General features: G+C 40.4%; 51 protein-coding genes (2 of these 51 running past the window's edge). 27 read left to right on the top strand and 24 right to left on the bottom strand.

Features of this window, described 5'->3' with window-relative positions:
• Positions 1–1,154, top strand: partial view of a sensor domain-containing diguanylate cyclase gene (locus QUE03_RS17665; protein WP_286263281.1) — the 3' portion only. The gene continues 1,414 nt to the left of window position 1, outside the view; only the last 1,154 of its 2,568 coding nucleotides appear in the window; its start codon lies beyond the left edge, outside the window; it ends in the stop codon at positions 1,152–1,154.
• 131 nt (positions 1,155–1,285) lie between these two features.
• On the opposite strand, the gene putA is transcribed toward QUE03_RS17665, so the two are convergent.
• On the bottom strand, positions 1,286–5,098 hold the full coding sequence (gene putA, locus QUE03_RS17660) for a bifunctional proline dehydrogenase/L-glutamate gamma-semialdehyde dehydrogenase PutA (RefSeq protein WP_286263280.1): 3,813 nt from the start codon (positions 5,096–5,098) through the stop codon (positions 1,286–1,288).
• Positions 5,099–5,245: 147 nt separating this feature from the next.
• Between putA and QUE03_RS17655 the strand changes: the two genes are divergently transcribed.
• The 6 genes from QUE03_RS17655 (at position 5,246) to QUE03_RS17630 (ending at position 11,619) form a co-directional block, all read left to right on the top strand.
• Positions 5,246–5,716, top strand: a complete 471-nt coding sequence (locus tag QUE03_RS17655) for an Lrp/AsnC ligand binding domain-containing protein (RefSeq protein WP_286263279.1) — start codon at positions 5,246–5,248, stop codon at positions 5,714–5,716.
• Positions 5,717–5,757: 41 nt separating this feature from the next.
• A complete protein-coding gene (locus QUE03_RS17650) occupies positions 5,758–6,135 on the top strand; it encodes a hypothetical protein (protein ID WP_286263278.1) in 378 nt (125 codons plus the stop codon).
• Positions 6,136–6,232: 97 nt separating this feature from the next.
• A complete protein-coding gene (locus QUE03_RS17645) occupies positions 6,233–7,885 on the top strand; it encodes a M28 family peptidase (protein ID WP_286263277.1) in 1,653 nt (550 codons plus the stop codon).
• Between the two features lie 174 nt (positions 7,886–8,059).
• Positions 8,060–8,890, top strand: coding sequence for an HDOD domain-containing protein (locus QUE03_RS17640; RefSeq protein WP_286263276.1), 831 nt, complete (start codon positions 8,060–8,062; stop codon positions 8,888–8,890).
• 279 nt (positions 8,891–9,169) lie between these two features.
• Positions 9,170–10,591 (top strand): sodium-dependent transporter, encoded by a 1,422-nt coding sequence (locus QUE03_RS17635; protein WP_286263275.1) that lies wholly within the window; start codon positions 9,170–9,172, stop codon positions 10,589–10,591.
• Between the two features lie 116 nt (positions 10,592–10,707).
• Entirely contained in the window at positions 10,708–11,619 is a 912-nt protein-coding gene (locus tag QUE03_RS17630; protein ID WP_286263274.1) for a class I SAM-dependent methyltransferase, read from the top strand.
• A 1-nt stretch (position 11,620) separates the two neighbouring features.
• Here the strand turns inward: QUE03_RS17630 and QUE03_RS17625 are convergent, their stop codons facing one another.
• Positions 11,621–12,235, bottom strand: a complete 615-nt coding sequence (locus QUE03_RS17625; RefSeq protein ID WP_286263273.1) for a LysE family translocator — start codon at positions 12,233–12,235, stop codon at positions 11,621–11,623.
• Positions 12,236–12,237: 2 nt separating this feature from the next.
• Entirely contained in the window at positions 12,238–13,086 is an 849-nt protein-coding gene (locus QUE03_RS17620; RefSeq protein ID WP_286263272.1) for a DNA ligase, read from the bottom strand.
• 109 nt (positions 13,087–13,195) lie between these two features.
• Here QUE03_RS17620 and QUE03_RS17615 point away from each other — a divergent pair, with 109 nt between their 5' ends.
• Together QUE03_RS17615 and QUE03_RS17610 are read left to right on the top strand one after the other, a co-directional pair.
• Entirely contained in the window at positions 13,196–13,429 is a 234-nt protein-coding gene (locus QUE03_RS17615) for a hypothetical protein (protein ID WP_286263271.1), read from the top strand.
• 206 nt (positions 13,430–13,635) lie between these two features.
• Positions 13,636–13,878: a PGPGW domain-containing protein gene (locus QUE03_RS17610; protein ID WP_286263270.1), complete on the top strand. Its 243-nt coding sequence runs from the start codon at positions 13,636–13,638 to the stop codon at positions 13,876–13,878.
• Between the two features lie 153 nt (positions 13,879–14,031).
• On the opposite strand, the gene QUE03_RS17605 is transcribed toward QUE03_RS17610, so the two are convergent.
• Together QUE03_RS17605 and QUE03_RS17600 are read right to left on the bottom strand one after the other, a co-directional pair.
• Positions 14,032–14,745 (bottom strand): DUF3581 family protein, encoded by a 714-nt coding sequence (locus QUE03_RS17605; protein ID WP_286263269.1) that lies wholly within the window; start codon positions 14,743–14,745, stop codon positions 14,032–14,034.
• Between the two features lie 147 nt (positions 14,746–14,892).
• Complete coding sequence (locus QUE03_RS17600; RefSeq protein ID WP_286263268.1) at positions 14,893–15,165, bottom strand: GIY-YIG nuclease family protein; 273 nt, start codon at positions 15,163–15,165, stop codon at positions 14,893–14,895.
• Positions 15,166–15,194: 29 nt separating this feature from the next.
• Here QUE03_RS17600 and arfB point away from each other — a divergent pair, with 29 nt between their 5' ends.
• The 3 genes from arfB to QUE03_RS17585 all read left to right on the top strand — a co-directional run bounded on the left by arfB (position 15,195) and on the right by QUE03_RS17585 (position 17,494).
• A complete protein-coding gene (arfB, locus tag QUE03_RS17595; RefSeq protein WP_286263267.1) occupies positions 15,195–15,617 on the top strand; it encodes an alternative ribosome rescue aminoacyl-tRNA hydrolase ArfB in 423 nt (140 codons plus the stop codon).
• Positions 15,618–15,672: 55 nt separating this feature from the next.
• A complete protein-coding gene (locus QUE03_RS17590; protein ID WP_286267907.1) occupies positions 15,673–16,476 on the top strand; it encodes a DUF2797 domain-containing protein in 804 nt (267 codons plus the stop codon).
• A 169-nt stretch (positions 16,477–16,645) separates the two neighbouring features.
• Positions 16,646–17,494: an HDOD domain-containing protein gene (locus QUE03_RS17585; RefSeq protein WP_286263266.1), complete on the top strand. Its 849-nt coding sequence runs from the start codon at positions 16,646–16,648 to the stop codon at positions 17,492–17,494.
• Positions 17,495–17,564: 70 nt separating this feature from the next.
• Here the strand turns inward: QUE03_RS17585 and QUE03_RS17580 are convergent, their stop codons facing one another.
• Positions 17,565–18,284: a potassium channel family protein gene (locus QUE03_RS17580; protein ID WP_286263265.1), complete on the bottom strand. Its 720-nt coding sequence runs from the start codon at positions 18,282–18,284 to the stop codon at positions 17,565–17,567.
• A gap of 279 nt (positions 18,285–18,563) precedes the next feature.
• Here QUE03_RS17580 and glnK point away from each other — a divergent pair, with 279 nt between their 5' ends.
• From glnK to QUE03_RS17565, 3 genes are all read left to right on the top strand, one after another.
• Positions 18,564–18,902: a P-II family nitrogen regulator gene (glnK, locus tag QUE03_RS17575; RefSeq protein WP_286263264.1), complete on the top strand. Its 339-nt coding sequence runs from the start codon at positions 18,564–18,566 to the stop codon at positions 18,900–18,902.
• Between the two features lie 35 nt (positions 18,903–18,937).
• Positions 18,938–20,182: an ammonium transporter gene (locus QUE03_RS17570; protein WP_286263263.1), complete on the top strand. Its 1,245-nt coding sequence runs from the start codon at positions 18,938–18,940 to the stop codon at positions 20,180–20,182.
• A gap of 192 nt (positions 20,183–20,374) precedes the next feature.
• The gene (locus QUE03_RS17565) at positions 20,375–21,301 is read left to right on the top strand and encodes a Dyp-type peroxidase (RefSeq protein ID WP_286263262.1); all 927 of its coding nucleotides are present in this window, start codon (positions 20,375–20,377) and stop codon (positions 21,299–21,301) included.
• Between the two features lie 59 nt (positions 21,302–21,360).
• Here QUE03_RS17565 and argR read toward each other — a convergent pair whose 3' ends face one another.
• Positions 21,361–21,834 carry a transcriptional regulator ArgR gene (gene argR, locus QUE03_RS17560; RefSeq protein ID WP_286263261.1) on the bottom strand — a complete coding sequence of 158 codons (474 nt, stop codon included), beginning with the start codon at positions 21,832–21,834 and terminating at the stop codon, positions 21,361–21,363.
• Between the two features lie 244 nt (positions 21,835–22,078).
• Here argR and mdh point away from each other — a divergent pair, with 244 nt between their 5' ends.
• Both mdh and QUE03_RS17550 read left to right on the top strand, forming a co-directional pair.
• Complete coding sequence (gene mdh / locus QUE03_RS17555; protein ID WP_286263260.1) at positions 22,079–23,014, top strand: malate dehydrogenase; 936 nt, start codon at positions 22,079–22,081, stop codon at positions 23,012–23,014.
• Positions 23,015–23,324: 310 nt separating this feature from the next.
• Positions 23,325–25,316 carry a methyl-accepting chemotaxis protein gene (locus tag QUE03_RS17550; RefSeq protein ID WP_286263259.1) on the top strand — a complete coding sequence of 664 codons (1,992 nt, stop codon included), beginning with the start codon at positions 23,325–23,327 and terminating at the stop codon, positions 25,314–25,316.
• A 69-nt stretch (positions 25,317–25,385) separates the two neighbouring features.
• On the opposite strand, the gene ccoG is transcribed toward QUE03_RS17550, so the two are convergent.
• From ccoG to ispB, 4 genes are all read right to left on the bottom strand, one after another.
• Positions 25,386–26,765: a cytochrome c oxidase accessory protein CcoG gene (ccoG, locus tag QUE03_RS17545; protein ID WP_286263258.1), complete on the bottom strand. Its 1,380-nt coding sequence runs from the start codon at positions 26,763–26,765 to the stop codon at positions 25,386–25,388.
• 165 nt (positions 26,766–26,930) lie between these two features.
• Complete coding sequence (locus QUE03_RS17540) at positions 26,931–28,352, bottom strand: sigma-54 interaction domain-containing protein (protein WP_286263256.1); 1,422 nt, start codon at positions 28,350–28,352, stop codon at positions 26,931–26,933.
• Positions 28,353–28,496: 144 nt separating this feature from the next.
• On the bottom strand, positions 28,497–29,060 hold the full coding sequence (locus tag QUE03_RS17535; RefSeq protein WP_286263255.1) for a paraquat-inducible protein A: 564 nt from the start codon (positions 29,058–29,060) through the stop codon (positions 28,497–28,499).
• 3 nt (positions 29,061–29,063) lie between these two features.
• A complete protein-coding gene (gene ispB / locus QUE03_RS17530; RefSeq protein WP_286263254.1) occupies positions 29,064–30,035 on the bottom strand; it encodes an octaprenyl diphosphate synthase in 972 nt (323 codons plus the stop codon).
• 230 nt (positions 30,036–30,265) lie between these two features.
• Between ispB and rplU the strand changes: the two genes are divergently transcribed.
• The 4 genes from rplU (at position 30,266) to folA (ending at position 32,782) form a co-directional block, all read left to right on the top strand.
• Positions 30,266–30,577: a 50S ribosomal protein L21 gene (gene rplU, locus QUE03_RS17525; protein WP_286263253.1), complete on the top strand. Its 312-nt coding sequence runs from the start codon at positions 30,266–30,268 to the stop codon at positions 30,575–30,577.
• Positions 30,578–30,594: 17 nt separating this feature from the next.
• Complete coding sequence (gene rpmA, locus QUE03_RS17520) at positions 30,595–30,852, top strand: 50S ribosomal protein L27 (RefSeq protein ID WP_286263252.1); 258 nt, start codon at positions 30,595–30,597, stop codon at positions 30,850–30,852.
• A 159-nt stretch (positions 30,853–31,011) separates the two neighbouring features.
• Positions 31,012–32,169 (top strand): Obg family GTPase CgtA, encoded by a 1,158-nt coding sequence (gene cgtA, locus QUE03_RS17515; protein WP_286263251.1) that lies wholly within the window; start codon positions 31,012–31,014, stop codon positions 32,167–32,169.
• A 121-nt stretch (positions 32,170–32,290) separates the two neighbouring features.
• Positions 32,291–32,782 (top strand): type 3 dihydrofolate reductase, encoded by a 492-nt coding sequence (gene folA / locus QUE03_RS17510; protein ID WP_286263250.1) that lies wholly within the window; start codon positions 32,291–32,293, stop codon positions 32,780–32,782.
• A 39-nt stretch (positions 32,783–32,821) separates the two neighbouring features.
• Here folA and QUE03_RS17505 read toward each other — a convergent pair whose 3' ends face one another.
• The 8 genes from QUE03_RS17505 to QUE03_RS17470 form a co-directional block, all read right to left on the bottom strand.
• A complete protein-coding gene (locus QUE03_RS17505; protein ID WP_286263249.1) occupies positions 32,822–33,325 on the bottom strand; it encodes a putative 4-hydroxy-4-methyl-2-oxoglutarate aldolase in 504 nt (167 codons plus the stop codon).
• 157 nt (positions 33,326–33,482) lie between these two features.
• A complete protein-coding gene (locus tag QUE03_RS17500; RefSeq protein ID WP_286263247.1) occupies positions 33,483–35,501 on the bottom strand; it encodes a HAMP domain-containing methyl-accepting chemotaxis protein in 2,019 nt (672 codons plus the stop codon).
• A 182-nt stretch (positions 35,502–35,683) separates the two neighbouring features.
• Positions 35,684–36,493, bottom strand: coding sequence for a symmetrical bis(5'-nucleosyl)-tetraphosphatase (locus QUE03_RS17495; protein ID WP_286263246.1), 810 nt, complete (start codon positions 36,491–36,493; stop codon positions 35,684–35,686).
• A gap of 2 nt (positions 36,494–36,495) precedes the next feature.
• Positions 36,496–36,888: a Co2+/Mg2+ efflux protein ApaG gene (gene apaG, locus QUE03_RS17490; RefSeq protein WP_286263245.1), complete on the bottom strand. Its 393-nt coding sequence runs from the start codon at positions 36,886–36,888 to the stop codon at positions 36,496–36,498.
• A 7-nt stretch (positions 36,889–36,895) separates the two neighbouring features.
• The gene (gene rsmA / locus QUE03_RS17485) at positions 36,896–37,714 is read right to left on the bottom strand and encodes a 16S rRNA (adenine(1518)-N(6)/adenine(1519)-N(6))-dimethyltransferase RsmA (RefSeq protein ID WP_286263244.1); all 819 of its coding nucleotides are present in this window, start codon (positions 37,712–37,714) and stop codon (positions 36,896–36,898) included.
• A complete protein-coding gene (pdxA, locus tag QUE03_RS17480) occupies positions 37,711–38,694 on the bottom strand; it encodes a 4-hydroxythreonine-4-phosphate dehydrogenase PdxA (protein ID WP_286263242.1) in 984 nt (327 codons plus the stop codon). Before pdxA ends, rsmA begins: the two co-directional genes overlap by 4 nt.
• Positions 38,694–39,995 (bottom strand): peptidylprolyl isomerase SurA, encoded by a 1,302-nt coding sequence (gene surA / locus QUE03_RS17475; protein ID WP_286263241.1) that lies wholly within the window; start codon positions 39,993–39,995, stop codon positions 38,694–38,696. The genes pdxA and surA overlap by 1 nt, the downstream gene beginning before the upstream one ends.
• A gap of 15 nt (positions 39,996–40,010) precedes the next feature.
• Positions 40,011–42,287 carry an LPS-assembly protein LptD gene (locus tag QUE03_RS17470; protein ID WP_286263240.1) on the bottom strand — a complete coding sequence of 759 codons (2,277 nt, stop codon included), beginning with the start codon at positions 42,285–42,287 and terminating at the stop codon, positions 40,011–40,013.
• Positions 42,288–42,453: 166 nt separating this feature from the next.
• Here QUE03_RS17470 and QUE03_RS17465 point away from each other — a divergent pair, with 166 nt between their 5' ends.
• From QUE03_RS17465 to QUE03_RS17450, 4 genes are read left to right on the top strand one after another with little or no spacing between them, the layout of a single operon-like run.
• The gene (locus QUE03_RS17465) at positions 42,454–43,458 is read left to right on the top strand and encodes an aminoglycoside phosphotransferase family protein (protein WP_286263239.1); all 1,005 of its coding nucleotides are present in this window, start codon (positions 42,454–42,456) and stop codon (positions 43,456–43,458) included.
• Positions 43,455–44,153 (top strand): N-acetylmuramate alpha-1-phosphate uridylyltransferase MurU, encoded by a 699-nt coding sequence (gene murU / locus QUE03_RS17460; RefSeq protein ID WP_286263238.1) that lies wholly within the window; start codon positions 43,455–43,457, stop codon positions 44,151–44,153. Before QUE03_RS17465 ends, murU begins: the two co-directional genes overlap by 4 nt.
• 6 nt (positions 44,154–44,159) lie before the next feature.
• Positions 44,160–44,972: a co-chaperone DjlA gene (gene djlA / locus QUE03_RS17455; protein ID WP_286263237.1), complete on the top strand. Its 813-nt coding sequence runs from the start codon at positions 44,160–44,162 to the stop codon at positions 44,970–44,972.
• 56 nt (positions 44,973–45,028) lie between these two features.
• The gene (locus QUE03_RS17450) at positions 45,029–45,577 is read left to right on the top strand and encodes a lipid-binding SYLF domain-containing protein (RefSeq protein ID WP_286263236.1); all 549 of its coding nucleotides are present in this window, start codon (positions 45,029–45,031) and stop codon (positions 45,575–45,577) included.
• A gap of 232 nt (positions 45,578–45,809) precedes the next feature.
• Here QUE03_RS17450 and QUE03_RS17445 read toward each other — a convergent pair whose 3' ends face one another.
• The 5 genes from QUE03_RS17445 to QUE03_RS17425 form a co-directional block, all read right to left on the bottom strand.
• Complete coding sequence (locus QUE03_RS17445; protein ID WP_286263235.1) at positions 45,810–46,802, bottom strand: DUF3530 family protein; 993 nt, start codon at positions 46,800–46,802, stop codon at positions 45,810–45,812.
• Between the two features lie 136 nt (positions 46,803–46,938).
• Entirely contained in the window at positions 46,939–47,607 is a 669-nt protein-coding gene (locus QUE03_RS17440; RefSeq protein ID WP_286263234.1) for a pseudouridine synthase, read from the bottom strand.
• Positions 47,608–47,623: 16 nt separating this feature from the next.
• Positions 47,624–50,524, bottom strand: a complete 2,901-nt coding sequence (rapA, locus tag QUE03_RS17435; protein ID WP_286263233.1) for an RNA polymerase-associated protein RapA — start codon at positions 50,522–50,524, stop codon at positions 47,624–47,626.
• A gap of 272 nt (positions 50,525–50,796) precedes the next feature.
• Positions 50,797–51,915: a PepSY-associated TM helix domain-containing protein gene (locus QUE03_RS17430; RefSeq protein WP_286263232.1), complete on the bottom strand. Its 1,119-nt coding sequence runs from the start codon at positions 51,913–51,915 to the stop codon at positions 50,797–50,799.
• Positions 51,916–51,989: 74 nt separating this feature from the next.
• On the bottom strand, positions 51,990–54,065 hold the full coding sequence (locus tag QUE03_RS17425) for a TonB-dependent receptor (RefSeq protein WP_286263231.1): 2,076 nt from the start codon (positions 54,063–54,065) through the stop codon (positions 51,990–51,992).
• Positions 54,066–54,672: 607 nt separating this feature from the next.
• Between QUE03_RS17425 and QUE03_RS17420 the strand changes: the two genes are divergently transcribed.
• Both QUE03_RS17420 and QUE03_RS17415 read left to right on the top strand, forming a co-directional pair.
• Positions 54,673–56,052 (top strand): PhoH family protein, encoded by a 1,380-nt coding sequence (locus tag QUE03_RS17420; protein ID WP_286263230.1) that lies wholly within the window; start codon positions 54,673–54,675, stop codon positions 56,050–56,052.
• A gap of 131 nt (positions 56,053–56,183) precedes the next feature.
• Positions 56,184–57,671, top strand: the 5' end (the start) of a protein-coding gene (locus tag QUE03_RS17415) for an ATP-binding protein (protein ID WP_286263229.1). It continues 1,803 nt past the right edge of the window; 1,488 of the gene's 3,291 nt are visible here — the first part of the coding sequence; the start codon lies at positions 56,184–56,186; the stop codon falls past the right edge of the window.

Below are 57,671 nucleotides of genomic sequence, written 5' to 3'. Positions count from 1 at the left end.
AAATGGTCAATGACAGCTTAGGGCATCATGCTGGCGACATGCTGCTCCGAATTGTTGCTAAACAATTGAAACAAATTATTCGAGATAAAGATATTGTCGCTCGTTTAGGCGGTGATGAGTTTGTCATACTTATTGAGGACTTGGATAACAAAGACGAAGCATACGAAATAGCAGAGCGCATAACCTTCGCACTTTCTCGACCATTTGAATTAGAAAACCAGCAAGTCTTTATCGGGACCAGTGTTGGACTGCTGTTCAGTGATCCTCGTTATAAGGATGCCGATACCATGTTACGTGATGCGGATACTGCCATGTACTATGCCAAGGACAACGGGAAGGGCCGCTATGAAGAATTTGATGCTAGCATGCACCAAAAAATTCAAGATGACCTTGTCCTCGAAGCAGATATTCGAGAAGCACTTAGGCACCATGAATTCATACCTTATTTTCAGCCCATTGTACGTTTAGCAACAAATGAAATTGTTGGCTTTGAAGCGTTAGCGAGGTGGAAAAGTCCCAAAAGGGGCCTAGTATACCCTGGAGTGTTTATACCCTTAGCAGAAGAAACCAAGTTAGTGATGGCGATAGATCTGCAAATAATAGAAGCGTCGTGCCGACAAATTAAGCAATGGAAAAATTTAAATCAACAGGATAACTTATACGTTAGCTGTAACTTGTTTTGTGATCACTTTTTTACCCAAACTTTGGCTGATGACATTAAAAATATTCTACAGGTGACAGGAATAAAGCCAGAGCAATTACGAATTGAACTTACGGAAAGGGCGTTACTGGAAGAAACTGATGTCGTTTTGGCTAATATGCAAGCGCTTAAACAGTTAGGGGTAAAAATTCTCTTAGACGATTTTGGTACTGGCTATTCAAGCCTCAGTTACTTACATCGATTCCCGATAGATGTGTTGAAAATAGACCGTTCGTTTGTTGATCGTGCGAGTACCAAAGTGACTAACAAAGCAATTATCAAAACCATTATCGATTTGGCCACAAATTTAAAAATGGCGACGATAGGTGAAGGCGTTGAGCAAAATGCGGATGCCGAGCTGTTGGCGCAAATGGGTTGTATGTATGGCCAAGGTTACTATTTTCATAAACCTCTACCAGCTATGAAAATTCAAAAACTTATCCAATTGGATTAATTAACGTTATTCAGTTAATAGGTGAATTATTACTTGAGCATATAACTTATTGTTCAAGTAAATAAAAAACGCTAAACGGCTTAGACCATTTAGCGTTTTTATATCAAACGAAAGCGTGTTTACCCTTCAAATTAGCTATCAGTAATTTCCATGGTCATTAATGAAGCATTACCACCAGCGGCAGTTGTATCAATGGTGATGGTTTTCTCTGTAACCATTCGCTCGAATAAGCTCTTATTGGTGTATGCGGTAATTAGCGGGAGTATCGCGCCTTTGCGAGCGGCAATAGTTTCACCAATGTACTTTTTCATTGGGCTTTGATTGTCGACAACCGCACCGGCTAAATGAGGATGATTCAAACAAACAGGTAAATGCCCGAGTGTGGCTACGCTAAATACACCTTTAGGCAAGCCGCTGTCGACCAATTGCGCTTGTATACTTTTTGTCTCTTCTAAGTATGCATTATCAACTACGGCTACCACACAGTTACCAGTGGCTAAGGCTGAAATGACTGACAACATCCAAAAATCAAATGACGTATCAGTACAACGAACACAAGCAACCGTACCGCGAGACTCTAAGTGAAGAATGTTAGATTCACCCGTAGGGCCTGGCAATTCAGTTGGCTTGTCCAATGCTTTTTCAATTAACAATAGTTGAGCTCTGGCATCGGTTAGTGTTTTTGCAAGATCAGTTTCTTGTTTAACTTCTTTATTCGATGATATTTGTGCAAGCAATTGACGTAAAACTGAAACGCGATCATTTAGTGAGGTAAAACTCCAGACTAGTTCAATGCGCTTGATGTTCTTAAGTGATGCGTCCACTTGACCAGCGGTTGGCAATGCTTGGTCAAATAAGTCGAGATAATGCGCCAGCTTTTCTTCACTTAATGGTACATCTACCGCCGCGACTTTATCTTTAACGAGGCGCGTTAGGTACATTGGACCACCAGCTTTAGGGCCAGTACCCGATAGACCGCGACCACCAAATGGTTGCACACCTACAACAGCGCCGATCATGTTACGGTTTACATAAACATTGCCTGCACGAGAGCGTGCAGCAAGGTATTGCGCTTTTTCTTCTATTCGAGTGTGTATACCCATGGTTAACCCAAAGCCAGTTCCGTTTATTTGATCAATAACATTTTCAAGCTCTGATGCTTGATAACGAACAATATGGACAATTGGACCAAAAACTTCTTTCTTAAGCACGGACAGGTTGCTGATTTCATACAAACGAGGCACGAAGAAATTATGCGGTGTATCACCCATTTCTGGTGCTTTGCAGGCGTAATGCAGTTTCCCGTTAGTTGATAAATAATCAACATGTGCATTTAAGGCGTTTAATGCCTTTTGGTCAATGACCGGACCAACATCTGTGCTGAAGAATGCAGGATCGCCAACATGTAGCTCTTGCATTGCACCTTTGATCATACCAATCACTTTATCTGCTATATCATCCTGTAAGAACAATACGCGCAAAGCTGAGCAACGTTGGCCTGCACTTTGGAATCCTGACGCTATAACGTCATCAACTACTTGCTCAGGTAAAGCGGTAGAGTCAATGACCATACAGTTTTGACCACCTGTTTCTGCAATAAGTGGTACTGGGTCACCGCTGCGCTCAGCTAGTTTTTGAGAAATCCAAGCGCCTGTTTCAGTTGAACCAGTAAACATGATCGCTTGAATGCGAGCGTCTGGCACAATGATTTGACCGACTTTGCTACCACGAGCAATTACTGGCACTACCACTGAAGTTGGCAAACCGGCTTCACGCATTAACTCAATGGTGCGCAGGGCGACCAAACTGGTTTGTTCCGCTGGTTTAGCAACAACGGTGTTACCCGCAACGATAGCAGCAGAGACTTGGCCAAGGAAAATAGCTAATGGGAAGTTCCAAGGGCTAATACAAAGGACAACACCACGAGCTTCTAATGTGCCATCGGCAAGTAATTCATGTGCACGAGCGGCGTAGTAACGACAAAAATCAACTGCTTCACGCACTTCAGATACACCATCGATAATGGTTTTACCGGCTTCTTTTGTACAAAGTGCAATGAGTTCATCACGATGAGCTTCGAGTGCATCTGCAGTTTTTAATAAAATGAGTGCACGTTCATCAACACTGGTTTTCGACCAATCGCTGAAGGCGTTGTTTGCACGTTCAACAATAGCAGCCATTTGCGCTTCATCAGCATGTTGGATGTAACCGAGTACTTCGTTGTGATTCGCAGGGTTAGTAACTGCTTCTAAACCTTCAATGTCTGTATTTACCTGCGCAACTTCTTGCTGGTTGGTGTTTACCCATGCTTCGATGTTGTCACGCATTTGGCTAACTTGGTCGATATCGGTTAAATCGATACCCTTTGAATTGGCGCGTTCTTGCCCATAAATGTCGATAGCTTGAGGTATTTGTGGATTATATTTGTTTTCCCAACTTTGTACTGTTTCCACTGGGTCAGCTAATAATGATTCGACAGGGATGTTGTCATCAACAATATTATTCACAAAAGAGCTGTTTGCGCCATTTTCCAGCAATCGGCGCACCAAGTAAGCCAGTAGGTCTGAATGTTCACCAACAGGTGCGTAAACACGGCAAGGGACTTTCTTGTTGGTGACCACTTGATCAAATAAAGACTCCCCCATACCGTGTAAGCGCTGGAATTCAAAGCCACGTGCATCTTGAGCAATTTCTAGAATAGTGGCGACAGTATAGGCGTTGTGAGTCGCAAATTGAGGATAGATGGTGTCACGATATTCCAGAAGTTTCTTCGCACAAGCTTGGTATGAAACGTCAGTTGAAGGTTTACGAGAGAACACGGGGAAATCTTCTAACCCTTCTGCCTGACAATGCTTCACTTCACTGTCCCAGTAAGCGCCTTTAACTAGGCGAACCATCATTTGACGGCCAACGCGTTGGGTTAACTCACGAACCCACTCAATGACAAATAGACCGCGTTTTTGATAGGCTTGAACAGCAATACCAAAACCGTCCCATCCGGCTAAATCTTTATCAGAGAAAACCGCTTCAATAATATCTAAAGAGATATCTAAACGGTCTGCTTCTTCTGCATCAACGGTGAAGCCTATATCGTAGGCTTTAGCTGCAATGGCCAGTTTTTTAAGGCGAGGGATGATCTCATCAATAACGCGTTCACGATGTGAAAATTCATAGCGTGGGTGAATCGCCGATAACTTAATTGAAATACCCGGACTTTTTTGAGGCCCTTTATTTTTTGCCGCATAGCCAATGGAATCTATGGCTGTCATGTATGAATCAAAGTAGCGATCAGCGTCTTTCATGGTGCGAGCGCCTTCGCCGAGCATATCGTAAGAATAAGTATAACCTTTCGCTTCAACTGCTTTAGCACGTTCAACTGCACTGTTTATGTTACTACCCATAACAAACTGAGTGCCCATAATTTTCATGGCATAACGTACCGCTTTGCGGATTACAGGTTCACCTAGGCGACCAACCGTTTTCTTGAGTAAACCAAATTGAGTTTTTTTCTTGCTGTCAGTGTAATTAACTAGCTTACCTGTTAATAACAAACCCCAAGAAGAGGCATTTACAAACATTGAGTCGCTATTACCGATATGTGCGCTCCAATCACCTTCGGCCAATTTGTCACGAATAAGGCTATCTGCCGTTGCTTTATCAGGAACACGAAGCAAAGCTTCGGCTAAACACATCAGTACCACACCTTCTTCTGTTGAAAGTGAGAATTCGTTCAGTAAGGCATCAACGCCACCTTGACCTTCTTGGTCTCTACGAATGTTAACAACGAGTTGACGGGCGTAATCCCATGCTCGCGACTTTGCTTCTACATCAATTTCAGCAATTGGTAATAGTGTATCTAGTACTTTATTTTCATCGGCACGATAATGATCGCGAATTGTCTGACGAATCGAATCTTGTGCTTTAAGTGAACCGTTAAAAAGCATATAACCACCCGTTTGTAATTTATTTAATTTAATATAAGTGCTGTATTTTACGACAATGACATCCGTATATGTTGGTGTAATTCGTATTTTTACGGTATATAATTTTGTTTAATGTGATATTTGCAATAATAAATACTGAGTAAGATTATGAATAGAGACCGCATATTGGATCGAATCGATCTAACAATTTTAGACACTCTTCAAAAAGATGGCCGAATTTCTAATGTAGATTTGGCCAAAAAAGTTAACTTAAGTGCCAGTCCCTGTCTTGATCGGGTTAAACGTCTTGAAGCAGAGGGTTATATCGAGCGTTATGGCGCATTTTTAAATCCCAAAAAACTCAAATATGGCATGTCTGCGTTTATTCAAGTGACGTTAGACAGAACCACCAAAGATGTCTTTCATAAGTTTCGTGATGAAGTGGTTAAAATAAAAGAAGTGGCAGAATGTCATATGGTAGCAGGGGGCTTTGATTACTTGATCAAACTGCGTTTTGAAGATATGGAAGCTTACCGTGAGGTGTTAGGCTTTATTGTGGAATTGCCCGCTGTATCACAAACCAATACCTATGTGGTCATGGAGCATGTGAAAAAAGATTTGGGTATATCTATTATTTAACTTAAGGTAAAAGCTCTATTCAGCAATTAAAGGACTAATGCATGAAATATCTACTTTTAGGGAGCATTTCGCTGTTTTTAGCAGGATGTGCCAACATCAATACCAATATTGGTGATTATGGTCATAGTAAGGTAACAAAAGAAATCAGCCGTACCGTGGTGCGGGAAGTGACTCGCGATCAAATATGGCAACTACAACATCAACCACTAGGTCTTGTGGTAAGTCATTATTGTCAGGAACGACCTCGCGACTATATGCCAAATATACAAACGGTTAAACAAGGCCTTAAAGAAAGTGTACTCTCTGCTGGCGGAAATGCGATGGTGTTCGATCGATGTTATCGGGACACTACATCTGGCAGTTGTCATGTCTATGTTGAATGTGCAGCACTAGCTTATTCAGTAAACGATTTTATGTGATTTATCGAGTAATTTTAACCGCACATCTGATCACTCTAGCGTTTTATTATGCGGCAATATATAGTGCGTTGCGTCAATTACAACAAAGATCTTAAACATGAATCATTTCAAACCAGCCGCAATGTCGGGGTTATTACTCGTTGCTGCACTTTCGGCTTGTACGCCTGACTCTCAAGAAAACACAGCTACGCAGCCAGTAGTTAATGCGGAAAATATCAAAGCGCATATTGCGTTTTTAGCCGATGACATGTTAAAAGGACGCGATACCGGCAGCGAAGGCTACCAAATTGCAGCCAATTATGTGAAATCATACTTCAAACAGTATGGTTTATCTCCAATGGGTGAACATCAAGGCTTCGAGCAAAACGTCACCTTCAGAAAGGCATTCTTAGAAGAAAATGGTGCGGCTTTAAGCATTTCATCTGAATCAGGGGAGCATGAACTAAGCTATCCAGATCAGTTTTTGGCTTCAGGCTCAGCATTAACAACTGAATCAAGTATTACCGCTGAAACCGTTTTTGTAGGCTATGGCGTAGTGAACGACGCTTTTGGGCTGGATGACTATGCTGGGTTAGATGTGGAAGGCAAAGTGGTGGTGATGTTGACTGGCCGCCCTGAAAGCCTACCCTCAGAAGAGGGGGCACATATCGGTTCATCGTCTGAAAAAGCGCGTCATGCGGCTGAACGCGGCGCTGTTGGGATTATTTCATTACACACGCCAAAGCGTGAGAAAGTGCGCGCCTACAGTGTTTCAGCTAAATATGCAAACGGCCCACGTTTAAGTTGGCTTAAAAAAGACGGAACGCCATTTGGAAAACATCCGCAGCTAAAAGGCAGTGCTTATGTGAACCACGAACATGCTCAGCCATTATTTGCAGGGGCACAGCGCAGCTTAGCTGAAGTGTTCAATGATGACAGCGAAAACAAAACAATCAAAGGTTTTGAGCTTGCAGCTACGGTTAGTTTGTCGAATAAATCACGTCATGAACAAATTACTAGCCCGAATATTGTCGCTTCGATTGAAGGCAGCGACCCACAACTCAAAGATGAGTATGTGGTTTACAGCGCGCATTTAGATCATATCGGTATTAGTGAGCACGGTGATCATGAAGATAATATTAATAATGGTGCGTTAGACAATGCCTCTGGAGTTTCTATTTTACTTGAAACAGCGCGCATGATGGCTACCAGTGAAACAAAACCAAAACGCTCGGTGCTATTTGTTGTTGTAACGGGTGAAGAAAAAGGCTTATTAGGCTCAGGATTTTTTGCCAATAACCCGACAGTGCCGGCAACAAAAATGGTGGCAAACGTAAACTTGGACATGCCGCTTATTTTGTATCCGTCTGCGGATGTTATTGCATTTGGCTCAACTCACTCTACTTTAGGTCCAATTGTACAAGCGGCCGCAGAAAAAGTTGATATGAGCCTTAGCCCAGATCCGATGCCTGAGCAGGCACTGTTTACCCGTAGCGATCATTATAATTTTGTTAAAGCGGGTATTCCTTCAGTTTTCCTAATGACAGGCTTTAAATCTAAAGATCCTGACATTGATGGCGGTAAAGTGTTTAAAGAATTTTTGTCCACGCACTATCATAACCACAGTGACCAAATTGACTTACCAATTAATTATCAGGCCGCAGCTTCATTTGCTGAGGTTAATTTAATGATTGGACTTGAAATCGCCAATCAAGCCGAGCGCCCCAAGTGGAACGACGGAGATTTCTTTGGTAAAACATTTGCTCAGTAATTAATACGTTCACTGATGTAATTGAAGGCGCACGTGATTGATTCCGTGCGCTTTTTTTATAAGCAGTGTAAAGTAAATCAATCTTGGCATAAATTGATGCGAAAGCTTTATTAGCGCAACCATTTTGTCGGACTACCTATTAGCGAATAAAAAGTATTAGCGAGGAATTGTAGTATGCAAGCAATAGATTATGCTGCTCAAGCAAATGGTTCATTTGCGTTGCCAGATGCCTGTTTTAAAGTCAAAGAGTTGATGGAAGATGAAGCTTCAACAATCGACGATTTCGCCAATGTGATCAGAGCCGATCCATCTATGACCTCACTGCTGCTTAAAATTGCGAACAGTGCTATTTATAATTTTTCTGGTGAAATTAGTACTATATCAAGAGCTATTACCATTATTGGCACGCAAGCTATTTATAACATGATGCTTGTTGATGTCGCGGCTTCTGCATTCAAACATTTTTCTAATCAAGCGATAGACTTAAAGCGCTTTTGGCGTATGAGTGTGTTTTGTGGTTTGGCTTGTAAAAACCTAGGAATTACCGCAGGAATTCGTGATATTGAACGGTTATTTGTTGCGGGTTTATTGCAAAACTTTGGCGAATTGCTTGTGGCCAAAATTGAACCTGAGCTAGCAAAACAATGTGAAAACTATGATGCTAACAACCTACCATGGCAGCTACAAAAGCAAGTGTTGGGGTTCACCTATACGGATGTCTCAGCGGAATTATTGAAAATATGGCAAATACCGGAAAAAATTATCTTGCCGATTCGTCATTATAACCAAGCGCAAGATATTCAGATTAATAAAGACGTTAAAGTGCTTTACCTAGCGTCACGATTGACTCTGGTTGACAGCCACCCTGAGGTGTTTACTTACGATGAAACAGTGGATGAAAGTCTTTGTGCTAGTTTAGGTATCTCAACTCATGATTTAAACGCAGCGGCAGAGTTTGCCACTAACGAGGCGGAAAACATATTATCTATTATGAACGCAAAATAAACGATTCAACCATCGAAAGAGCAATTAATTGATGAAAAGTATGAATCTTTTCGTAACCGTATCTCATTGAAAAAAAAGAGTCTTTTGCGGTTTTGTACTAAAAGTGCCCAGAAAAATATACACTTTGGGCACTTAATCCTTTTCGTAAGACAAGACAAGCACATCAATCCTTGCTAGCATCGGGCAAATAAAAAATTACAACAACTCCTTACATAGCGCCCTTTCTAAGGTGAAAACAAATAAATTGCTACGTAATAATAACTATAATCAAGGAACCTTATGAGCGCACAAAGAGAACATTTTAGCTCCCGTATTGGCTTTATTTTGGCAGCCGCCGGCTCTGCTGTTGGTATCGGAAATTTGGTTGGTTTTCCTGTCAATGCCGCTAAAAATGGGGGCGGTGCCTTTTTACTGATTTATGCCATTTTCGTCTTTCTCGTTTGCTTGCCTGTCATGATGGCTGAAATGGCGATTGGTCGTAAAACGGAGAAAGAACCTGTTGGGGCATATAAAGCCCTTGGCGGTGGCGGAATGAATTGGAATATTGCTGGTTTATTAGGTGTGCTTACGCCATTTATGATTGCGGTATTCTATATGGTTTTGACCGTATGGATATTTGCCTACATAGCAATTACTTTATCGGGTAACTTGTCCTACCTAGCATCACCAGCTTCATTCGGCGAAATTATTAATAGTTCTTATATTTTTGGCGCAATGATCATTGTTGCTGCGATTGTGAATTTCATCCTGGCCGCAGGTGTGAAAGACGGTATTGAAAAAGCTGCTAAAACCTTGATGCCTACTTTGTTCATTATGTTGGTCGTGTTAGTAATTTTCGTACTAACACGTGACAATGCGCTGGCTGGCGTTAGCTTTTTCTTGATTCCTGAGTTTGATAAAATTACTCCGTCAGTGGTTAACAGTGCTTTATCGCAGGCATTTTTCTCGCTGTCATTAGGTATGGGTATATTGATCACCTATGGCTCTTATATCAACCGTTCAACGGACATTGTTAATTCAGCCAAATTAGTAGCCATTACCGATACTGCTGTAGCGTTTACTGCGGGTTTAATGATCTTACCGGCAGTGTTTTCATTTAATCCTCAAGTTAACCCGCAAGAATTAAGCGACAGCTCGGTTTCATTAATTTTTACTTTCTTGCCGAAAATATTCTTAGCTTTGCAAACTTCTATTGGTTACTTTGCAGCTAGCGGTGTAGCAGCGTTCTTTTTTATTTTAGTGTTCTTCGCAGCTATCACTTCGTTGGTGTCTATCATTGAAGTACCTGTTTCATATTTGGTAACGGAAAAAGGTAAAACACGTAAGAAAGCACTGGCTACTTTAATGATGACAGGTGGCCTATTAGCATTGTTTGCAACGGTTTCGTTTGGCATGGTGGGCTTTTTTACGGAATTTACAAGCTACGCAGGTGGTACCCGCTCATTCTTTGATGTCATTTACGATATTTTCTATGACACTATTTTACCGTTAAATGGACTTTTACTGTGTTTATTTGTCAGCTACCGTTGGAAAAAGCATAATTTATCAGAAGAACTAGCAACAGGCCGTGAAGGATACAAAGGGTCATTTGCTGAAAAGTATATTAACTTCTCGTTAAGCACGTTTATTCCAGTTATTCTGCTTGGTATTTTCTTAAATACAGTGGCAGTGAAATTTTTTGGTATTAACATCTTTGGTTAATACCAAGGATAAACTGAGTGAACTGTGATTCAAATACTTAGTTTACTCAGTGCCAAAGCTAGCGAAAAGGCCGTATCAAAGGTATGATGCGGCCTTTTCATATGCGGTAAAAAAATATGTTTGAACACATTCAAATTAATGATCTAAGCCAATGTCAGCGGATATTTCATGGACGAGGTCATGCCTACCCTGGATTTGAACATATTAATGTTGACTGGTTATCGCCGGTTATTCTGATCACCTTATACAAAGAATCACCTGAAGATTTTATTGATCAACTTGCACAGGAATTGCAGCAACGCATACCATCATGTCGTTCGGTACAAGTGCAGCACCGTTGGCAAAAACTGGCGCCGTTTGAATTGGTTCGGGGTGAAAAGATCAATCATACAACTGTTGATGAGAACGGGTTGAACTATCACATTGAGTTAGGTCGAGCACAAAATACAGGGTTGTTTTTGGACATGCGCCATGGCAGACAATGGGTACGTGAAAAAGCACTGGGAAAAAACGTACTTAACTTGTTTTCTTATACTTGCGCTTTCTCCGTTGCGGCTATCGACGGTGGCGCCCGTCAAGTGGTCAATGTCGACTTGAGTAAGCCGTCTTTGGCAAAGGGTCGTGAAAATCATCGACTTAATAATCACTCAACTGAAAGTGTTGTCTTCCAAGGCGTTGATATTTTCAAGTCTTACGGGCGATTAAAAAAGTATGGACCTTATGAGTTATTAATTGCTGATCCGCCTTCCTTTCAAAAGGGCAGCGTCAATATTCAACGTGATTACGGCAAAATCATTCGCCGTATTCCGCAATTATTAAAGCCTGAAGGCTTAGCCATGTTATGTCTAAACTCTCCTGATCTTGATGATAAATTCTTGCTGGAAGAGGTTGCGCGGGAATGCCCTGAGTGTCAATTGCTTGAACGCATAGAGCCGCCACACGTTTTCAAGGAAGCTCATCAAGGAAAAGGTTTAAAAGTACTTATTTTTCAATATAATCCAGGGACTACTAGCGACAAGTCAGAATGAGTTAAGTCCAGATAACTCGTGCAGCTAATAAGACTAAGAAACCACCGGTGACTTTATCGACAATGGCGCTGTTTGCTTTTAGTTTTTTCAGCAGTGGGCCACGAGAAAAACCAAAAGCAACTATGCAGTACCATAGTGTGTCAATACCACCTACGGTTGCTGTCATAATGGCTTTTTGTTGCCAGCTCGCTTCAGCGTCCACGTATTGACTGAAAAGCGCGAGAAAAAATATCGCTAATTTAGGGTTTAAAAACGCAATCAAAAAACCATCACGCCAGCCATTTACAGTGTTAGCCGGTACTTGCTCAACATTTTCAATGGCACTTTCACGAGTGCTATTTACTAATGCTTTTATTCCTAAATAAAGTAAAAATGCCGCGCCAGCATATTTTATGATGGCGTACAGTACTGGTGAGTTAACAATGATAATACCAATACCTGTTGCTGTTATGGCGGCGTATAGTGCGACACCAAAACCATGACTTATTGCAGTGGCGTAGCCTTGTTGTTGACCACCATTTAAGGTGTTTTTAACAACAAGGGCTAAGCTTGGTCCTGGTGATAAAGCGCCTAATATGCAAATCAGCACCAATGAGAGCCACAAATGAAATTCCATGATTATTCCTGAGCAAGTTGTTTAATTCGAAGATAGCTGGCAAATTTTGGCACGCCAGCGTTTGTTTTACCACTGTATTTATATGACACAATAGCACCAATAGGCGGCGGATTCTTGCGTTCTTGATCGCTAAAACCACTACCAATTTTAAAACTGATACCTTCAGGAGTTTTTACAAGTATCGACCCTAACATGCCCACATATTTTCCTTTACCGCCAAAATGCTTAATAACAGTGGCATCGGCATCAATAAATGGTTTTAGCTTCATTAGTTGCTGTGTGCGTCCTGATTTATACAAGCTTTGCTTGTGATGCAGCATTACGCCTTCACCACCGTTTTTTATAATGTTTCTATAGTAGGCGTGCAGCTGCGTGTTACTTTCCACACTGATTTGTTCTATTAATTGCAAGTAGGGACTGTCTGTTGTTTTAACAACACGAGTCATAGCGGCGAAGCGCTGCTCAAAAAGCCCTGTATGCTGTGGAAGGTCAAAAATCATAAAGCGGATAGTTTGCCATTCTTGCGCGATGGGCGATTTTTTCCTGACAATAGACATGATGGTTTGAAACTCTCCACGAGCACTCCACAATTCACCTTCCATTGGCATCATAGGCCAATTTTTAGTAAAAAAATCTGGTGCGCTGATGACCTTTCCCGATCGGGTTAAAAGTTGTTTCCCAGTCCAGTAGCCTCTGATGCCATCAAGTTTTTCACTGATATAATGTTCTTCTATTTTCGCGCTTTCTTTATAGGGGGTTGCGAGTTGAATCGGCAGTTTTATTGCCTTTAATGGCGTTATGCTAAGTAGTACACAAACTAGTATTAAATAAAATAGAGGTCGTGGCTTCATTTTTCATCCTTGAAATAGACACAGTGAATAAAATGTTAGCCTAAGTTGTTGATAAAGCAATATTCTCTTCTACACTGGTATTAAGTTTAACCTTCTACAAGGATGTAGCATGATGAAAAAATTTTCTCCCGCGTCTATATTGCTGATTTTGACTTTTACTATGTCAGCACAATTCGATGCCATGGCAAAAAGCAAGAAATGCGACAAGTACAAGAAAAAATATGAAGATATTCAAGCAAAGCAGCGCCAACCAAATAATAATAAACGCAGTAATCAACTTAAGGACAAAGCAAGAAAGAGTTTTCACCAGTGGCAACAATGCAAGCAAGGTAAAATAAAGTAATCCGTTGGTGTAAGTATCGTTGGTTGAACATATAGACTTTGCTCGTTGGACAAAAATAATCATTTTCACTAACTTATGGTGCGATTTACTCCTTAACTCATACTCAACTTAAATAATAATATTTTAAGTGCTTGTTATTATTGTATTTAAATAGTTGGTCTTGGAATTGCTTTAATTAAAGTTATTGAGGAAAATTAAGGATTAATATGGATAAGCAAGTTAAAAAATGGCTCATTACCATCGGTGGTGGATTTTTAGTGGTAATTGGTACGTTATTTATATTATTGCCCGGCCCCGCATTTTTATTCATCCCAATCGGTTTAGCAATTCTTAGTCTTGAGTATGAGCTAGCAAAAAAATGGTTGAAGAAAAGCCAAAGCGTTATGAAAAAAAGTGCAGTAAAAACAGATGAATTCTTTGCTACTTGTCGTCGTAAAATACGCAAATAGTGCTTAGGTCGTAGCCAATAGAGGTGGCTAGCATTTATTTATGCCGGCCGTTTTTTTGATAAGTTATTTTCTAACAGACTTCTAATTAACAAAGCCGCTTAGAATTGTTCAGCACGAGTTCAAACAACCCGTGCTAGATATACAGTTGAAGGATTAGCGGGTTTTATAATATGCGTCTTTCATTTCAACGTACTGCTCTGACACTTTATCCATTGTCTCTGAACAATACTCTCGTAAACCACTTAACACCATGTGCTTTTCACCGCGACCGATACATTCGCCGTTAGACATTAGGTCAAACGCCAATTCAACATTGCCACGCTTACCATCGATAGTCAGTGTCGAAGAAGAATATTCCAATGTAACTTTTTCAACATCAAGACGCTTCATGTGCAATGACATGCTTTCATACATCACCATTGGACGTGCAGGGTTGATCATTACTTTGTGTTTTTTCATTAATGCCACTAACAAATGCGGAAAAGTATGACCCGAAAAACCAACATAGGCACGGATCAATGATTCAATCAGTGTTTTGTTCTGTGTACTTTCACCTTCCGCTTGAATACGCAAATATTCTTTCTGGTTATCATCTACTACTGAGCTATTTTTTGATAATTGCAGTGGGAAGTTCAATTCGATATTGTTTGATACCATGCCAGCAAATTCAAACACCATCTCTTTGTGAAGTGCTGCCTGAGACAAAATGACAGAAAATAACAGATCCCCAGGAACACAAAATCTTTTCGCATCAATATCGTGCAAAGGGTTAAAATCATCAGCAATTTCTTTAGCAAATTCACTGGCTTGTTCGCGAGTGAAACTAATTTTTTGCGCAGACTGATTGTAGTAATTTTCTATAAACATGGCTAAATACCTTGATAACCGTTAAGCGGCGCGCATTTTAACAGCAGAATCGGTTGAAAACTAAGTATTATTTAACAAAGCTGACCACTAAAAGTGCTAAATTAAGCGTACATCTGTCTAGTTATTGTCGAGAATCTGCAATCACAATTAACTATTTGTTGCTTGGTAAGTGATAACAAGTAGCTCTTTTTTTTCCTTAGACAATCGTTTTATCTGGTGTTCACGTTGGCAAGCTTGGCTGCGTGACTTGCATACTTCTACAAAGGCTAACTCAACAGGTCGCCTAACACGTGTATACTTAGCGCCTAATTTATTGGATTGATTATGTTCATCAACGCGTCGAGAGGTATCTGTTGTCACACCACAATATAAGCTATGATCTGCACAACGTAGCAGGTAAACGTACCAATTTTCTGCCATTATATTATAAATAGTCTAAGGTTTTTCTGGTGTCAGAGCATATCCCAATTAGAGGTCAAGTTCACTTAAATCTCGATCAAGTATCGTTTTCGGCGATGCGTGCCCAAGGTGCTGGTGGTCAACACGTCAATAAAGTCTCAACAGCGATTCATTTAAGATTTGATATCAAAGCTTCCTCATTACCGGAGTCTTATAAAGAAAAGTTATTGGCGTATTCTGATCAACGTATCACCAAAGAAGGGGTGATAATGATTAAGTCTCAAGACTCTAGGAGCCAAGAACAAAACAAACTTAATGCCATTGACAAATTGGTTAAACTCATTTTTAAAGTGACAGAAAAACAAAAAATGCGTCGAGCAACAAAACCGACTAAGGGTTCAATCACCAGACGGTTAAACGCAAAGAGTAATCGAAAACAGTTAAAACAAAACCGCCGTAAAATTTCAATGTAGAATAAGGTTATGCAGGTTAAATATGACAATAATAAATACAGGTCCACTATCAAAAATGGTTGGCAAGCTCGATCAACACGGCAATGTTGATTATCAATTACCTATTGGTGACGAATTACTACCACTTAATGCACTGATCGGAAAGTCGTTAACCTTAATTTTCAATGGCGAAATTCGATGCCGTCACTGCAATCGTAAAACCAAAAAAAGCTATTCCCAGGGTTTTTGCTTTCCATGCATGCAAAAATTAGCGCAATGCGATATGTGTATTATGAAACCCGAAACTTGTCATTACGACAAAGGCACATGCCGAGAGCCAGAGTGGGCAGAAACCCATTGCATGACTTCACACTATGTGTACCTTGCTAATACTTCAGGTTTAAAAGTCGGTATCACCCGAGGAACACAGGTCCCAACGCGCTGGATAGATCAAGGCGCAACACAAGCTTTGCCGATCTTTAGAGTGAGCACAAGGTTGCAATCTGGCTTGGTTGAAACGGCGTTAGCAGAATTTATTGCTGATAAAACTAATTGGCGCGCTATGTTAAAAGGCTCAGCAGAAGATATTGATTTAAAAGCAAAATCCTCAGAGTTGATTCCATTAATAGAGCAACGCCTAGCGCAAATTAAATTGCAGTTCGGTGAAGAAGCTGTCGAGAGATTGGATGAAGATGTAGTTAATCTGCACTTTCCAGTTGAACGTTATTTAAGCAAAATAAGTTCATTTAATTTTGATAAAACCCCAGAGGTATCTGGTGAGCTTATTGGTATTAAAGGACAGTATTTGATCTTGGATTCTGGTGTGATCAATATTCGAAAATTCGGTTCATATCATGTTAGTGCTGAGTATGGTCAATAAATAATTTATTTTTCATGAATATGTCTATACTAAGCTGTATGTAATGTAGTAGAAATTAACCGTTATATTTTTGAATATCTTCTATCAGTTGTCGTTATAAGAAGTCGTATTTTTAGCTGGTTGAATAATATTCATGCATTAAAAAGCTTACTAATTTAGGATCTCCTTTATGAATGCTGTTGATTTTGCTAAGCAAGCAAATGAAATTTTTGTACTTTCGGATTCGTTTATCAGGATCAAAGAGCTTATCGATGATGAAACATCGACCATTGATGACATTGCTGATGTCATCATTATCGATCCTGCCTTGTCCGGTACTATCTTAAAACTAGCTAATAGTTCTTTTTTCAATTACCCCGGTAAAATAGACACAATTGCTAAAGCCGTGTTGGTTCTCGGGATCACCGAAGTATATAACTTAGTGATTGCGTATTTTACCACAGAAGCATTCAAAGCAATCCAAGCACCGGCGGATTATTTGGAAGAGTTTTGGGAACAAAGTGTTGATTGTGCATTATTAGTGAAATATTTAGGTGGTGAGCTCAAAGTACCTAATTCTGAAAGATTATTTATTTTAGGCTTGTTACACAATCTAGGAGAACTCATTGTTAAACAATTAGCGCCTGCGAAAGTAGAAGCATGTGCGGTGAATGACAAGCTTGAAATCATGCCTTGGCAGCAGCAGCAAGAAGTACTAGGGTTCACTTTTGGGGATTGCTCAGCGGAATTGCTAAAACAATGGCAGTTACCATATAGCTTAATAGAGCCCATTCGCAATCAAGACGACAGTGATTTACAAGATGTGAGTCAGGAAAGTAGCTTACTTTATATCGCCAAGCGTGTGATGTTAAACAGCAATAAATTTCCTAACATGCCGCTGGAAACATTTATTACGCCTGAGCAGCTTGTAAATTTTGACGTGGAAAGTACTTTGGTTAATTCTGCCGTTAATTATTGTAACATGGAACGTTTAGGTGTTTTGTCTGTATTGAAACCCAGCTCGGTGATGATTTATTAGTCATAGATAATTGTCATTTATTTTAAAGCCTATCAACAGATAGGCTTTTTTGTATGACCCAATATATCCGTTAATGGTTATTGCCTTCATTCGTTTCACTAATGTGATCTAACTTGAACTTCTGTCGTTTAGACATATGCGCCCCCACTAGGCTCGCCACTAAAATAGCCATGTAAAATTGACCAAAAATGGCTTGGAAATAGACCAGAAATCGCGTGATTGGAATTGCGGGAGATATATCTCCGTAACCCACTGTCGTTAAGGTAACGAATGAAAAATACATCAAGTCGGGATAAATAAAATACCATTTAGCATTCTGAGTTAGGCCATTAAATGCGTTGCTCCACATCAATTCAGATAGCGTATATAGCAAAGTCCAAATCAGGCCTAATAGTAAGTATAGGCAAATTGCGCCTATGATTTTATTACCATTTATTTCACCGGTGAAGATGACCTGCTTTGCTGTTTTCATTGCAGACACAATGAAAAATACCAACATCAGTAGTAAATGAGGGTAATACAAGCCTGCCTTGTCTAGCCAATAACCTGCCGCCGCGGCTACTACAATAGCCACAGGAAACAACGCCATCCTATTAATGAGGCGATGATTCGCATTAGTATTCCATACCGCAATCAGTAGAGTTACAACGGTAGATGACTGAACTAAGCGTTGAGCAGATGCATCAAAAAATTGCTGTGCTAAGGCTGAGCCAAAGGCTAACAAAACTAAGGCAAACATCAAGTAAATGAAATTATCTTGCTTGCTGATAAGCCGAGATGATTTATTCACGAAACCTCCTGTAAATCGCTGTATATCTTAATGAAATAGTACAGGTTCAACTTTACGATGAACTGGTTCCTTTTTACAACTAGTGTAGTCACTGTTAAACGAATTTCCTTCATTTGGTGCGCACAGCAACAATGCACTGACAATAAATTATTGCACCAAATTCGTGCGTGCAATTAGACGCCAGCTATAGTGAATCCTGCTAATGCATTGTTTTTAAATGATTAAAAATGATTGGCATAGTGATTGTAACTTGTACTAGAAAAACATAGAGGAATAATTATGAAGTTAGTAAATGCAATCATAAAGCCATTCAAACTGGATGATGTTAGAGAGGCTATCTCTGAAATTGGTGTTGAAGGTTTAACTGTCAGTGAAGTAAAAGGGTTTGGTCGTCAAAAAGGACACACTGAGTTATACCGTGGTGCCGAGTACCAAGTTGATTTTTTACCTAAAGTGAAATTAGAAATTGCTGTTAACTCAGACGTGGTTGATCGCTTAGTTGAAGCCATTTCTAAAGCCGCTTACACCGGGAAAATTGGTGACGGTAAAATCTTTGTTTACGACCTTCAACAGGCTGTACGTATTCGCACCGGCGAATTAGATACTCAAGCCATCTAAAGACCAAACTATTATAAGAATTTAAGGGGATAGAAATGGAAGAGTTAGCAAAAGTCACGACCACAGTATCAGAGTTGCGTTTCGCACTTGATACGTTTTATTTTTTAATTTCAGGTGCATTGGTCATGTGGATGGCAGCTGGTTTCGCTATGTTAGAAGCGGGCTTAGTTCGCTCTAAAAATACCACAGAAATTTTGACTAAAAACATTTGTTTATACGCTATTGCGTGTGTAATGTATTTATTAATTGGTTACAACATCATGTATGTTGATAACGCAGAGGGCGGCATTATTCCTTCATTAGGTGCTTTAATTGGCACTCAAGCTGAAGGCGCTGATCATTCTTTAGAATCAGACTTCTTTTTCCAAGTTGTATTCGTTGCTACGGCAATGTCGATAGTTTCGGGTGCAGTAGCTGAACGTATGAAGCTTTGGGCTTTCTTAGTATTCACTGTTGTTTTAACGGGTTTCATATACCCACTTGAAGGTTACTGGACATGGGGCGGTGGTTTCTTATCTGAAGCAGGTTTTAGTGACTTCGCAGGCTCTGGTATTGTTCACATGGCCGGTGCTGCAGCTGCATTAGCGGGTGTGTTATTACTAGGTGCTCGTAAAGGTAAATACGGTAAAAATGGTGAAGTTGTGCCAATTCCGGGCTCAAACATGCCATTAGCGACATTAGGTACGTTCATTTTATGGATGGGTTGGTTTGGCTTTAACGGTGGCTCTCAATTACTGCTTTCTGACGCAGAAAACGCAACAGCGGTAGGTCAAATCTTTCTAAACACTAACGCGGCAGCAGCAGCCGGTGCGGTAGCAGCGTTATTATTAAACAAAGCTATTTGGGGCAAAGCAGATTTAACAATGATTCTAAATGGCGCGTTAGCTGGTCTTGTAGCGATTACTGCTGACCCGCTTTCTCCTTCACCAATTGCCGCGTCGTTAATTGGTGCTTCAGCAGGTATTTTGGTTGTCTTCTCAATTGTTGGTTTGGACAAAATTAAGATTGATGATCCAGTAGGTGCAATCTCTGTTCACGGTGTTGTTGGTTTCTTTGGTGTCATGATTGTTCCACTAAATAATGGCGACGCATCATTTGGCGCTCAATTATATGGTTGTGCAGTAATCTTCGGTTGGGTATTCGCAGCGAGTATCGTTGTGTGGTCTATCTTGAAGAAAGTTATGGGTATTCGTGTTAGCGATGAAGATGAATACAACGGTGTTGATAAATCAGACTGTGGCATTGAGGCTTATCCTGAGTTTGTTTCAGTGAACAGCTAACCAAGCTAAACAATAATAAAAAACGGGGCTCAACTTCGCTGTTATATAAATGATAGGAATAACGGAGCCTCAATAATTCAAGCAGCTTTTCAGCTGCTTTTTTTTGCTTAAATGAATATAGATTAAGTATTTAGTAGAAAATATGGTTAGAATTAACCTAGAAAAGCAGTGTATAGGTTTTAGGTTAATATTATGGCAAGAGAACAGTTTGGTGTATGCGCAGAGCCGAATTTACATGGCACCTACTTATTGTTTAACGCAATGGATGATAAGAACGCATTTTTGCGTCAGGCGTTGTCTCGTTTACCGGCGATGATCGATCATTATGCAGAGCACTTTTCTGAAGCAAACCTTACCAGCGTAGTGGCCATAGGTGCAAACTACTGGGATGAACTATACCCTGAAGGACGACCCAAAGAGCTTACCTCATTTCCGATGATGCAATCTGACGATCGTATTGCCCCTGCAACAAGCGGTGATATTTATATTGAAGTGCGTAGCGATCGTGCAGATACAAACCATATTGTCAGCACTAAAATCTGTGAATTACTAGCGGACAGTGTAGATTTAATAGAGCAAACAAGAGCGTTTCGTTATTTAGATGGTCGTGACCTGACTGGTTTTGTCGATGGCACCGAAAACCCTCAAGGTCACCATAGACGTGATGTAGCGTTAGTAAAAGAAGAAGATGATGCGGAGTTTGCAGGTGGAAGTTACCTTCATATTCAACGCTATCGTCACAACATGAACCTATGGAATATGTTAAAGGAAAAAGCCCAAGAGGATGTCTTTGGTCGCACAAAAGTTGATAATATCGAATATGAAAGCGACGACAAAGCACCTACTGCCCATACAAAACGTACAGCATTAAAGGATGATGATGGTAATAGTATTGAAATTCTAAGGCAGAGCATGCCTTATGGTGATATGAAAACGCAGGGGTTGTTTTTTGTTTCTTACTGTCATTCATCAGAGCCTTTTACCATTATGCTCAAAAGTATGATACAAGGTGATGGTCAAGGTCATTTCGATCACATGCTGAAATACACAGAAGCACAAACGGGTGTAGCATTCTTTGCTCCCAGTTTAAACTTCTTAGCATCATTAGCTGAAGGCTAGTTACACAATAAAAAATCCGACTATTAAGTGCGGATTTTTCATTATTAAATCAACATTTCTTAGCCAAGATTTTTTAAAAAGAGCGCTTCAAGTTTCGCGATGGTTTGCTTGATTTGTTTCACATCTGTTGGTGCTATAAAGATCGTATCATCGCCAGCTATGGTACCTAACACACCGTCACTTTTACTGACGCTATCCAATAACCTAGCAATTAATTGAGCTGCACCTGGGCTGGTACGAATGATGATCATCACCTCATTATGTTCAATATCAAGCACAAGTTGCTTTAGCGGGCTTTTCGCGGTGGGCATCCCTAATTCGGCAGGCAAGCAATACACCATTTCTTGACGGGCATTACGGGTTCGTACTGCGCCATATTTGCTTAACATACGCGATACTTTAGATTGACTAATATTTTCAAAACCTTGGGTTTTGAGGGCGTCAACAATTTCGCCTTGTGAGCCAAACTGTTCTTGCTTTAATAAATCTTTAAATGCTTGTACAAGAGCTTCTTGTTTTTGTTGTGTTGACATAATGTTGTTCAAACTTCTTTAAATTCAAGATAGTGAAATCTTATACTTAGGTCGGATTTCATAATTTTTATAATACGCTATTCTGTATTGTATCAACTAATTCCGATTAATGCCTGATCCTTTATAAAGCTGAAGAAACTATGACCCGGCGTTTATCTTCCAATATTAATTGTGTTTTGATCGTTAATGTAATATCTTTTTGGCGACAATTATTTACGTAAATACTCAAATTCGGAGACATCCAATGAAAGTTGCAGTTCTAGGCGCAGCAGGCGGAATAGGCCAAGCGTTATCTTTACTACTTAAGACTCAATTACCAGCAGGTTCTGAGTTATCTTTATATGACGTTGCACCGGTTGTTCCTGGTGTTGCTGTTGACCTTAGTCATATCCCAACTGCAGTTAAAGTTGAAGGTTTTGGCGCTGATGATTTAGCTTCAGCATTATCTGGTGCAGATATTGTACTAATTCCAGCAGGTATGCCACGTAAGCCAGGTATGGATCGCGCAGATTTATTCGCTGTTAATGCCGGTATCATTAAAACATTGGCTGAAGGCATTGTTGCCAACTGTCCTAAAGCATTAGTGGGTATCATCACTAACCCAGTAAACGGCACGGTTCCAATTGTTGCTGAAGTATTTAAAAAAGCCGGTACATATGACAAAAACCGCGTATTCGGTATCACAACATTAGATGTTATCCGCAGTGAAGCATTTGTTGCTGAGCTTAAAGGCTTGAACGTAGCTGACGTGAAAGTACCAGTTATTGGTGGTCACTCAGGCACAACTATTTTACCACTTCTATCACAAGTTGAAGGTGCTACTTTCTCTGATGAAGAAGTTGCGGCATTAACGCCTCGTATCCAAAATGCTGGTACTGAAGTGGTAAATGCTAAAGCGGGTGGTGGTTCAGCTACGCTATCTATGGGCGCAGCAGCAGCACGTTTTTGTATGTCTTTAGTTAAAGGTTTACAAGGCGAAGACGTAACTGATTACGCATATGTTGATGTGGCAGATGGAGATGCTCCTTATTTTGCACATCCAATTCGTTTAGGTAAAAACGGCGTCGAAGAAATCTTAGGCTACGGTGAGCTAAGTGCATTTGAGCAAAAAGCGAAAGACGACATGTTAGATACGCTTAAAGCTGACATTCAAGAAGGTGTTGATTTTATCAACGGCTAATATATAACAGTATGTCCTTAAAAAAGCCGCTTTTAAAGCGGCTTTTTTTGTAACTAAAATTAGTATTTTGTTAATAGTTCAATATAATTAAGGGGTTAATAAAAAAATATTACTTAAATTAACAAATTAGGCAATTATGCCATTACTTAAGTTGATTAATCTCAATAGTTAAGAGATGTCATACCAGTACAATAACGAGTAACCGAATAACTAATTAGTACATATCGACCATGTATATATTTACTCACGATAGAAATCAATATCATATAATTGAAAGCAATTCTTTGTCACTCACTAGGGAAGGTAGAACATGCTGAATTCGATCTCATTGAAATACAAACTTCTGATATTATCGGCAATTCCGTTTTTGTTGATAGTGTTCTTTTCCAGTGCATTGGTGTCACAAACGGCAAGCGACGCCAAAAATGCTGAGCAAGTTAATAAATTGCTCGAGGTTGCAGTCGCTAATTCAGAATTAGTGCATGAGTTGCAAAAAGAGCGCGGACTCACAGCGGGATTTTTAGGATCCAATGGCAGTGAAGTCTTTAAGCAAAAACTTATGAACCAGCGACAAGTTACTGACGAGAAACTGCAAGAAAATGCTAATTTACCTGAAGGATTTGGTGAACTAGTGCAAGAATTGCAGCTGTCTTTACAGTTTAATGAAGCCAAAAAAGCGTTAGCACAGATTTCCAATTATCGAACTAGAGTGGATAACCTATCGATACCACTGGCTGAGGCATTAGGGTTTTATACTTCTACTAATGGAAAGCTCTTACAGTCAATTTCTATCATCGCCCAACAATCAAATTCATCGGAAACGAAGCAAGCAGCGCTTGCTTACTATAAATTTGTTCAGGCAAAAGAAAGAGCTGGCATTGAACGTGCCGTGTTGAGCAATTCTTTCGCGACCGATAGTTTTTCATTGCCTACGTATATGCGATTTAATGAGCTAGTGTTACTTCAACAAACCTATCTCCAAGAATTCAAAAATCTAGCGGCTGACGCGGAATTAACATTTTTTAGCAAGATTGAGCATTCGCCTGAAACTAAAAAAGTTAATGATTTTCGGCAGATTGCAAGGAGCAAAAATTTGGCTGGTGACTTTGGTGTTTCTGCAACCGAATGGTTTGACAGCGCAACGGCGAGGATCAATTTATTAAAACAAACAGAAGACTATATCGCAGATCAACTTGTCGAGCTCTCCAGCAGCAAAAATAAAACAGCCAGTAATGCTTTTCTGTTCTATTTGCTGACCAGCATTTTGGTGACTCTATTTGGCATTATATTTGCCTTTGTTATTGCCAAAAGTGTCTCTAATCGAGTCACTATGATGATTGATATGTTGCAATATTGTGCAAAAAATAATGCGCTAGACAAAAGGTTATCAGTAGATGGCAGCGATGAAATAGCCAAGATCGCCCTAGAGATAAATGCACTATTGGATACATTTCGAGACGCGGTAATAAAGATTACAGAGTCGAGCGATCGCTTGGCTGCATCGTCAGAACAAAATACTGTTGCCGTTGAACAATCAAGTGTCGCACTGAATTTGCAAAAAGATCAAACTTACCTTGTGGCAACGGCAATTGAACAAATGTCGCAAACGATAAGTGAAGTTTCAGGTAATACTGTTTCAACTGCAACGGCAGTTGAGCAGGCAGACAAGATAGCTACGGCGAGCTCTGAAGTGGTGACTGAGTCGATCAGTAAAATTCAGCAAGTAGCGAGTAATGTCTCAGAAGTGCACGACATTGTCGCGAAATTAAATGAAAGTAGCGCAGAGATCACTAATGTGGTTGATGTCATCAAATCGGTGGCAGAGCAAACCAATTTATTAGCACTAAACGCAGCAATTGAAGCAGCCCGCGCAGGTGAGCAAGGCCGAGGCTTTGCTGTAGTAGCCGATGAAGTGAGAACGCTAGCGCAACGTACGCAAGAATCGACACAACAAATAGAGAGTATTATCAATCAGTTTGCCAATGCCACGGGGCAGGCCTTTGAATTAATTAGTGATTGTCAGTCTAATGCGACCAGCAGTGTGACTTCTGCACATGATATCACCACCTCAATCGATGAAATTAAGGAAGCCATCGTCTCCATTGAACAAATGGCCAATCAAATAGCAACTGCCTCAGAAGAACAGGTCGTGGTTTCTAATGATATTAGCAACAATGTCGCTGAAATCAGCACGGCTGCAGATCAATCAGCAACTGCCGCCAGCGAGATTTCAACGACGAGTCGTTCTCAGGCTGAACTGGCAAGAGAGTTAAAATCTCTTGCTGAAGGATTTGTTGTATAACGTTTAGGTTATTGTAGTATGAAGCCACCGATAAGGTGGCTTTTTTATGTCTAAATTATTCGCATCGGTTCAATTTGAATAAAACCGAATAGGCTTGGTTGCCAAAACTTCATCGTGTGGGTTTGATATCACCAGTTCAAAAGAAGAAACACGCTCTGTGATGTAATCTGGAGCGATAGTCAAAGTGAACGGGATGATTTTCATTTCTAATTTTTGTGCCGTAATAGCACCATCAATGCTGAATTTTACGTGCTCGTGATCTGCAATATGTAAAATGAATGACTCAGTGGTTTGCATCTTATTGGTTAGCTTCAATTGGTAACTGTTTTCAATTGAACCATCGAAATTCGCGCGATAAAGCACATTTCTGTCTCGAAGTATTGATGCTTCGACGAGGGCTCTACTTGAAACAAAATATCCCATCAGGATGAACATGATCAGGGTAATCACGCCATAACTGAGTATTTTGGGGCGAAGTGTTTTTACTTTTGTGCCAGCGAGGGCATTTTCACTCGTAAAGCTGATAAGCCCTTTAGGGTAGTTAAATTGGGACATGGTTTGATCACAGGCGTCAATACAGGCGCCACAACTGATGCATTCGTATTGCAAGCCATTACGAATGTCGATACCAGCTGGGCAGACCTGCACACATAAATTACAGTCAACACAGTCACCTAGCGCACGTTGTTTAGGGTCTTCATTGCGCTTTCTACGTCCTCTGCTTTCACCTCTTATCGTATCGTATGCAATCAATAGGGTATTCTTATCAAACATTGCTGATTGAAATCGTGAATAAGGACACATGTAGATGCACATTTTTTCACGTAACCAACCAGCATTGCCATAGGTACACAAGGTGAAAAAGGCAATCCAGGACAAGACAATGGCAGACCAATCAAACTCTATTAAGCCGGTGTATAGCTCTTTTGCAGGAATAAAGTATGCCATAAAGCTAGTTGCCGTAAAAAATGAAATAGCAAGCCATGCGCTGTGCTTAAGCAGTTTCTTCTGTGTTTTGTGCCAACTAAGTGGCGCTTGATCCAATTTGATACGTTGATTGCGGGTGCCTTCAATTTTCTCCTCTACCCACACATACATGAACATCCAAACGGTCTGAGGACAGAGAAACCCACACCATACTCGTCCAAGCCATGTTGTAATGAAAAATAACGTAAATGCACCCACCATGAATAGTGCTGCAAGTATGGTTAAGTCTTGCGGAAAAAATGTCATTGAAAAAAAGCGAAACTGCTGATCAGCGATATTGAGCAATATTGCTTGCTCTCCTTGATAGGTGAGCCAAGGAATCAATACAAACACTATCATTAACAAGGTACCGGTGTATTTTCTTAAGGATTGAAACTTTCCTTTTTGCTGCCTGACATAAATAGAATCTTCTGACTTATACGGCTTTATAATTAAGTCTTCTTCTTTAATATCGAACTTCATAGATAACTCTCTTGACGAATATAAAGAGGCTATAGCAATATTGTTGCCATGAAGTATTAGTTTTTATCTTATTGTTAACAATGGATATTTTTTAATTTTGATATTCGATATGTCTATCATTACACGATATATCGTGTCTTGCGCGGTATATCGTGTGTTAGGGTGTTAAGGACGAGCTATTCCTAGTTTGTTCATGCGTGATCGCAACGTACTGTCGGGTAAGCCGAGTATTTTTGCAGCGCCTTGGTTGCCTCCAATTTTCCAATTACAATCTTCAAGTACGCGCTTTATGTGTGCTTTTTCAATCATTGACAGTGTGGTGTGTGTCATATGCTCTGTTTGATGTGCAGATGTTAGCTCGCTAATGGTTAGTTTTTTGTCGTTAGACAAGATCATTTCACGTTCAATAACATTTTGCAGTTCTCTTACATTGCCCGGCCATTGATAGGCGTTCATGAGCTCTAAACTTTTCTGGCTAAGTTCGTTACAGGAGCGTGATAGTTTTTTATTTAAACGAGCAATAATCACTTGGCTGAGTAGTGGAAGATCTTCTTTGCGTTCTCTTAGTGGGGGCATCTCAATAGGAAACACATTTAATCGATAATAAAGATCCATTCTGAACTGACCCTGAGCGACCATCTCTGGCAAATTTCGGTTGGTCGCGGCAATAATTCTGATATTTACCTTAATCGTCTTATTACCACCAACGCGCTCAAACTCTTGTTCTTGAATCACTCGCAACAGCTTACTTTGTGCTTCTTGGCTAAGCTCACCAATTTCGTCCAAAAATAAAGTGCCATTGTGCGCTAGTTCAAATTTTCCTTTCCGCCTTTCAATAGCGCCCGTAAATGCGCCCTTCTCGTGACCAAATAATTCTGATTCTAACAAACTGGGGGTGAATGCGGCGCAATTGACTTTGATCATCGCTGAGTTGGCGCGCAAGCTTTGCTGATGTATTTGCCGAGCCGCTAGTTCTTTGCCTGTTCCATTTTCTCCGTAAATCAAAACGGTACTGTCAGTTTTAGCCACCAACGATATTTTGGCCTTCACCTGCTCTATACGCGGGCTGTCTCCTGTGAGTTCTGACTTTGACCACCTTAAATTCAACTCTGATTGTAGGTAACTATTTTCAAGTTGTAGTTGTTCTGATAGCTGTTGAATTTTATTTAAGGCGAAACGGAGTGCTTGTTCGTCGCTTTTTTGCTTAGTGACATCCCTAAATACTGCAACGGCACCGACTAACTTATTTTGATGATAGACAGGCGTAGAGGTATATTCTACCGGAAAAGAGCTGCCATCTTTTCGCCAAAAGACTTCATTGTTAACTTGTCTAGATTGCCCATCTTGAGCGGTGGCATAAATTTTACATTCATTGACATGGTAAGGACTGCCGTCCGCATGGCTGTGATGGTGGTATTGATGAATATTCTTGCCTAGCAACTCTTGCGCCGTCCAGCCAGTCAATCGCTCGGCTGCTGCATTAATGAAAATTGCCTTTCCTTCAGTATCAAATCCGTATATTCCTTCGCCTACTGCATTGAGTAAAAGCTGAGAATCTGACAGTAATGTTCTAATTTCGGAAGTCAAAAGTCACCTGATTAATGAGGGCACGATATTTCGTGGCCCATTATTGACGAAATCATTAGGTAACACAATCTGAATGATTAATGCGTGTCTAAAACGATTAGGTAGCTTTATTAAGTGTTTGTACTGAATAAATCTACCTATTGATCAAGATTTTTTAGTAAGTGCTGTTTGGCTTAAGTGGGTGCCAAGTAAAGAAACTAAACAATAGGCTGTAAAAAAGTAGAATCCATTGCCAACCGCTGAAAGGGTTTCGCTACTGATTATCATTTCTAGTTTAAAACCAAATATCGCCAACGTTTGATGTGTTTCTGTTTCTGCATGGTTGGTGGACAGTATGGCTAAAAATATCGCGACAACAAAAACATCTGCCATTGACCATTTTCCAATATTGCTGACAAAATTAACGATTGCCCTTTCAATACGACTATTTTTTGTAAAATACGACCAAATCACTAACAGTGCTTTTATTAATGGGATAGCAATTGAAAAAACAAAAATCAAACCTGCAACCAATAAACGCTCGTCTTGCCACAACTCTTCAATAGTGCCAAGAAGGGATAATTCTTTACTTATCAGTCCCGTTGTCAGGGTAGGGCCTGAAACTTGAGCGGTCACATCCATATTTAAAGAAAACATGGGCAATAAAATACCAGGAACAAATAATGCAATCGCTATAACATTTAAGACAAAGCCAAAATGTTTACTCATTAGTTATACCGTCCTATTCGCAGCGATATGCGCTAATGAAATCAGTGCTTCCTTGTATTTCGAGTCTGGAATGGTATGCAATGCGCTGATGGCTTTGTCGGCTTCTTGTTCTGCTTTACGTTGGGTATAAACAAGAGAGCCAGTTTGCTGCATGGCTTCTAGTATTTCGTCAAGGTGAGCCATGCCATTGCAATGTTCAATAGCATCTCTAATCAATTGGCGCTGCTTATCGCTACCATGTTCCATTGCATATAATAAGGGAAGCGTAGGTTTACCTTCTGAAAGATCATCACCGACATTCTTACCCATTTCTTTAGCATCGGCAGTGTAATCCATGATGTCGTCAACTAGTTGAAATGCTGTACCTAAATGACGGCCATAATCTGATAAAGCGGCTTCGATCTTAGGATCTTCTTTAGCGATCACCGCTGCTAACTGCGTTGCTGCTTCAAACAGTCGTGCTGTTTTACAGTAGATAACCTGCATGTAACTTTCTTCAGTAGTATCTGGGTCATTGCAGTTCATTAATTGCAACACTTCACCTTCTGCAACTACGTTTGTGGTATCTGCTAAGACTTCCATGACGCGTAAATCTTTGATTGACGTCATCATTTGAAATGAACGCGAATACAAAAAGTCGCCCACTAAAACACTGGCACTGTTACCGAATAAGGCATTGGCCGTTTCTCTTCCCCGTCGCATGTCTGACTCATCGACTACATCATCATGAAGCAGTGTTGAGGTATGGATGAACTCGACGATCGCTGCGATCGTTGTATGATCCTTTCCTTTATAGCCGATAGCTTGAGCCGCTAATACCGACAATAATGGGCGCATTCGTTTACCACCTGCATTAACAATATAAACACCTAATTGGTTAATTAATGCAACATCTGAATGAAGTTGGCGATAGATTAGATCATTAACTGCAGTCATGTCTGCACTAGCTAATGCTTGAATAGTTTTTAAATCCATGGAGCGAAGGGGAGCCCTATTGTTGGTAGTTTAACTTGCAATAATTTGAGCTAAAGTTTACACGAAAAAGTATGATAATGAAGGTTTCAATCGCGCTATCGCTCTTTTATATAAAAAATGTTGTTTTTGATCGTATTTATACTTGCGATCGCCGAATGCTTCGCGTAGAATTCGCGCCCTATATTTTTAAATTTAAGCACCAATAGTATGTGGTGCAGTACGGAGTAGCTATGTACGCGGTATTCCAAAGCGGTGGTAAACAGCACCGTGTAACTGAAGGTCAAACAGTTCGCTTAGAAAAGCTTGAGCTTGAAGTTGGCGCATCAGTTGATTTTGATAACGTTTTAATGATTGCCAATGGCGATGACATCAAAGTGGGTGCACCACTTGTAGAAGGCGGTAAAGTTACTGCTGAAGTTATCAGCCAAGGTCGTCACGATAAAGTGAAGATTGTTAAGTTTAGACGTCGTAAGCATTCACGCAAGCAAATGGGCCATCGTCAATGGTTCACTGAAGTGAAAATTACTGGTATTAACGGCTAATTTAGGAGCATTTAAAGATGGCACATAAGAAGGCAGCAGGTAGTACCAAAAACGGTCGCGATTCAGAAAGTAAACGCTTAGGTGTTAAACGTTTCGGTGGCGAGTCAGTTTTAGCTGGTAACATTATCGTTCGTCAACGTGGTACTAAATTCCACGCTGGTAACAATATGGGTATTGGTAAAGACCACACTTTATTCGCTTTATCTGACGGTAAAGTTCAGTTTGAAGTTAAAGGTCCTAAAAACCGTAAGTTTGTAAGCATCATCGCTGAATAATTTACCCAAAAGATTTGCAAAACCCTGCAATTATTGCAGGGTTTTTTTTTGGCTATAAAATAAGCATCTGTTTGATGTGGATTAGCGTATTAACGTGTTGTAAGTTGTGAAAATGGCTTATAATACATTTAAGTTTATTTCGGAGTTATAGATCATCTCATGAAATTTGTTGATGAAGTTGAAATTAGAGTTGAAGCAGGTGATGGCGGTAATGGCATCGTTAGCTTCCGTAAAGAAAAATACATCGAATTCGGCGGCCCTAATGGTGGTGATGGCGGAGACGGTGGAGATGTCTATTTAATCGCAGATGAAAACTTAAATACACTAATCGATTATCGCTTTGAACGTTTTCACCGAGCAAAACGCGGTGAGAATGGTCAAAGTAGAGACTGCACAGGTAAGGGAGCTCCTGACTTGTTGTTGAAGGTACCTGTAGGTACTCGAACTGTTGATGTTGATACCGGTGAGCAAATCGGTGACTTAACAAAGCACAAACAAAAACTGCTAGTAGCTAAAGGCGGCTGGCATGGTTTAGGTAATACGCGTTTCAAAAGTAGTACAAACCGTGCGCCACGTCAAAAGACAGATGGCACGCCAGGTGAAATTCGTAACTTGAAGCTCGAGTTATTGCTACTTGCTGATGTCGGCCTGCTTGGATTGCCAAATGCTGGTAAGTCAACTCTGATCCGCAGTGTTTCGGCGGCTAAGCCTAAAGTAGCGGACTATCCATTTACTACCTTGGTACCCAATTTAGGTGTTGTACGCTTAGATGCACAGCATAGCTTTGTAATAGCAGATATTCCTGGCTTAATTGAAGGTGCAGCAGACGGCGCAGGTTTAGGTACACAATTTTTAAAGCATTTGGAACGTTGTCGAATATTGCTACATGTTGTTGATGTGATGCCTGTTGACGGCTCCAGCCCTGTTGAAAATGCTAAAACGATCATCAGTGAGCTTGAAAGTCACTCGAGCAATCTAGCAGATAAACCTCGTTGGTTAGTATTGAACAAGCTTGATCTTTTATTGGAAGAAGAAGCTGAAGAAATTAAGCAAGAAATCGTATCCGCACTTAATTGGCAGGGGCCTGTTTATAGTATCTCTGCGTTCAATAAAATGGGTACAGATGAGCTTTGTCAGCAATTAATGACCTTCATTGATACTTTACCACCAGAGCTTGAAGAAGACGCGGAAGAAAAAGCGGTTGAGTTTAAGTGGGATAACTATCATCAAGATGCGATGTCTGACTTAGACGATGATTTGGATGATGAAGATTGGGATGAAGACGATTACGACGTGGAAGTGGAATATCGCCAATAAGGCTAGTTATACTATTTTTCTGTTGATGATTGGGCAAAGGTGCATGCGTTTATTATACGTGATGCGCCTTTTTTGTTTTATACTAGCTGCGTTTTTGATTTATTGAAATAAGTGGAAGTTAATGACTGTTCTTTCGATGATTGTTGCACATGCAAACAACCGTATAATTGGCAAAGATAATGATATGCCATGGCACTTGCCGGCTGACTTGGTTTACTTTAAGAAAACTACATTAGGTAAGCCTGTTATTATGGGGCGGAAAACCTATGAATCGATAGGCCGCCCGTTACCTGGCCGACAAAATATCGTAATTTCACGAGACGTGGAGTATCGAGCTGACGGTATTGAGGTAGTGAACTCTGTTGAGGAAGCATTGAAAGTCGCTGGTGGTGCAGAGGAAGTGATGGTCATAGGTGGCGGTGCGATTTATGAGCATTGTCTACCGACAGCTAATAGACTCTATATCACGCATATCTGCGCTGACATCGAAGGAGATACTCAGTTTCCTGTATATGACACACAACATGATTGGAGACTGTTAAGTAGCGAAAAGAGATCTGCGGACGAAAAAAATAGTTACGACCTTAATTTCTGCGTCTACGAGCGATTTTGATTCGCTCGTTCCAAAACAGTTTACTAGACGATTAGAGAATTAGTTGTCGCCTATATTTAACTCATGCTCACTAATTAATACACCATTAAGATCAGCATAAACCCAGTTGTTTTCACTAATGGTTACGCCAGCAAAACGAACGGGAATGTTAAGATCGCCAAGTCCGCGCTTTTCAGTTTTTATTGGAGTTGTGCCTAAAGCTTTCACACCTATAGATAAAGTATTAATCGTGGCGACATCTCGAATAACGCCATTGATTATTAAACCCGACCAACCATTTTTTACCGCTGCTTCAGCAAGCATGTCTCCGAGTAGAGCACATCTTGTTGAGCCTCCCCCGTCAACAACAATTACTTTGCCATGGCCAGGGGTATTCACCAAATTTTTAACAATCGAGTTATCTTCAAAACACTTTACAGTAACCACCTGTCCCGAAAATACAGGCTGCTTACCGTAATGAGAAAACTGGCATTCAAGTACGTTAACCTTTGAGGGGAATTTATCGCAAAGATCGGGTAATAAATCGAGTGTTTGTTTGTCCATAGTAGGCTCCCTTCGTAGTGAGGATGATGATAAATCTTATCCTAAGAAGTCAGTATAGAATCATCATTTCAGTTAATGTTGAACATAAAAGGGCAATGATCGAGACATAAAAAAACCACGCTATTGAGCGTGGTTTTTTTCTAAGTCACCTGAGAATCTACAATTTAAATTCTTGAACTGATTGTTGTAACTCTTCAGCAAGTCGAGCAACTTCACTGCTAGAGGTTGCAGTTTGTTGTGAGCCAGCCGATGTTTGCTCTGCAATGGTCACAATAGATTCTAAATTCTCACTGATTTCATGGGCCACAACGCTTTGCTCTTCCGCAGCTGTTGCGATTTGCGAACTACGGTCAAATGCTTCGTGAACAGCATGAGTGATGGTTTCAAGGGCTTTGTCTGCTACGTCACTTTGCTCAACACAGTTTGCCGCTTGTGCTTTACCTGTATCCATCACAGTTACAGCCTTTTCAGCACCGGTTTGAAGCACTTCAATCATATTTTGAATCTCTTGAGTAGATTCCTGCGTACGACTGGCCAACGTTCTTACTTCGTCAGCTACTACAGCAAATCCGCGACCTTGTTCACCTGCGCGCGCTGCTTCAATGGCTGCGTTTAAAGCGAGTAGGTTTGTTTGCTCTGCAATACCGCGGATAACATCCAAGATGCTGCCGATGGAGGCACTGTCTTGCTGTAATTTGTTAATAACTTGAGATGCCGATTCAACTTCTGCAGCAAGTTGCTGAATAGTTTCACGGTTATTTTCAGAAATCCCTTTAACTCGCTCAGCTTCATCGTCTGCTTGTTTAATTTCACCTAAAGCGTCGTTTGCACTTGATAATACGCTTTGTGAAGTACTGCTCATTTCAGTGGTTGCTGAAGCTGCTTGTTCAACCTGTAAGCGCTGTTCTTCAATAGCAGTGGTACTTTGAGCGGTTACAGCAGAGGTTTGTTCTGCCGCTGCTGCCAACTGTGTTGAACGGCTAACAATACTTTGAATAAGATCGCGTAGGCTGTCGATCAGCAAATTACAGTTACGAGATAGTTGCGCAAATTCGTCTTTGCCTGATTCATCCAACTTATGAGATAAGTCGCCAGAGGCAACGACATTCAGCATTTCATTTACGCGACGAAGCGGGCGAGTAATACTGATAAGTGTGATGCGAGCAATAACAATGGCAAGGATAATAGACACAATCATGATAATGGTCGTTCTTCGGTTACCTGTCGATACCGAATCATCAACCATACTGTTCGCTTCGTTGGTCGTTTGATTTGCCAAAGCAACTTGATTGGCAAGGAATTTATTAGCTGTATTAATATCATTGTCAGCCGCAGTTAACATTGATGTTGCTTGTGCAATGGCGTTGATTTGAGCTGACTTATTAGTGAATACTGACTCATCGCCGGTAATATGTGCAGTAATTTCCGCAAAGGTATCAATTAGTTCAGTTGCTTCATCTGAGGCACTATTAGCATTCATTTCAATGATGACATCGCTCATCATTCTGTTGAGTTCGCTGTGGGCGTTTGTTAACTCGCGCTCAATTAAGTTCACTGTGTCTGGGTCTAGGGCGTCTCTATATTCAAACGCGTAACTAACCAAACCATTTAGCGACGTTTCTAAAAACTCACCCATATCCACGGCTTTTTGAAGTTTGCTGTCTGCTAGGTCATGATCCGCTAAATCGAGTAATAAAGTGGCAGCGTCATCGGATTTTTCTTCTAAAATATCGATTTTATCATTTAACAAAGCTATTTGTTCGATGCTGGTTTTACGGCTTTCAAACACACCTTCAACATTATTAGTAAACGATTCGTATACACCGTCAACTTTTTTAAGGTTGCCAAGTAATGTGCCTTCGTTTTGTACAATAGACTTTAATATTTTAAGCTCTTTTGAGAATGAGTCATTAATTGAATTGAAATCTGATTCATTAGTCGCCAATGGTGCCAATTCTTCTTGGTAATAGCCACGTAACGTGAAGCCACCCATTTGGGTTAACTGCAATGCAAGTTTGTTACTATTGACAAGTGTAGGTATAGCTAAGTCACTAACCTTAGTTGTTGAATCATTAATTTTATTCAAATTTAACAAAGAAGATACACTAGTAACCACTAGCAAGATGGCAATAATCGTGAAGCCACCAATAATCTTTACTGCTACCGTTAAATTCATATATACCACCACTCGGAGTTTTAAAGTTAGGAATTAAATACTTATTTTGCTGTTGTTATTACTAGACGCTATCGACAGTATTAACAAATATTTTAGACATATTAAAGGTTATTATAACAAGCACTAGAACTTTTTCATTAAAAGTTACATTTGCAACCTTGATATTTGCTCTTGCAGCTGTTTTATCCAACTGATTCTTGAATAAAGATTTTTTTATCATCCCAACGCAACATAGTCATATAATTGCCCCATACACAGCCAGTATCTAAGGCGAAGTACCCTTTTTTTGAGCAAGAACCCATCAATGCCGCCCAGTGACCAAACACCCATTGCGGACGTTGTTCTATGGTTGATAGTTGATACCAAGGAGCGATATTTTCAGGCTCAGATTGCGGCGCTTCTTTACAATCAAATTCAAGCGAACCGTCTGAGTAACAATAACGCATACGAGTGAAACTGTTGATGGTAAATCTGAATTTATCTTCGTCAGTGTTGACATCAAACCAATTGTTGGGCTTCTCGCCATACATGATGTTGAGCCAGTAGCTACGTTCAGGCCCTGATATTTTTTCGTGGGCAAATTCTGCGTGGTCAACGGCTTCTTCTAGCGACCATTGAGGAGAGATTCCTGCATGGCTCATATAAGCCGTTCCGTCGGGTAATGGCAGCAGCAATGGGTACTGGCTTAGCCAATCCATTAGGTCATTGACGTCTGGTGCATCAAGCAGTGGAGTTAACTTGTCACCTTGCTTCGCTCTTTTATGCCCAGCATGAATGGCGAGTAAGTGCAAATCATGGTTACCTAGGACAAAGTTCGCACTTTTCCCTAGAGACTTAACAAAGTGGAGTGTTTCGAGTGATTGAGGACCTCTTGCTACTAGATCACCGGTCAACCAAAGCTGATCTTGTTGTGCGTCAAAATTTACTTGGGCAAGCAAAAGTTGTAACTCCTTCAAACAACCTTGAACATCACCGACTAAATATAACGCCACAATCAATTCAACAAATTAGGGACAGACAATCGAAATAGTGGAATTTCGATACTGAAAGGTCGGTTGTTGCTGTCAATTAAATGATATTGTCCTTGCATGATACCAAGAGGTGTTTTGAAAATAGAGCCGCTGGTATAGGTGTATTGTTTTCCTGGGCCAATAACTGGTTGCTGACCGACAACGCCATCGCCTTCCACTGTCGTTATTTCGCCGTTGGCGTCAGTAATCAACCAACGACGGGACAGTAACTGCACTTTTTCATCACTGCAATTTGATATGGTAATGGTGTAACTGAACACAAATTGTTTGTTATCGATATCGGATTGTGACTCGATAAAATTAGGCTGAGCCAAAACGGTGATCAGCGAACTTAAATCTGGGGTAACATGACTCATGTGCTTTCTATTTTTCTATCGATGCTGGGTTATCACTAAGAAAGTTAGCAATTTTAATGTATTCATCAATACTCAGGTTTTCAGGTCTTAGCGTTGGTGAAATATCTAAACGCTCTAAATTATCTGCTGAAATAAGCTTTTTGAAACTGTTACGGATGGTTTTGCGGCGCTGATTAAATGCCGTTAAACATACCTGATTAAGCATACTCAATTCTTTTACTGGGTTCTTTATTTCAGCATGTGGAATTAAGCGCACAATAGCAGAGTCGACTTTAGGCGGCGGAGTAAAGGCTTCCGGCCCTATTTCCATCACGGGCAATACCTGACACTGATACTGTGTCATGATCGACAATCGTCCATATGCTTTTGTATCTGGCGATGCTGCCATGCGTTGTACCACTTCTTTTTGCAACATGAAATGCATGTCTTTGACATCATTTTTAAAGGTCAGCAAATGAAAAATGAGCGGTGTAGAGATATTATAAGGTAGGTTACCAAAAATTCTCAATGGTAGATTGGGCTTCACCAAAGACGAAAAATCAAACTTCAATGCGTCAATTTCATGAATGGTCAAATGTTCAGCCAAAAAAGGGTGATGGCGTAAACGATGAGCCAAATCTCGATCTAGTTCGACAACGGATAACTTCCCTGCACGCTCAACAACCGGCTCAGTTAGTGCGCCAAGACCAGGCCCAATTTCGATTAAATTTTCACCTGGCTCAGGGTTGATTGCGTCAACGATGCTACTAATGACTGCATCATTATTTAGGAAGTTTTGACCAAAGCGTTTTCTAGCTTGATGGCCTAAATGGGAGTTCTTACTCATTGTTGATTATTTGCCAAATTAATTGCGGTTTGCAGGGCTTCAATAAAACTTCCAGTGTCTGCTTGGTTAGTACCGGCTAAATCGAGAGCAGTACCGTGATCTACTGAGGTTCGAATAAAAGGTAGGCCTAAAGTAATGTTCACCGAAGAGCCGAAGCCTTTATATTTAAGTACGGGTAAACCTTGATCGTGAAACATACTTAAAATAGCGTCTGCATCCTCTAAGTATTTTTCTTGAAAAATGGTGTCAGCAGGTAAAGGGCCAACAATGTCCATACCTTCAGCGCGAAGCTCTTCAAATGCTGGGTTCATTACTTCAATTTCTTCTCGCCCTAAATGCCCGTCTTCGCCGGCATGAGGGTTGATGCCACACGCATATATACGTGGAGATTCAATGCCAAATTTGTCTTGTAGGTCTTTGTGCAAGATGCGAGTGACTTTTTGTAATCGTTCAAAGGTGATGGCCTTTGATACATAAGCTAATGGGATGTGTGTGGTTACTAAGGCGACACGCAACCCTTCAGTGGCTAACATCATTACCACATCAGAACAATTGGCCTGATGAGCAAAATATTCCGTATGACCGCTAAAAGCGATCCCCGCTTGGTTAATTAACCCTTTATGTACAGGGCCTGTAACAACAGCTTCAATTTCACCTGAGATATTTTTTTCGCTGGCAACACGTAGAGTTTCTACCACGTAATGACCATTATTTTGATTGAGTTGTCCTGCCACTGGTACTTGGTCGGTGGCTATCGGACAAATAGTGAGCGTACCAGCTTTTTGAGCTGATGCAGGTTTACTCGCATCATAATCAACTAATGTCAACGGCAAGCCAATTTGCTCAGCTCGCGCCATCATTAATTCTGGACACGCGACAACGACAAGTTCTACGGGCCAGTCTTGTTGCGCAATTGCAATGGTAAGGTCTGGGCCGATACCCGCAGGCTCTCCCGGCGTTATTGCAATACGTTTGGTCATTAATTTTCACCCGTTGATAAAACTTCAATATAAGCTTCGTCTCGGGTTTCTTTCATCCAGCGCTGTGCTTCCATACCAAACTTACGGTTATAGATAATCTGGTAGGCACGGTTTTCATTCATTTGTTCTGTTGCATCTAAGGTGCGACGATCGGTCAACTGTACTAAATGCCAGCCAAATGATGAACGGAATGGTTTATGGTATTCGCCAATTTTAAGTTTAGCTAGAACATCCCTAAAAGCAGGATCGTAAGTTTTAGGGTCCGCCCAACCTAAGTCGCCACCACGCACCGATGTTGGGCCTTCAGAAAACTCTTTTGCTAAATCAGCAAAGTCGGCATTTCCGGCTTCTATTTCTTTTAGAAACTCAGCTAACATGGCTTCCGCTTTTGCTTCACTTAAGATAATTGACGATTTAACAAGAATATGTCGGGCTTTAACTTCTTCCACTTCAACCACTTGGCGACCACGAATTTCTAGTATTTTAATAATACTAAAGCCAAGACCTGTGCGAATAGGGCCCATTACCGTGTCTTGCTCTTTGCCATCAACAAGTTCAGAAAATAAGGTCGGTAATTCATTGATGTTCTTCCAGCCGATATCACCACCTTCAAGTGCGTTTGCATCACCCGATGACGCAATCGCAATCTTGGCAAAGTCAGAGCCACCGTTAAGGAGTTCGATCACTTTATCGGCACGAGTTTTGGCAGCATTGATATCATCTTGAGTTGGCTCTGGTGGGAATTCAATCAAGATGTGACCCAGACGATATTCAACATCTAAATTAGTTTTTTGTTTCATATCAGCCAACAAGTTGTTTACTTCTTGTGGTGAGATATAAACTCTACGGCGAACACTAGCACGACGCACTTCACCTGATATTAGTTCTGAACGTACGGTTTCGCGGTATTTTTCATAATCAACGCCATCACTGACCAGCGCTTCACGGAACTGTTCTAGTGTCAGGTTGTTTTCGCCGGCCATATTGCTTAACGTGTCATCAAGTTGAGCGTCACTGATTTGAACGCCCATGCGCTCACCCATTTGAATAAGTAAGCTATCGTTAATAAGCTTATCGGTAACTTGAGTACGTAAGGCTTTATCTGAAGGTAGGCTTTGACCTGATTTTTCAGCTTGTGCTTTGATATTCTTTAATAAGTTTTGGATTTCTGATTCTAATACAACGCCCGAGTTTACAATGGCGGCGACTTTATCTAATGCTACTTCTTCGGCTATAGCAGTGCTGAATAGGTTCAGTACTAATGAAGAAGTTAAAGCGAAAATTTTCAAAGAGTTTTTCATTTATTATATTCTTGATTAATTATTGAGATAATATGGGCGTTTGTAGCCAAATATACTCGAGTTAAACATATCTTGTGTATTAAGCGTGGTTTTTTGGCCACTTAAACCTTTAATAACAAACTGTACCACGAATCCACTATCGAATTCATCGCGGTTATCATTAAATGTACCTAACTCATCAATTGATGAATTAATATGACGTTGATAAGCAAAGCGAATTCCCCAGCAACAATTTTCATATTGGAAGCCTGCTAAGGTTTCCAAGCTGCGTCTGCGTTTTAAATCTTGCGTCACACGACTGACAAAATGCCAATCCTTGTTGAGTCTGACACTCGAAAGTAAAGATAGTTGCTCTAAAGTGACATCTGATAAATCTTTTGTATATCGGTGCGTCAATTGTAGAAGATCGGTTTCGGTGAAATGGTAATCGATATTTGCTTGACTTTGCCTAGTAATATCCAAGTCGGTATTGTATTGAATATTACTGCTAAATTGCCATTGAGAATTTGCTCTGACGAAGATGTCAGCAGCAAGTGAAGATTCGTCGACATTGGTACCATTGTCGTTAATTTCGAAATTGGTATCGTTCAAATAGACAATACGACCTAAACTAAAACGCATGCGTTCAACATTAGATTTATCAAGTAATCTGCTTGTTAGGCCCCAAGAATATTGATTCGCTTCGGCAATTCTGTCCAAACCGCTAAAACGTTTATCTCTAAATAAACCTGCATAATCGTCTTGCAATATGGTGGTGTCATACAAACCAATATTGTCTTGTTCTCTATCGGGTATATAGAGGTACTGCAATTGAGGTTCAATAGTTTGTGTAAATGCAGTATTAAACAACGTAGTTTCGCGTTCTAAGTTAATGCCACCATGGAACCTTACTTTAGGTAACGTCCTGCTAACATGGCGTTCTAGCTCTGGTGAGTTTTCCAATCGCTCTTGCTTATAGTTGGTTTGCAGCAACTTAAACTCCGAGTTGAAAAACCATGCTGGTGTATAGATTGGAAATGACATGCCAGCTTCAAGATGAAATCTATCGGCTTGAGCTTGGGTTTGATCGTTAGACTTAAAGCGTGATAATTCTGAATATAGTTCAAACTTACCATTCCAAAACGGTAGATCTTGGTAATTATTGATTTCAATTTGTGGGACGGTCTTATAGCTTTGATTGTGATTACCAATGACTTCAAAATCTTGCACCTTTACTGTGGCATTCCACGTTTCACCAAAATAAGCGAGTTCACCTATTTGGTATAAGTATGCATCGTTTGAATTGTAGTGTTTAGAGCCAATATCAACTAAATAGGCGTCATCGCTAATCGAAGTATAATCAGCATATGCTCTGAAATTCTCTGAAAAATTACCTACATGTTGGAAGCGCCAAAGATAACGAGCGTCATCGTTGGTGGTAATTTCATCATCTTTATTTAAATATTCAACATCAAATTTGCCCGTTTGTTCGCCACTTAAATAGCGAAACTCGGTTAATAATTGTGTACCTCGCTTAGACATATAACGCGGTGTGATTGTTGCGTCCATGTTCTCAGCGATATTTAAATAATAAGGGGTCTCAATTTCTAACCCTGACTTGTTTGAAGAGCCAATAACTGGGTAGAGAAAACCCGATTTACGCTCGTCGGTAACAGGAAAAGAAATATATGGCAGATAAAACACAGGAACATCAAAAAGTTCAATAACGGCATTAAACGCTTCACCTTTATTATCTTTTGCTGAGATATTAATTTCGCTGGCGCTGATTTGCCAATCAGGTGTTTCACCATAACAGGTGGTAAATGATGAATCAGAAAGTGTTAAGCGCCCGTCGTCAGATACCGAGAGCTCGCCTGCCTTACCATGTCCTAAGCTGCCCTTTAAATGATAATCAGTGCCACTTAAAGTTGTCGATTGGCTCGACTCACTGGCTTTTAATTGCTGGGCAAATATATCAATAGCGTCATTCTGAAAATGAATATTACCTTGTGCGTTAAGGACAGCCGTATTTCTATTTATTTCAAGCTTCTGTGCAGATATTTTCTTATCTTTGTTAATTAATGTCACACCACCTTCAAAAATGGCAAACTGATCTTTTTCAATACTGGAACGTTTTGATAATATTTGAATAACATCAGGATCATCAATAATAACTTTTGAGCCTAATTGGGCGAATTGAGGTACAGGACAAACCCTAACTTCCATTGGCGCTTGAGCTGACTGAGCATAAGCCCATGGACTCATCATCAATATAGTGCATTTGGTGAATAAGTGACGAAGCGAGAAATGCATTTATGTTCCGTTAAAAATGGCGTTAGTTAACACTATTGGATAAAAGTGGTATTTATTTGCATGATAAGATCAGTATTCTACTGTTAAAACTCGTTATAATATAGCAATTTTTATTTATCTCGCTAATTAGATTAATTGGCAGTTTTACTAAGTAAGAGGGACGCATTTGAGCCAAGATAATCGACGAAAAGCATTAACTAAGTGGTTATCTGCTGTAACTGATACTGAACAAATCATACTCGAGTCTTTGACTGGTGATGCAGGGTTTCGTCAGTATTTTCGTTTTAGCACGAGTGGCGGGCAATCAGTGATTGCCGTGGACTCGCCCAAAGATAAATGCAACAACTTAGCGTTTACTCATATTCAAGCTTGCCTTTTGTCTCAAGGTATCAAAGTACCGCAAATTATTGACCAAGATGAAGAACAAGGCTTTTTTTGCCTAACTGACTTGGGCAATACTTTGCTTGCCGATAAGTTGACCTTGGATTCTATGGCACAGTATTACAAACGTGCCATGGCTATTATTCCGAAGATAGCGACTGTCCAGGATTCTACAGCATATAGATTCCCTGTTTTTGATCGCGATTTTGTACAGTTAGAACTTAATATATTTTCACAGTGGCTGTTGCATCATCATCTAGATATAAAAACTATAGACCTCGAAAAGCTGCAAGCCTGTTTTGACGTGTTAATTGATAACGCACTGGAACAGCCACAAGTGGTGATGCACAGAGATTTTCATAGTCGCAATATTATGCTCGAACATGACAATGAACTAGCCGTTATTGACTTTCAAGATGCGGTGAAGGGGCCAATAACTTATGACGTGGTGTCATTACTCCGTGATTGTTACGTTAGATGGCCCGATGAAAAAATTTACCCACTGCTGGAGCACTTTATTGAGCATCATATCACCAGCACAGATCTTGCGTGCGGTGTATCACAATCAACTTGGCATCGTTGGTTTGATCTGATGGGATTGCAGCGTCATATTAAGGCTGCTGGTATTTTTGCACGTTTATACTTAAGAGATAATAAGCCAGGTTATCTATCAGATATTCCACTGACATTATGTTATATTAAAGATGTAAGTGCTCACTATGGTGAGCTGTCATATTTGCATGAAGTGGTCCGCGATATTGTCATTCCTTCATTGGAGCAAAAACAATGAGAGCAATGATCCTTGCCGCAGGTCGTGGTGAGCGGATGAGACCGTTAACTGATAGCTGTCCTAAGCCATTATTATCAGTTGCCGGTAAACCTTTAATTGTTTATCACATTGAAAAGTTGGCTCGTATTGGTATCACGGATATTGTCATTAATCATGCGTGGCTGGGACAACAAATTGTTGATACGCTGGGTGACGGTAGCGCGTGGAATGTCAAAATAACCTATAGCGCTGAATCTAATGGCGCACTTGAGACCGCAGGTGGGATAAAAAAAGCGCTACATCTGCTTGCACAAAACAACAGTGAGTCGCCATTTTTGGTGATTAATGGCGACACCTATTTTGAGTATGATTTCTCGACAATACCTCAACTTCCAAAGCATCAACTTGCCCATTTGTGGTTGACTGAAAACCCTGAACATAACCGAAAGGGGGATTTTGGTATCAATAATGGTATTTTAGTTAATCAGTCAGAAACCATGTGGACATTCAGTGGTCTAGCTCTTTATCGCAGCTCCTTTTTTAATCATGTTATTGGTGATAATTTTGAAAAATTAGCACCACTTTTACGTGCTGCTGCCGACAAAGAACAGATTGGCGCCTCTCTGTTATCGGGGTTATGGGTAGACGTTGGTACGCCTCAGCGGTTACAACAATTAGAAGCACATATTTTATCATTTCAAGTATCAGGAAAATAATAAGTCATGCAAATTTGGGGTAAGGTTCTGGGCTTCTTGTTCGGGTTTATGTTGAGCAAAAATATATTCGGTGCCTTGTTAGGCGTTTGGCTTGGTCATAAATTTGATAAAAGCCGTGGTTATGATTTTGATAAATTCAACGCAGACGGTGAACAAAGTCGTCAAGCGACATTTTTCTATACTACTTTTTCTGTGATGGGACATCTTGCTAAAGCCAAAGGGCGAGTGACAGAGCATGAAATCGCCTTTGCTAGTGCCTACATGGATAAACTTAAGCTAAAAGGCGAATTGCGCGAGCAAGCACAAGAGGCATTTAGAGAGGGAAAAGCTGCAGGGTTTCCATTAAAAGATCGTTTAGCGAAGTTTAGGAAGTCGTGTGGTGCCCGTTATGATTTAATTTTAATGTTTCTTGAAATTCAAGTGCAGATTGCTTTTGCTGACGGTCAGCTAGATCCCGTAGAACGTAAAGTTTTGCATGAAATTGCTCAAGGGTTGGGTTTTTCAAGTAGAGATTTAGACAAACTTTTAGAAATGATCATGGCTGGAGAGGCGTTTAATCGTCAATCAGGCGCTGGTCAGCACGCTAACCCTGCCAATGAGAAAGCGCAACTTAATCATGCATATAAAGCTCTGGGGGTAAGCCCTGATATGTCGATAAAAGATATTAAGAAAGCTTATAAAAAGCTGATGTCACAACATCACCCTGACAAACTTATTGCAAAAGGATTACCGCCAGAAATGATGGAATCAGCAAAGCAAAAAACACAAGACGTGCAAGCCGCTTATGACTTAGTATCGAAATATCACAATAAAGACTAAACTGATTGAATAACTTAACTAAAACTAGCTGCCTTTGGCTCAAAAGAGAATTTAGAATGAAAAAATTGATTGTATTTTTGTTTGTAATGTTACTACCTAGCAGTGTAATCGCTGGTGCTGAAGAAGACCGCAATGATATTCGGGAAATGCGTCAAAAAATACTGACACGTTTATACAAGGAAGAGCCGCGGGCGAAAAAGAAAATTGAAAAAGCCGTTGGTTATGCGACGTTTTCTAATATTGGTGTCAATATTATTTTTCTTTCCGCAGGTAACGGTAGTGGCATTGTAAAGAACAATGAAACTGGAAAAGAAACCTACATGCAAATGGTCAGTGCAGGTGTTGGTATTGGCTTAGGGGTAAAAGATTTTAGTGCGGTATTTATTTTTTATACTGAGGAGGCACTGGAAAATTTTGTAGAACACGGCTGGGACTTTTCAGGACAAGCTGATGCTGCCGCTAAGTCAGGAAAAAAAGGGGGCGAAACAAGCAAAGCCGCAACCATTGTTGAAGGTGTTGAAGTATACCAGATGACTGAAAATGGCCTAGCACTACAAGCAACATTGCAAGGCACAAAATACTGGAAAGATGGCGATTTGAATTAGTTATCTGATTAATTCGAATATCCCTTGATCGCCGATGTGAGTGTTGATGTTGTATCGGCTTTCTGAGCTAGCAGATTTTCTTTTTTAGTAGTGACTAATAGAAATCTTCAGCGACCTCTCTATCAGATTGTAATTCACCTAAGTGATCAATTAGCGCATGTTTGTTTTGTTCTGGGGCTCGTTCATCAATCAGGGCCATTTCATAATGTGTGAAATAGCTTTGTAGTATCAACTACCAACCAATGGCCGTTAACCACCCCTTTATTGCTCTGCTTAAGTCTTTTTCTGGGTAATAGCTTGGGGCAAAATTGTTAAGTTGTCGCTGACGATAGTAGATTTTCATTTCTTTAGCGGCGTATTGTTTTCTAATTTTAGCGAAGTGTTCTACCCACTGAGTATCTTTCTTTAAGTATAAATCCAAGATAGGCAGTTCAGTTTCAGACACTTGTGTTGCGAGAGAAATATTGCCTTGTTCGGTTAACATGTGAGCGCTAAGCATGACAAAAGCATTGGGCAAGGGCAGCTGTTGTTGCTCAAATAGATTTAATACATTGGCCGCGTTGTTTCCTTCCGCAATGACAACGAAGATGCCCGGATACTGTGCTGCTTCATCAAACACGGCTTTCATTTTAGGAATGAGAGCCTCTTGATATGCTTGTAACGCCTCTTGGTTTTCTGCTGCACGGGTGTTTGCATTTTCAGTTTGTGATGGGTAGGTCGCTGGTTTGTCTAAGGGCTGTAATACGATAGTTGTCCAACCTTGTGTTGGCAGATGTTGGCGCAAATAGTTAATCGCCTTTGGACTAGTTGCCACTTGTTGCCATTCTGGGAGCAATATCATCACCCCTTTATCTGTTGCGTGTAAATCTTTTTGCGTCAAAGTAATGAAATCTTCCGTTCCTACCATCATCGGTTTTAAAATGCCTTTACGGACATATTTTTCTAAATCTGACTGATAAATGCTTTGCTCAGATGTAGGCGCTAGAATGGTTAAAGGTTGAGTTGACTCTTTCGACTCATTATCATTTTCGGCGGGCTCGGTATCTGTTGACTCCGGATTGTTTTCATTGACGGTTTGATTTTCTTTGGGATTAAGTTGTAATGTTTTTTCGCCGGCAATTTCGCTCTTTTCTTGTGCAAGGCCCATTTCACTGAAAAAGAAAACAATAATTGAAAAAAAAAGTTGGCTTAAACGCAATGAACTTTCTCCGGCTTTAAACGACAAGGCGCTTTCATTCTAATGCAAAGAGACCGCGACTGCATCATTAAAGGACTCAATATTGTAGCGGCCAAATTAACTAAAGCTTTATGTTTTTTTGTTGGTCATGTGTATTTGAGTAGTTTATTCAATGTCTTAAATATTACGTAAAAGGACAAGGCGCCTTAAAGGATATGCTTTGTTTTGTTCGTGGATGAGAAATTGTCAGAGATAGGGCATGTAATTGTAGTCGTTCTGATTGGGTTAATGCTTTTTCATGGGCATAAAGCCGATCACCCAAAATCGGGTGGCCCAACGCCAGCATATGTACTCTAAGTTGATGGGAGCGACCGGTAATAGGGATTAGCTCTACTAAAGCGCTGTCGTCATCCTGTTGAAGCAACTTGTACAGTGTTTTTGATGACTTCCCATGTTCATGGTCGACTTTCTGCTTTGGTCGGTTGGGCCAATCGCAAATTAATGGTAAGTTAATTTCACCCTGCAAATATTCCAGTTTGCCATAAACACGGGCGCGGTAACTTTTTTGAGTTTGCCTTTTTTCGAATTGACGACTGATGTCGACGTGAGCGTCTTTATTTAAGGCCATCAATAATAAGCCAGATGTTGCCATATCCAAGCGGTGCACTATGGTTGCTGTAGGTAGTACGCGAGCCACACGATTTTGTAAACAATCTTGATGTTCAGGCAATCGGCCTGGCACCGTGAGTAAACCACTGCCTTTATTTAACACGACAATATCATCATCTTGATAAACGATATCAAGATAGGGCGTCATTGGCGGGCGGTAAATAAAGTCAGGGTTTGCAGCCATATTCGGTTCCTTAAATTTAATGCGTCACAACGATAAGACGCGTCGCCTCAAACGTCAGTTGTGCTTTTTCAATGTAATGTGTGAGCTCTTGTTGCTGGCGTTTTATAAAGTCGAGTTCATCTTGCCGAACACTCGGGTTGATCGCTGACAAGGCTTCTAGTCGTTGATATTCTTCGTCAAGGGTATGGTGCATATTTTCTAATGCATGACTTTGAATAGCAGGGATTTTTACTTCTGCATGTTGTTCTGCTTTATTCACTAATGGCTGTATTTCACTTTTCAGCGCTTTAATGAGTTGTAATGCAACTTGTTTCTTCACTGGCTGAAGCTGTTTTTCAAGTACTGGCTCTGACACTTTATCCGCTAAATTATTCCCGCTCTTATCAACGAGGATACGAATTGGCGTAGTAGGTAAATAACGTCCTAGTTGTAAGTTTGATGGCGCCGTTGCTTCAATAGTAAAGATACATTCTAAGAAGAAGGTACCTACTGGCAGGGCTGGGTTCTTCAATAAGCCGATACTGGCATTTCCGATTTCATCAGACAATACTAAATCCAAAGCGCCACGTACCATTGGATGATCCCATGTCATCAATTGATAGTTTTCGCAGCTCAAAGCCGTATCACGGTTAAAGGTTACCGTTGCGCCATCTTCCGGCAAATGCGGGAAGTTGGGGTTTAGCATATGCTCGGTTGGATTTAATGCAATGGCATTGTCCGCTTTATCGTCTTGTTGAATTCCGAATACGTCAAATACTTGAAACATAAACTGTGGCAAGGTGGTTTGATCATCAAGGGCTTCAATGTCTTTAACAATCTGGTGCGCTCTACCTTGGCCACTTGAATTAAGTTCAAGTAATTTGTCTCGCCCTGATTCAAGTTCTGCCTTGATTGCTAAATGCTGTTGATGGCTGTCATTGATGAGTTGTGTGGTTGTCTCTGATGTAAAGTCATGACTAAGCATAATATTGTGAAGTTGCTCGCCAACATGTTCAAACACGGTGCGACCTGTAATACACGTGTGTTCAAAGGCATTAAGTGATTGATGATACCAATTGAATAACAATTCTTGCGCAGAGTTTTTAAAATAAGGGATATGAATTTTAATCGTTTGTGTTTGACCTATACGATCAAGTCGACCAATACGCTGTTCAAGTAAATCAGGGTTGGTCGGTAAATCAAACAACACCATGTGATGAGCAAACTGGAAGTTACGACCTTCGCTGCCAATTTCAGAACATAGTAATACTTGGGCACTGTCTTCATCTTGTGCAAAATACGCAGCGGCGCGGTCACGCTCAAAAATAGATAGGCCTTCGTGGAATACCGCAGCTCGCATTCCTTCTTTGGTGCGTAGTGCTTCTTCTAAGTCAATGGCGGTTTGTGCGTGGGCACAGATAACTAAAATTTTCTCGTCACGGTGCTCTCTTAAAAGCTCAATTAGGTAGTCTACACGTGGATCAAAGCTATGCCATGCGTCATGATTATCCAAGGCATACAATTGTTCAGGAGTATGAAAAAACGCGGTTTGTTTTAGAGCTTTTAAGGATTCAAGGTCATGATCAACGAGTAAATCATTGATGCAGTTATCGTATTGCTCAGGTAGCTTAAGTGCTACTGGCATCGCGATACGCTCTGGGAAACCTTTTATTGTATTGCGAGAGTTTCTAAACAGAATGCGACCTGTGCCGTGACGATCGAGCAGTTGATTTAACAATTGCTGTTTTGCATGTGCTTGGCTCTGCTCGTCTCCTGCGCTCAATTCAGTCAGCAGTGTAGTGATGTCTGTTTCTTTTAATAATTCTTGTAATGTTTCAGCTTGTGCTGTGGTCAAACTATTACCTTCCACTAAGGTATTGGCGGTATCTGCCACTGCCGTGTAGTGTTGCTCTTCTTCGATAAATGCCTGGTAGTCAAAGAAACGATCAGGGTCTAGCAGTCTTAAGCGAGCAAAGTGACTTTCATGGCCTAGTTGATCAGGAGTTGCCGTTAATAATAATACCCCAGGTATCACTTGTGCCAACTGCTCTATACATAAATATTCAACACTTGGGGCTTCTTGAGACCAATTAAGGTGATGGGCTTCATCAACCACCATTAAATCCCAATCTTCGCTGATCATTGATTCATACCAATCAGGGTTGTCAGCAACAAAGTTTAAGTTCACTAACACCAGTTGTTCGTCGCTGAATGGATTTTCACTAGTACTCTCTTGGCAGCGCTCAGCGTCATAAATGCTAAACTTGAGGTTAAATCTGCGCAGCATTTCAACTAGCCATTGGTGCATCAGTGATTCAGGTACAATGATTAGAATGCGTTGTGCTCGACCTGTCACCAGTTGCTGATGAATGATTAAACCTGCCTCAATGGTCTTACCTAACCCTACTTCGTCCGCTAAAAGCACACGAGGTGCAAATCGAGAGCCCACTTCTTCAGCAATGTATAGCTGATGAGGTATCAGGCTGACACGACCACCACTTAAACCAACAAGTGGAGATTGTTGTTGCTCGAATTGATGTTGCAAGCTGTCTTTGCGCAAACGGAACCAATCTAATCTATCCACTTGGCCGTTAATGAGTCGGTCATGTGGCTTATTGAACTTGATGAAATGATCGATCATTACTTCTTTGAGTGTGGTTTTTTCACCGTTGTCTGCACGAGTACCGTGATAGGTGATGATGGCTTCGCTGTCATCAATTTCTTCAACTTGTAATTGCCAGCCTTCATGGCTAGGGATTACGTCACCGATATTGAAAACCACGCGTGTTAGTGGAGCATTGGCTATGGCGTATTTTCTAGAATCTCCCGTGGCGGTATATATGATCGTAACAAAACGATTTTCCACATTGGTTACGGTACCAAGTCCTTGATCTGATTCACTGTCACTGATCCAACGTTGGCCGGGGAAAAATTGCATAACCGATGTCTCCAAAAAGCTCTAAAAATACTAATAGGGGAAAAAAAGGGCGCTATAGTACCGTTAATCATAGTTGTGATCATTAAAAATATCTTCAATTCACCAATCAACTTTTAGACAGCTCAGGTAAATGAATTTTATGTGTATTTGTCTTTAGCTAAGAAGGGAATAAAAAATAGGCGGAAAAGAGAATCATCGCGTAATTTTTTTATTAAACGGCTAATGCCAGAAATTGGATCTGGCATTGGCTGTATACAGGAACATGGCAATAATTATCGAGTGTTGGTGCGTTTACGATAATTTTGCCAACGACGTATTGACAGCATTGTTCCCGTATAGATGATCAAACACACCAGCAATGAAGCTAGGCCTGCTATTGTCTGGCCTAATATTCCATAGATTTCACCCGTATGTAGAAAGCGAATATAGTTTCGCGCTTTACGATAGGTCGACATATCACTAAATGAAAGAGTTTGTGCTACTTCTCCTGTGACTCGGTCTAGCGCTACAGTATATCGTTTGTGTGGTTGTGCGCCATTGCCTAAGTCTACTTGAAATGGCTGAACATCCATTGATTGCTTTTGAACTGAGAATTGAATTTGTTGCCAATCTTCATAAGACGCCGTCAACCTATTAAATAGAGCTTGATGTGTCAGGCTTTGCTTGCTTTGCAAGAGATTAGCTTTTAACGGTGCTACCACAGGAACCGTAGAGGTTATTTTTTTTAGGCTGTTACCTGGCCATTTGAAAGAAAAAAAGATAGCGGTGACAACAATGACTAAAAGTACAGGCGTTAGATATATGCCATACACATTGTGCCATTGATAATCTCGAGCGTGCTTTGATACATAGCTTTTTGAGAATGTTGCCTTTTGTTTAACTGAGCGTTTATTAATACGCTTGGGCAGCCAGAGATATACCCCGCTAATCACCAATAATACAAATATTACATTAGCAATACCATTAACCCACCGGCCCGTGTCACTGAAAGTTCCATCAAGAGTTAACCAACGATGGAACGCTCTGAGCTTGCTTAGAAATGTTTTAGTGCCTTCTCCTGGAGTCAAAGCTTCGACACCAGTATAAGGATTCAAATAGGCAAGCGTTTTTCGACCTTCTTTTATTTGTACAAAAGCATTTACTTCATTCTTAATGGCAACACTGAGAGATTTCTCATGAGGATAGGTTTTAGCAATACTGACGATTTCATCAAGGGACAGTTTACTGGATGCATTATTGGGTAAAGCTTGGTAGTCAAGCGATTCAGCGTAGTGAATTATTTGGCGTTCATAGGTAAGGGCTGCACCTGTGATCGACATTAAAAAAATAAACAATGCGGCTATGCAGCCAATGGACAAATGTCCCCAAAAAAATAGATTTCTTATGTTCATGTTGCTCTGTCGTTTATACTTTTGTATAGAAAAAGCGAGCCGAAAGGACCCGCTTTGCGTAACGGCTCAATCGACTATATCGACACTTTAATTTCAAATCGGGCCGAACGTTCATCACCTACGGTTACGTTGTTCACACCGCCGCCGGCAAGATAGTCCTCGTCTAACGCATTTTCTACATTGAGTCTAAAGTCGACATCGTGATCGCTGATTTTCGTAGTGTATGTTGCGCCTAGGTCAAGGCGGTAATAACTGTCCTTGGTGATATTATTATTGTTGTCAGCATAACGTTCGCCTTGATACAAAAGGCCAGCATTTAATGCTAATGATTGCGTGAGCTCATAACGTGACCATACGGAGGCTGACCATTGCGGTGCATCCATTGGTGTTTTGCCTTCATAATTACTGTCTCGTTCAAACGTTGCATCTAAGTACATGGTTGATGCCATAATAAATAATGTATCAGTAATCGCACCTTGAGCAGATAATTCCACACCTTTGTGACGTTGCAATCCTGCTTGAGTGGTGATTGTGTCGTGTGTTGGGTCATCAATTAGAGATTCAGTCACCAATACACCGCTTTTCTCAATATCAAACACAGCACTTTCTAGCATCAGTCTGTCCGATACTTGCCACTTAACACCAATCTCTATTTGTTCGGAAGTTACTGCCTCTAAGTCCATTCCATGGTTTTTGTCAGTATCATCATTCAATGTTTCACTTTGTTGTGGTTCAAAGCCCTCTGAATAGTTAAGGTAAATCGTGGCATTTTCTATTGGATGATAAAGCACGCCGGCTTTAGGAACAAACGAGTCGCTATCAGCATTCTCTTTGTTTTGTCGGTCAACCCGCCCCCCTAAAGCGACTTGCCAATGATCATTTATTGTTATTAAATCTTGGAAGTAAAAGCCGTAAAATTCGTATTCGCTAGTATATAGACTGTCGTCTGTTTTATAACTGATGCCTGGTTTCGATGGTTCAACGTCTCCCGGAACATAGTCAACTGGACTCGATTTTACTCTCAATTGCCCATAATAATAGTCAAGGCTATTAGCACCAATTAACAGGTTATGTTGAGTATCTCCAATTTCAAGCTCTCCTTTGACATCAAAGAACATGGTTTTAAACTGCCAATCATCGAAACGGTCATAGGGGGCGGATGTATAACTGTCACCAACAACGTAATCGGAAGGTTTTTTAGGAGCGGACTCAAATCGTTGCCGTTCAAACGTTTGCTCGTTGTAGCCAAATGTGACTTGCCAATCTGAGTTGATAAAGTAATCAATCTTAGTGCCAATGTTTTCTACCGTTATATCAGTGAAGGCCCAAGAAAAGTCATAAATGTCTTTGGTGCTGCCAATAACATCTCCGTTTGAATCTAGCCATGCACCCGTATCAAGTCCTGCTTTATCGTTAGTTTGATCATAATAAACATTAATGACGAGGTCTTCAGTCATGGTATAGTCTATTGCAAGATAGCCAAGAAATCTGTCGCGCTCTCGGCTTTCTCCATTGGCATATTCTCGATCGTAAACAACGTCCTGTTTAACTAGAACACTTCGATAGCTTAATTTGTCAGCTATGCTCCCACCTGCATCTAGCATAAACCTTGTCGAGCCATTTTGGTCGGTATCCGCGCCAAAGTCGAAGAGCGAAGTTTGCGTTGGCTTCTTGGTTACCATGTTAACAAGACCACCAGGAGCGGACTGTCCATATAAAGCACTTGATGGGCCTTTGATCACTTCCACGTGCGACAATGTTTCTATAGGCTGTTGATAATGAGACCAATGCTGGTGACCATCTCTTAAATAACCATTTGATGAACTTAATTCAAAACCACGGGAAATAAAAACTTCACGGTTTCGCTGTTTTGAACCGGGCGATAGACTCGCGTCATTGACTAATACTTCACCCAATGTAGTTGCTAATTGCTCATCAATAATTGTTTCTGGAATGACAGTAACTGATTGTGCTGTTTCAAGAAGTGATGTGTTTGTGCGCATCGCTCCCGAAGCATTGTCTACTTGATAATCGTTGAAATAAGTCCCTGTTACTTGAATAACTTCAATATCGGCATTCTTAGCCATGGTATGGGGGGAAAGGGCGGACACTGCAAACGATATTGCCAGAGATATTGTCTTTATTTTCATTACTACTGCTCTTACGTAATCATCTAAGGATTCAAAAGTGTGCAGATTCTACCTGAGTTAAATCTAAATGCAATACATTCTCATTTGCATTTAGTGCCAGCGAATTATTGATTGAAGCATTGTTGATTTGCATCAATTTTTGATACGTTTAGTGATAAGTTTGAGCACATTTCCTTTGAATTTTATAAGCTTATACTGCTATTTTTTTTGGCTGATGGTTGTTAGACACAACGTAACTCGTGTGAATTGATCTGTATGTATGTTCGATTCACGGAATATTTAGTTCTTGTCGATTCTATATTTTACATTGGAGGTAGCGTATCAAACGATTCGCATATGAGGATAAACCTTGTCTGGTATCTAGATATCATGCCTGTAATTTGGCTAGATTGAAACCGTAAAACAGAGGAAAAATAAAATAACTGGAAAATGTCTTTTGCTGCTTGAATAGTGCACGAAAGACTGTCAAAGTGGAAATGAAAATACTGGTTTAAAAGAATGTGATTACATCATATTCGTCGATTAATTTGAGCGGAAATACAGGCAACGACTCATCACTACATTGCCGTATTTATAAATTTAATTGTGTAAACTTTGGAGATTTTTTATGGACGATGAAAAAATTATCTATATCTTAGATACCAATATTTTGCTTCACGAACCCTTTGCCTTTTTATCTTTCCAAGAACATGACGTCGTCGTGCCGATGACGGTTTTAGAAGAACTAGACTCCATTAAAGATCGTCACAAAGATGTTAGTAGAGATGCTCGCATTGCTATTCGTGCATTGGAAGATACCTTGGTCGATGCTACACCGGAACAAGTACTAGCAGGGGTGAATCTACCACAATCTGGTGATAATGCTCCAAGAGGCACTCTTGCTATTTTTAATGACTTTGGGTTAGAGCAAACCGCGGGCAGTTTATCCCAGAACGAAAACGATAATCGCATTATTAATACTGCCGTTCATATTCAAAATACGCAAAAACCGAGAAAAGTGGTGTTGGTGACGAAGGACATTAACATGCGCCTAAAAGCTAAAGGAGCGGGTTTAGCACATGTTGAAGATTATCGAACTGATCAACTTATTGATGATATTAAATTCTTAACTAAAGGTTATCACCAATTCGAGGGGGATTTTTGGGAAAGCATTAAAGAGTGTGATAGTGAAACCGAAGGCCGTACGACAACTCATTATGTAAGTAAAAGCAGTGTTCCAATTAGCTATATTAATGAATATCTCATTGATGATACAGAGCATTTTGCCGGTAAGGTGACCGGTTATGATGATGAGAGAGTATCGATTTTAGATTTAGGGCGTGAGCGGTTAATGTCTAAAAATGCGTGGGGTATTCATCCTAAGAACATATATCAAGGCATGGCGATGGACGCCTTGCTTGATCCTACAATTGATTTAGTTGTGTTAACCGGCCCAGCAGGGTGTGGTAAAACATTGCTAGCATTGGCTTCCGCCTTAGAGCAAGTTGTAGAGCGTGGTTTATATGACAAAGTGATCGTGACCCGCAGTACACCTGAAATTGCAGAATCTATAGGTTTTTTACCTGGTACAGAAGAAGAAAAAATGGCGCCATGGTTAGCGGCAATAACCGATTCGCTGGAAGTGTTACATAAACAAGACGAGAACATGAATGGCAGTCTAAATTACATTATGGATAAGGCAAATATTCAATTTAAGTCGGTGAACTTTATGCGTGGGCGTAGCATACAAAATGCGTTTGTGATTTTGGATGAATGTCAAAACCTCACCGCATCACAACTCAAAACAATTATTACCCGCTGCGGTGAAGGCACTAAAATAGTGTGCTCGGGTAACTTGGCTCAAATTGATAGTAATTATTTATCGGCACTGACTTCAGGGTTAACCTATATTGTTGAGCGTTTCAAGGATTTCCCCGGCAGTACCACCATAAACCTAAACGGCGTAGTTCGTAGTCGTCTAGCATCATTTGCAGAAGAGAACTTATAGCGAGACATAGATTGCTTATGACAATAAAGCACAAGTGTTAGCTAAACCAAAAAATGATAGATTGATTTAAATTAATCGTTTTCATGCGCCCTTTTGCCTGTTATTTTGTAGCTCTAGGGCGGAGAAGTGTTTTGCAAAGCAACATTCCAAAAGTTAATTTATTCAACCACTATAATTTAGTGGTTTTTCTCGTCTTTCTAATTATTATTGTTTTTGCGACAGCTATCGCAACTTATCGCTACCAATTTGGGCTTGAGTCCCACCATAAAACTGATCTTATTAAACTCGCCGAGCAAGCCAATATCATTGATCGTAGTCTATATAACACTGAGCAAACGTTAAAAGGCTTGAGACAATTTGCCCAATATTACTTGGACCATCCAAATGACTTACCCGCTCAAAGGCCAAGCCTCGAACAAGAGGGCGATCGGTTTCATTTAAAAGCGTCTCTTCGTGATGTATTTAGTCAAAGTAAACGGCTGCAAAGTAACGTAACTGGTATCGGCAACATTGAGCAATTTGATGACACCTATTGGTTAGAGTTAAAAATGGCTCAAGCATTAACACCGGCATTTATCACCGGTAGTGCTAATAATGAAGACGCTACTTGGTTTTACTATTTATCAATGAGTGATTTCGTTAGTATCTTTCCATGGATTAGTCACAATGCATGGCAATTTTCGCCACAAATGCTCCAAAATTCCTACGTCAGGGAAATACATAAGAATAACTTGGCGGGCAATAAATTCGTCTGGTCTATGCCATTTAAAGATACCGCAGGCAAAGGTATCATCGCTTCATTGGGTACCGGGGTTTATTATGATGAAGAGTTTAAAGGTGTATTGGTTATTGATGTTGATTTAGCCAGCCTTAACAACAAATTACCTGAAATCAGTCAAGAACAACATGGTTATGTTCTACTCAATAGCTCTGGGCAAATGATGCTGCATAAGAGTCTAAAGAATGATGATATTTCTGAGCAACAGCATTGGCAAAATGTTGTACCTGAGCCTTTGCAAACGCTATCTCAAGATCAATTAATGTCGCCAGCTCAAAATATTAAGTTCAATGGCTGGTTAGTTCAAAAATATCGACTGAAGAATAACGGTTGGCTGCTGGTCAAGTATCAACCCTATAGTGATTTTACTTCTCCGTTATTGAACCAGTTTATTTCTATTTTTGGCCTGTTTTTTGTTGGCTTAGTGATTTTCTTAGCGCTGGTTTTTTTTATCACTCGACGTGCATTTGTCAAACCGGCAATCGAGTTTGTTGCTCATATTGAACATTGTGCTAAAGGAGATCCAGGTAAGATACAACCTAAAAGAGATTGGGTACCTTGGTTTCAAATTGTGGAGAACATTTTTGGTGAGAACCGTCGATTATTGCAACAATTGAAAGAACAAAATGCGCTGTTAGATTCGCGCGTCGCACAAAAAACTCAAGCGCTAATAAAAACCAGTGAGCAACACCAGCGTGATTACGTGTTATTACGTTCGGTCATTAACGCTATCCCAGAGTTCATTATTTTCAATGATAATGATGGCAACTTAATTGGCTGTAATAAATCGTTTGAGCAATATATTGAACAAGAGGAGCCTTCTTTATTAGGGAAAAAGGTC

The organism is Thalassotalea atypica, assembly GCF_030295975.1.
GTDB lineage: Bacteria > Pseudomonadota > Gammaproteobacteria > Enterobacterales > Alteromonadaceae > Thalassotalea_F > Thalassotalea_F atypica.
The sequence above is the reverse complement of the archived record's forward strand: the minus strand, read 5'-3'. Positions and strand labels throughout refer to the sequence as shown.

Excerpts from the sequence above, each read along its gene's own strand:
- putA (WP_286263280.1), bottom strand. The coding sequence starts at position 5,098 with ATGCTTTTTAACGGTTCACTTAAAGCACAAGATTCGATTCGTCAGACA.
- QUE03_RS17655 (WP_286263279.1), top strand. The coding sequence starts at position 5,246 with ATGAATAGAGACCGCATATTGGATCGAATCGATCTAACAATTTTAGAC.
- QUE03_RS17650 (WP_286263278.1), top strand. The coding sequence starts at position 5,758 with ATGAAATATCTACTTTTAGGGAGCATTTCGCTGTTTTTAGCAGGATGT.
- QUE03_RS17645 (WP_286263277.1), top strand. The coding sequence starts at position 6,233 with ATGAATCATTTCAAACCAGCCGCAATGTCGGGGTTATTACTCGTTGCT.
- QUE03_RS17640 (WP_286263276.1), top strand. The coding sequence starts at position 8,060 with ATGCAAGCAATAGATTATGCTGCTCAAGCAAATGGTTCATTTGCGTTG.
- QUE03_RS17635 (WP_286263275.1), top strand. The coding sequence starts at position 9,170 with ATGAGCGCACAAAGAGAACATTTTAGCTCCCGTATTGGCTTTATTTTG.
- QUE03_RS17630 (WP_286263274.1), top strand. The coding sequence starts at position 10,708 with ATGTTTGAACACATTCAAATTAATGATCTAAGCCAATGTCAGCGGATA.
- QUE03_RS17625 (WP_286263273.1), bottom strand. The coding sequence starts at position 12,235 with ATGGAATTTCATTTGTGGCTCTCATTGGTGCTGATTTGCATATTAGGC.
- QUE03_RS17620 (WP_286263272.1), bottom strand. The coding sequence starts at position 13,086 with ATGAAGCCACGACCTCTATTTTATTTAATACTAGTTTGTGTACTACTT.
- QUE03_RS17615 (WP_286263271.1), top strand. The coding sequence starts at position 13,196 with ATGATGAAAAAATTTTCTCCCGCGTCTATATTGCTGATTTTGACTTTT.
- QUE03_RS17610 (WP_286263270.1), top strand. The coding sequence starts at position 13,636 with ATGGATAAGCAAGTTAAAAAATGGCTCATTACCATCGGTGGTGGATTT.
- QUE03_RS17605 (WP_286263269.1), bottom strand. The coding sequence starts at position 14,745 with ATGTTTATAGAAAATTACTACAATCAGTCTGCGCAAAAAATTAGTTTC.
- QUE03_RS17600 (WP_286263268.1), bottom strand. The coding sequence starts at position 15,165 with ATGGCAGAAAATTGGTACGTTTACCTGCTACGTTGTGCAGATCATAGC.
- QUE03_RS17590 (WP_286267907.1), top strand. The coding sequence starts at position 15,673 with ATGGTTGGCAAGCTCGATCAACACGGCAATGTTGATTATCAATTACCT.
- QUE03_RS17585 (WP_286263266.1), top strand. The coding sequence starts at position 16,646 with ATGAATGCTGTTGATTTTGCTAAGCAAGCAAATGAAATTTTTGTACTT.
- glnK (WP_286263264.1), top strand. The coding sequence starts at position 18,564 with ATGAAGTTAGTAAATGCAATCATAAAGCCATTCAAACTGGATGATGTT.
- QUE03_RS17570 (WP_286263263.1), top strand. The coding sequence starts at position 18,938 with ATGGAAGAGTTAGCAAAAGTCACGACCACAGTATCAGAGTTGCGTTTC.
- QUE03_RS17565 (WP_286263262.1), top strand. The coding sequence starts at position 20,375 with ATGGCAAGAGAACAGTTTGGTGTATGCGCAGAGCCGAATTTACATGGC.
- argR (WP_286263261.1), bottom strand. The coding sequence starts at position 21,834 with ATGTCAACACAACAAAAACAAGAAGCTCTTGTACAAGCATTTAAAGAT.
- mdh (WP_286263260.1), top strand. The coding sequence starts at position 22,079 with ATGAAAGTTGCAGTTCTAGGCGCAGCAGGCGGAATAGGCCAAGCGTTA.
- QUE03_RS17550 (WP_286263259.1), top strand. The coding sequence starts at position 23,325 with ATGCTGAATTCGATCTCATTGAAATACAAACTTCTGATATTATCGGCA.
- ccoG (WP_286263258.1), bottom strand. The coding sequence starts at position 26,765 with ATGAAGTTCGATATTAAAGAAGAAGACTTAATTATAAAGCCGTATAAG.
- QUE03_RS17535 (WP_286263255.1), bottom strand. The coding sequence starts at position 29,060 with ATGAGTAAACATTTTGGCTTTGTCTTAAATGTTATAGCGATTGCATTA.
- ispB (WP_286263254.1), bottom strand. The coding sequence starts at position 30,035 with ATGGATTTAAAAACTATTCAAGCATTAGCTAGTGCAGACATGACTGCA.
- rplU (WP_286263253.1), top strand. The coding sequence starts at position 30,266 with ATGTACGCGGTATTCCAAAGCGGTGGTAAACAGCACCGTGTAACTGAA.
- rpmA (WP_286263252.1), top strand. The coding sequence starts at position 30,595 with ATGGCACATAAGAAGGCAGCAGGTAGTACCAAAAACGGTCGCGATTCA.
- cgtA (WP_286263251.1), top strand. The coding sequence starts at position 31,012 with ATGAAATTTGTTGATGAAGTTGAAATTAGAGTTGAAGCAGGTGATGGC.
- folA (WP_286263250.1), top strand. The coding sequence starts at position 32,291 with ATGACTGTTCTTTCGATGATTGTTGCACATGCAAACAACCGTATAATT.
- QUE03_RS17505 (WP_286263249.1), bottom strand. The coding sequence starts at position 33,325 with ATGGACAAACAAACACTCGATTTATTACCCGATCTTTGCGATAAATTC.
- QUE03_RS17500 (WP_286263247.1), bottom strand. The coding sequence starts at position 35,501 with ATGAATTTAACGGTAGCAGTAAAGATTATTGGTGGCTTCACGATTATT.
- apaG (WP_286263245.1), bottom strand. The coding sequence starts at position 36,888 with ATGAGTCATGTTACCCCAGATTTAAGTTCGCTGATCACCGTTTTGGCT.
- rsmA (WP_286263244.1), bottom strand. The coding sequence starts at position 37,714 with ATGAGTAAGAACTCCCATTTAGGCCATCAAGCTAGAAAACGCTTTGGT.
- pdxA (WP_286263242.1), bottom strand. The coding sequence starts at position 38,694 with ATGACCAAACGTATTGCAATAACGCCGGGAGAGCCTGCGGGTATCGGC.
- surA (WP_286263241.1), bottom strand. The coding sequence starts at position 39,995 with ATGAAAAACTCTTTGAAAATTTTCGCTTTAACTTCTTCATTAGTACTG.
- QUE03_RS17470 (WP_286263240.1), bottom strand. The coding sequence starts at position 42,287 with ATGCATTTCTCGCTTCGTCACTTATTCACCAAATGCACTATATTGATG.
- murU (WP_286263238.1), top strand. The coding sequence starts at position 43,455 with ATGAGAGCAATGATCCTTGCCGCAGGTCGTGGTGAGCGGATGAGACCG.
- djlA (WP_286263237.1), top strand. The coding sequence starts at position 44,160 with ATGCAAATTTGGGGTAAGGTTCTGGGCTTCTTGTTCGGGTTTATGTTG.
- QUE03_RS17450 (WP_286263236.1), top strand. The coding sequence starts at position 45,029 with ATGAAAAAATTGATTGTATTTTTGTTTGTAATGTTACTACCTAGCAGT.
- QUE03_RS17440 (WP_286263234.1), bottom strand. The coding sequence starts at position 47,607 with ATGGCTGCAAACCCTGACTTTATTTACCGCCCGCCAATGACGCCCTAT.
- rapA (WP_286263233.1), bottom strand. The coding sequence starts at position 50,524 with ATGCAATTTTTCCCCGGCCAACGTTGGATCAGTGACAGTGAATCAGAT.
- QUE03_RS17430 (WP_286263232.1), bottom strand. The coding sequence starts at position 51,915 with ATGAACATAAGAAATCTATTTTTTTGGGGACATTTGTCCATTGGCTGC.
- QUE03_RS17425 (WP_286263231.1), bottom strand. The coding sequence starts at position 54,065 with ATGAAAATAAAGACAATATCTCTGGCAATATCGTTTGCAGTGTCCGCC.
- QUE03_RS17420 (WP_286263230.1), top strand. The coding sequence starts at position 54,673 with ATGGACGATGAAAAAATTATCTATATCTTAGATACCAATATTTTGCTT.